The 57671-nt window shown below is 53.9% G+C and carries 52 protein-coding genes and 1 pseudogene (2 of these 53 running past the window's edge); 15 read left to right on the top strand and 38 right to left on the bottom strand.

What is annotated here, in order from left to right:
- A protein-coding gene (locus CJP46_RS15020; RefSeq protein ID WP_094596413.1) for an ADP-ribosylglycohydrolase family protein crosses the window boundary here: on the bottom strand, positions 1-1274 show its 5' portion. 34 nt of this gene lie to the left of the window's left edge; the window shows 1274 of its 1308 coding nt (coding positions 1-1274); it begins with the start codon at positions 1272-1274; the stop codon falls past the left edge of the window.
- A 57-nt stretch (positions 1275-1331) separates the two neighbouring features.
- Between CJP46_RS15020 and CJP46_RS15015 the strand changes: the two genes are divergently transcribed.
- The gene (locus CJP46_RS15015; RefSeq protein ID WP_256992351.1) at positions 1332-2273 is read left to right on the top strand and encodes an AraC family transcriptional regulator; all 942 of its coding nucleotides are present in this window, start codon (positions 1332-1334) and stop codon (positions 2271-2273) included.
- A gap of 171 nt (positions 2274-2444) precedes the next feature.
- Here CJP46_RS15015 and CJP46_RS15010 read toward each other — a convergent pair whose 3' ends face one another.
- On the bottom strand, positions 2445-2834 hold the full coding sequence (locus CJP46_RS15010; RefSeq protein ID WP_094596412.1) for a MarR family winged helix-turn-helix transcriptional regulator: 390 nt from the start codon (positions 2832-2834) through the stop codon (positions 2445-2447).
- A 103-nt stretch (positions 2835-2937) separates the two neighbouring features.
- Here CJP46_RS15010 and CJP46_RS15005 point away from each other — a divergent pair, with 103 nt between their 5' ends.
- Positions 2938-3156: a hypothetical protein gene (locus CJP46_RS15005; protein ID WP_143812976.1), complete on the top strand. Its 219-nt coding sequence runs from the start codon at positions 2938-2940 to the stop codon at positions 3154-3156.
- 87 nt (positions 3157-3243) lie between these two features.
- Here CJP46_RS15005 and CJP46_RS15000 read toward each other — a convergent pair whose 3' ends face one another.
- On the bottom strand, positions 3244-3597 hold the full coding sequence (locus CJP46_RS15000) for a DUF488 domain-containing protein (protein WP_094596410.1): 354 nt from the start codon (positions 3595-3597) through the stop codon (positions 3244-3246).
- An 82-nt stretch (positions 3598-3679) separates the two neighbouring features.
- Here CJP46_RS15000 and CJP46_RS14995 point away from each other — a divergent pair, with 82 nt between their 5' ends.
- From CJP46_RS14995 to CJP46_RS14985, 3 genes are all read left to right on the top strand, one after another.
- On the top strand, positions 3680-4483 hold the full coding sequence (locus tag CJP46_RS14995; protein ID WP_094596409.1) for a lipase family protein: 804 nt from the start codon (positions 3680-3682) through the stop codon (positions 4481-4483).
- A gap of 149 nt (positions 4484-4632) precedes the next feature.
- Complete coding sequence (locus CJP46_RS14990; RefSeq protein ID WP_094596408.1) at positions 4633-5223, top strand: YjgB family protein; 591 nt, start codon at positions 4633-4635, stop codon at positions 5221-5223.
- Positions 5224-5439: 216 nt separating this feature from the next.
- On the top strand, positions 5440-6402 hold the full coding sequence (locus CJP46_RS14985; RefSeq protein WP_094596407.1) for a serine hydrolase domain-containing protein: 963 nt from the start codon (positions 5440-5442) through the stop codon (positions 6400-6402).
- A 115-nt stretch (positions 6403-6517) separates the two neighbouring features.
- Here the strand turns inward: CJP46_RS14985 and CJP46_RS14980 are convergent, their stop codons facing one another.
- On the bottom strand, positions 6518-7984 hold the full coding sequence (locus CJP46_RS14980) for a sulfatase family protein (RefSeq protein WP_094596406.1): 1467 nt from the start codon (positions 7982-7984) through the stop codon (positions 6518-6520).
- Between the two features lie 208 nt (positions 7985-8192).
- Between CJP46_RS14980 and CJP46_RS14975 the strand changes: the two genes are divergently transcribed.
- From CJP46_RS14975 to CJP46_RS14960, 4 genes and pseudogenes are all read left to right on the top strand, one after another.
- Positions 8193-8996 (top strand): helix-turn-helix domain-containing protein, encoded by an 804-nt coding sequence (locus CJP46_RS14975; RefSeq protein ID WP_094596405.1) that lies wholly within the window; start codon positions 8193-8195, stop codon positions 8994-8996.
- A gap of 272 nt (positions 8997-9268) precedes the next feature.
- Positions 9269-10338: pseudogene (locus CJP46_RS14970) on the top strand (YeeE/YedE thiosulfate transporter family protein).
- 50 nt (positions 10339-10388) lie between these two features.
- Positions 10389-10616, top strand: a complete 228-nt coding sequence (locus CJP46_RS14965; protein ID WP_094596404.1) for a sulfurtransferase TusA family protein — start codon at positions 10389-10391, stop codon at positions 10614-10616.
- Positions 10617-10794: 178 nt separating this feature from the next.
- Positions 10795-11502, top strand: coding sequence for a hypothetical protein (locus CJP46_RS14960; protein ID WP_143812974.1), 708 nt, complete (start codon positions 10795-10797; stop codon positions 11500-11502).
- Positions 11503-11595: 93 nt separating this feature from the next.
- On the opposite strand, the gene CJP46_RS14955 is transcribed toward CJP46_RS14960, so the two are convergent.
- Together CJP46_RS14955 and CJP46_RS14950 are read right to left on the bottom strand one after the other, a co-directional pair.
- Positions 11596-12609, bottom strand: a complete 1014-nt coding sequence (locus tag CJP46_RS14955) for a phosphotransferase (protein ID WP_094596402.1) — start codon at positions 12607-12609, stop codon at positions 11596-11598.
- Positions 12610-12775: 166 nt separating this feature from the next.
- Complete coding sequence (locus CJP46_RS14950) at positions 12776-15022, bottom strand: hypothetical protein (protein WP_094596401.1); 2247 nt, start codon at positions 15020-15022, stop codon at positions 12776-12778.
- Between the two features lie 292 nt (positions 15023-15314).
- Here CJP46_RS14950 and CJP46_RS14945 point away from each other — a divergent pair, with 292 nt between their 5' ends.
- Positions 15315-15521, top strand: a complete 207-nt coding sequence (locus tag CJP46_RS14945) for a hypothetical protein (protein WP_094596400.1) — start codon at positions 15315-15317, stop codon at positions 15519-15521.
- Between the two features lie 124 nt (positions 15522-15645).
- Here the strand turns inward: CJP46_RS14945 and CJP46_RS14940 are convergent, their stop codons facing one another.
- The 3 genes from CJP46_RS14940 to CJP46_RS14930 all read right to left on the bottom strand — a co-directional run bounded on the left by CJP46_RS14940 (position 15646) and on the right by CJP46_RS14930 (position 19042).
- On the bottom strand, positions 15646-16179 hold the full coding sequence (locus tag CJP46_RS14940; RefSeq protein ID WP_218831035.1) for a pyrophosphohydrolase domain-containing protein: 534 nt from the start codon (positions 16177-16179) through the stop codon (positions 15646-15648).
- Between the two features lie 162 nt (positions 16180-16341).
- Entirely contained in the window at positions 16342-18474 is a 2133-nt protein-coding gene (locus CJP46_RS14935; RefSeq protein WP_094596399.1) for a multicopper oxidase family protein, read from the bottom strand.
- 13 nt (positions 18475-18487) lie between these two features.
- Positions 18488-19042 (bottom strand): DUF2269 family protein, encoded by a 555-nt coding sequence (locus CJP46_RS14930; RefSeq protein ID WP_094596398.1) that lies wholly within the window; start codon positions 19040-19042, stop codon positions 18488-18490.
- A gap of 146 nt (positions 19043-19188) precedes the next feature.
- Between CJP46_RS14930 and CJP46_RS14925 the strand changes: the two genes are divergently transcribed.
- Together CJP46_RS14925 and CJP46_RS14920 are read left to right on the top strand one after the other, a co-directional pair.
- The gene (locus tag CJP46_RS14925) at positions 19189-19887 is read left to right on the top strand and encodes a response regulator (RefSeq protein ID WP_094596397.1); all 699 of its coding nucleotides are present in this window, start codon (positions 19189-19191) and stop codon (positions 19885-19887) included.
- The gene (locus tag CJP46_RS14920) at positions 19877-21208 is read left to right on the top strand and encodes a sensor histidine kinase (RefSeq protein ID WP_094596396.1); all 1332 of its coding nucleotides are present in this window, start codon (positions 19877-19879) and stop codon (positions 21206-21208) included. Before CJP46_RS14925 ends, CJP46_RS14920 begins: the two co-directional genes overlap by 11 nt.
- A gap of 212 nt (positions 21209-21420) precedes the next feature.
- Here CJP46_RS14920 and CJP46_RS14915 read toward each other — a convergent pair whose 3' ends face one another.
- The 22 genes from CJP46_RS14915 to CJP46_RS14805 all read right to left on the bottom strand — a co-directional run bounded on the left by CJP46_RS14915 (position 21421) and on the right by CJP46_RS14805 (position 47520).
- Positions 21421-21966: a DinB family protein gene (locus tag CJP46_RS14915; protein WP_256992350.1), complete on the bottom strand. Its 546-nt coding sequence runs from the start codon at positions 21964-21966 to the stop codon at positions 21421-21423.
- A 252-nt stretch (positions 21967-22218) separates the two neighbouring features.
- Complete coding sequence (locus CJP46_RS14910) at positions 22219-23139, bottom strand: N-acetylglucosamine kinase (RefSeq protein ID WP_094596395.1); 921 nt, start codon at positions 23137-23139, stop codon at positions 22219-22221.
- A gap of 22 nt (positions 23140-23161) precedes the next feature.
- On the bottom strand, positions 23162-24301 hold the full coding sequence (locus CJP46_RS14905) for an exo-beta-N-acetylmuramidase NamZ family protein (protein ID WP_094596394.1): 1140 nt from the start codon (positions 24299-24301) through the stop codon (positions 23162-23164).
- 143 nt (positions 24302-24444) lie between these two features.
- Positions 24445-25149 (bottom strand): PIG-L deacetylase family protein, encoded by a 705-nt coding sequence (locus CJP46_RS14900; protein ID WP_094596393.1) that lies wholly within the window; start codon positions 25147-25149, stop codon positions 24445-24447.
- Positions 25150-25153: 4 nt separating this feature from the next.
- Complete coding sequence (locus CJP46_RS14895) at positions 25154-26119, bottom strand: GNAT family N-acetyltransferase (protein WP_094596392.1); 966 nt, start codon at positions 26117-26119, stop codon at positions 25154-25156.
- Positions 26120-26250: 131 nt separating this feature from the next.
- Entirely contained in the window at positions 26251-27453 is a 1203-nt protein-coding gene (locus CJP46_RS14890) for an anhydro-N-acetylmuramic acid kinase (RefSeq protein ID WP_094596391.1), read from the bottom strand.
- Between the two features lies 1 nt (position 27454).
- On the bottom strand, positions 27455-28315 hold the full coding sequence (locus CJP46_RS14885; protein WP_094596390.1) for a carbohydrate ABC transporter permease: 861 nt from the start codon (positions 28313-28315) through the stop codon (positions 27455-27457).
- A gap of 133 nt (positions 28316-28448) precedes the next feature.
- A complete protein-coding gene (locus CJP46_RS14880; RefSeq protein ID WP_094596389.1) occupies positions 28449-29351 on the bottom strand; it encodes a carbohydrate ABC transporter permease in 903 nt (300 codons plus the stop codon).
- 90 nt (positions 29352-29441) lie between these two features.
- Positions 29442-30863, bottom strand: coding sequence for an ABC transporter substrate-binding protein (locus CJP46_RS14875; RefSeq protein ID WP_094596388.1), 1422 nt, complete (start codon positions 30861-30863; stop codon positions 29442-29444).
- A gap of 44 nt (positions 30864-30907) precedes the next feature.
- Complete coding sequence (murQ, locus tag CJP46_RS14870) at positions 30908-31822, bottom strand: N-acetylmuramic acid 6-phosphate etherase (protein WP_094596387.1); 915 nt, start codon at positions 31820-31822, stop codon at positions 30908-30910.
- A gap of 781 nt (positions 31823-32603) precedes the next feature.
- Positions 32604-33773 carry a sn-glycerol-1-phosphate dehydrogenase gene (locus CJP46_RS14860; protein ID WP_094596385.1) on the bottom strand — a complete coding sequence of 390 codons (1170 nt, stop codon included), beginning with the start codon at positions 33771-33773 and terminating at the stop codon, positions 32604-32606.
- Positions 33770-34576 carry an HAD-IIA family hydrolase gene (locus CJP46_RS14855; protein WP_094596384.1) on the bottom strand — a complete coding sequence of 269 codons (807 nt, stop codon included), beginning with the start codon at positions 34574-34576 and terminating at the stop codon, positions 33770-33772. Before CJP46_RS14855 ends, CJP46_RS14860 begins: the two co-directional genes overlap by 4 nt.
- Positions 34577-34721: 145 nt before the next feature.
- Positions 34722-35492 carry a DeoR/GlpR family DNA-binding transcription regulator gene (locus CJP46_RS14850; protein WP_094596383.1) on the bottom strand — a complete coding sequence of 257 codons (771 nt, stop codon included), beginning with the start codon at positions 35490-35492 and terminating at the stop codon, positions 34722-34724.
- 373 nt (positions 35493-35865) lie between these two features.
- On the bottom strand, positions 35866-36720 hold the full coding sequence (locus CJP46_RS14845) for a hypothetical protein (protein ID WP_094596382.1): 855 nt from the start codon (positions 36718-36720) through the stop codon (positions 35866-35868).
- 234 nt (positions 36721-36954) lie between these two features.
- Positions 36955-37962 carry a zinc-dependent alcohol dehydrogenase family protein gene (locus tag CJP46_RS14840; protein ID WP_094596381.1) on the bottom strand — a complete coding sequence of 336 codons (1008 nt, stop codon included), beginning with the start codon at positions 37960-37962 and terminating at the stop codon, positions 36955-36957.
- A gap of 33 nt (positions 37963-37995) precedes the next feature.
- Positions 37996-40578, bottom strand: a complete 2583-nt coding sequence (locus CJP46_RS14835; protein ID WP_094596380.1) for a beta-mannosidase — start codon at positions 40576-40578, stop codon at positions 37996-37998.
- Positions 40579-40683: 105 nt separating this feature from the next.
- Positions 40684-41757 carry a BtaManbiosPhlase gene (locus CJP46_RS14830; RefSeq protein WP_094596379.1) on the bottom strand — a complete coding sequence of 358 codons (1074 nt, stop codon included), beginning with the start codon at positions 41755-41757 and terminating at the stop codon, positions 40684-40686.
- Between the two features lie 27 nt (positions 41758-41784).
- A complete protein-coding gene (locus CJP46_RS14825) occupies positions 41785-42738 on the bottom strand; it encodes an MTP-1 family protein (RefSeq protein WP_373558006.1) in 954 nt (317 codons plus the stop codon).
- A 60-nt stretch (positions 42739-42798) separates the two neighbouring features.
- On the bottom strand, positions 42799-44460 hold the full coding sequence (locus CJP46_RS14820) for an alpha-glucosidase (protein ID WP_256992349.1): 1662 nt from the start codon (positions 44458-44460) through the stop codon (positions 42799-42801).
- 30 nt (positions 44461-44490) lie between these two features.
- Positions 44491-45330, bottom strand: a complete 840-nt coding sequence (locus CJP46_RS14815; RefSeq protein ID WP_094596378.1) for a carbohydrate ABC transporter permease — start codon at positions 45328-45330, stop codon at positions 44491-44493.
- A complete protein-coding gene (locus CJP46_RS14810) occupies positions 45317-46192 on the bottom strand; it encodes a carbohydrate ABC transporter permease (protein WP_094596377.1) in 876 nt (291 codons plus the stop codon). Before CJP46_RS14810 ends, CJP46_RS14815 begins: the two co-directional genes overlap by 14 nt.
- Before the next feature lie 14 nt (positions 46193-46206).
- Positions 46207-47520 (bottom strand): ABC transporter substrate-binding protein, encoded by a 1314-nt coding sequence (locus CJP46_RS14805; RefSeq protein ID WP_094596376.1) that lies wholly within the window; start codon positions 47518-47520, stop codon positions 46207-46209.
- 320 nt (positions 47521-47840) lie between these two features.
- Here CJP46_RS14805 and CJP46_RS14800 point away from each other — a divergent pair, with 320 nt between their 5' ends.
- Positions 47841-48878, top strand: coding sequence for a LacI family DNA-binding transcriptional regulator (locus CJP46_RS14800; protein ID WP_094596375.1), 1038 nt, complete (start codon positions 47841-47843; stop codon positions 48876-48878).
- A 237-nt stretch (positions 48879-49115) separates the two neighbouring features.
- On the opposite strand, the gene CJP46_RS14795 is transcribed toward CJP46_RS14800, so the two are convergent.
- Complete coding sequence (locus CJP46_RS14795) at positions 49116-49955, bottom strand: helix-turn-helix transcriptional regulator (RefSeq protein WP_094596374.1); 840 nt, start codon at positions 49953-49955, stop codon at positions 49116-49118.
- Between the two features lie 128 nt (positions 49956-50083).
- Here CJP46_RS14795 and CJP46_RS14790 point away from each other — a divergent pair, with 128 nt between their 5' ends.
- Positions 50084-51082, top strand: a complete 999-nt coding sequence (locus CJP46_RS14790) for a Gfo/Idh/MocA family protein (protein WP_094596373.1) — start codon at positions 50084-50086, stop codon at positions 51080-51082.
- 41 nt (positions 51083-51123) lie between these two features.
- Positions 51124-52062, top strand: coding sequence for an aldo/keto reductase (locus tag CJP46_RS14785; protein WP_094596372.1), 939 nt, complete (start codon positions 51124-51126; stop codon positions 52060-52062).
- Between the two features lie 145 nt (positions 52063-52207).
- Here CJP46_RS14785 and CJP46_RS14780 read toward each other — a convergent pair whose 3' ends face one another.
- The 6 genes in view from CJP46_RS14780 to CJP46_RS14755 are tightly spaced (at most 31 nt apart) and all read right to left on the bottom strand, a layout consistent with a single transcriptional unit that may run on beyond the window.
- The gene (locus tag CJP46_RS14780) at positions 52208-53098 is read right to left on the bottom strand and encodes a carbon-nitrogen hydrolase family protein (RefSeq protein WP_094596371.1); all 891 of its coding nucleotides are present in this window, start codon (positions 53096-53098) and stop codon (positions 52208-52210) included.
- Between the two features lie 17 nt (positions 53099-53115).
- Entirely contained in the window at positions 53116-54108 is a 993-nt protein-coding gene (locus CJP46_RS14775) for an ABC transporter ATP-binding protein (protein ID WP_094596370.1), read from the bottom strand.
- Positions 54109-54121: 13 nt separating this feature from the next.
- Entirely contained in the window at positions 54122-55021 is a 900-nt protein-coding gene (locus CJP46_RS14770; protein ID WP_179281175.1) for an ABC transporter permease, read from the bottom strand.
- Positions 55022-55035: 14 nt separating this feature from the next.
- On the bottom strand, positions 55036-55980 hold the full coding sequence (locus tag CJP46_RS14765) for an ABC transporter permease (protein WP_094596368.1): 945 nt from the start codon (positions 55978-55980) through the stop codon (positions 55036-55038).
- Between the two features lie 18 nt (positions 55981-55998).
- Complete coding sequence (locus CJP46_RS14760) at positions 55999-57618, bottom strand: ABC transporter substrate-binding protein (RefSeq protein WP_094596367.1); 1620 nt, start codon at positions 57616-57618, stop codon at positions 55999-56001.
- 31 nt (positions 57619-57649) lie between these two features.
- Positions 57650-57671 carry the end of an ABC transporter ATP-binding protein gene (locus CJP46_RS14755; RefSeq protein ID WP_094596366.1) on the bottom strand. It continues 956 nt past the right edge of the window, so only the last 22 of its 978 coding nucleotides appear in the window; the start codon falls outside the window, past its right edge; it ends in the stop codon at positions 57650-57652.

The raw sequence follows: 57671 nt of genomic DNA, 5'->3' as shown, positions 1-57671 counted from the left end.
GCAAATCTTTCTACTAGGTCGCTGATCTTAAACTTCTCCGCGTCTATCATATACGTTGTTACCGTATCATGAAACGGCTTAACCCAATGCTCCGGCACGCCGGATTTCCCTACGATCGCGCCAACGATGCTGCCGGCCGTCGCAGCGGTGCAGTCGTTGTCCAGTCCCATCGCAACCGTCTCGGAGATCACCTTGGACACATCGGTCCCCCCGATCATCAGGCCGAACACCGTCAAGCAGGCGTTGTTGTTCGTATGCACGCCCGACATCCCTTTGAAGTGCTCGTTCACTGCCGCTCTTGCTTCCTTGTAATCATGGATCTCGCCGCTTACGGTAAGCGCCCATTCCACATCTTTATACAGGCTGCAGTCTTTTGGAATTTCGGTCAAGCCTATGCGAAGCGCCTGCTCGGGATGATCGACGGCGAATGCTGCGGCTTGCGCAGCACTGAAAAACATCTCCCCGTAGATCCCGTTTCTTCGATGGCTCAAATAAGCGTCCCGATAGGCGTATTCCGCCGCCTTTGCCGGGTAGGCCGGCGCCATGTAAGCCCACGGATCCGAGCGAATGTCCGCGCCGATCCATTGGCAGAACGGATTATTTACGTCAGCTGCTTGCAGCGCCGGGATGCCCGCCTTCAAATTGTTGAGCGCAGCCTCCTCGGCAGTACAAGCGACCGGCAGGTACTTGAGCCAGCTCTTTCCTACATCCTCTGTCGTGAATCGGAGCCCATGCTCTTCGGCAATGAGCAGCCCCAGGATCGTATAAGTAATGTCGTCATCGACGGGGACTTGGGTCAAGCCCTCCAAGGTATATTCATAAAAGGTGCTTTTGCCATAGCGAAGATCATTCGGGTTTTTGATTTTGGTCCAATAATGCTGCGGAGGAAATGCATCCCCGATATATGCGGCCCATTGCTCCATATCGTGCACTTCCCAGAACTCGACCGGCGCCCCCAGCGTACATCCGGCAAAACGGGCGAGCATCGCCCCTTCCAGCTTTTCCTTATAGACTGCCTTGTCGAATGATCCCCATAACTTTCTTGGTCCTTCGGTACGCTGCGCTTGTATGGATGGTAGATCGTCCGGCTCCTGCTGACTAAGCTTAGCGTCAATCGGTAAACCCTTCAGTCTTTGCAAAGTTTCTTTCATCTTCTCTTCAATGTCGATCCAGGCATCGGCAACGTCCCGTCCTCCGTATTCGTGTGCGAGTCGCCCGTATTCAATGATTTTGCCTGCGAGTTCGTAGACCTTCGGTTCCTTAGGATAAGCCATATTGGATGAACCCCTTTCCCAAGATAAGTGAATTCCGTTCAAGGATAGTTTATTATAATGAAAAACATCACTTCTGCCGAAAAAGGACTGAAAACTGTGCAAAATCGACCATTTGATTATAAAGTTGTCTCCGAGCCTTATTTGCTTCCTTCCGATTTCCCTGTAGATTGGCTCAGCAATCACGTCCAGGGAGACGATGAGATCACGTATCTGCACTTCCACAACTGCCTTGAGATCGGCTACTGCCTGGAAGGATCGGGCGTCTTTTTCGTTGAAGACAAAATCCTTCCTTACACTCAAGGGGATGTCAGCATCATATTCCCGAATCAGCTTCATCTCGCTCAGAGTTTAAAGGGAAAAGAAAGCAGGTGGCATTTCTGCTTCATTGATCCGGATGCTCTATTTTCGGCTGACAAGATGTCCTGCGGATTCTGGAATAGGGTCGGCACGGATACGTATCCCCGGTACAACAATATCGTCACCCCGGATGATCACGCTGAGGTCGTCTGGCTGACAACCAATGCGATGAAAGAGCTGGAGAAACGCCAGACAGGGTATGAATCGGCTGCGAAGGGATATATCTGGACGCTCGTGACGCTGATTGGCAGGCAATTGCTGCTTCTAGACAGCAGCACAAAGGACGCGGCGGCTGTCGGGGCTGACCGGCGGGCGATGCAGCAAATTTCAAAAGCGCTCGAGTACATTTCCCAGCACTATATGGAGTCGGTCCCGATTCACCGGTTAGCCGAGCTATGCTGCCTCAGCGTCACTCATTTCCGGCGCGTTTTCCATAAGAGCATGGGTATGGCTCCGCTGGACTATATCAACAACGTGCGCATTCAGGTGGCAGCGGCCCTGCTGTGCCATAGCGACAGCAGCATTTTAACCATTTCCGAGGAGGTTGGCTACGCGACCTTATCCAGCTTCAATCGGCACTTCAAACGGGTGATGGGCGATGCCCCAACCCAATGGCGTTCCAAAAAGAGACTACAGATGTAACGCTAATTTGTCGGCAAACATTCGATGTTGATCCATCACTTTTCAGTGGCATGGCTCAACGAGATCAAAAAAAGGCGCTCCCATCAGCCCTAAGGCTAGAGGAGCGCCATTCTTGCTCTTTGCGATTTCTCGGTGTCTCTTCTAGTCAGCAGCGGAGGCATTTTTTTTGCATTAAGGGAACTTGAAATCAAGGTTCTCCAGCTGCATCAGATGCACGGCGGACAACTTCTTGAGACAATCCATTCCTTTCTCTGTCAAAGCGATATGGACGCTGCGGGCATCTTCCGGGTTGGCCCGCCGTACGACGAGGTCTGCTTGGACACAGCGGGAGACGAGACCGACGCAGGCGTGATGGGTAATCTGCAGCTTTTCCGCCGCTTCGGCGATCGTTGCATAATCCCGGCCAGGGTACCCCTGGATTGCAAGCATCAGCTGATGCTGCTGAGGGGTCAGACCGACGTCTCTTGCAGCATTTTCGCTGAAATGGATAAACTTCCGCAGCCTGTACCTGAATTCGGCCAACTGCTCGTACACGGCTTTCGGCAGATTTTCATCAGTCATGAACCGGGTCTCCTTCACATATTTATATCGCAATACGATATGTTACGGGATGGTCGTCCCGTTTACGGTCATCCCATTCATAATGAAAGCGAGGCGTTGTACGTTGATCAAATCCGGATCGATCTGGCAATCGCTAACGTTTGGACTGCTGTTTGCCGTATTGGCCCTCGGCCTGCTCCCCTTTGTTGTCATTTACAGCCTGACCGAGCTGTACGGAACATCCGAAGCCTATGAATGGGTAGGAATCGCTCCGCTTCATATTTTCTCCCGCCACAAAAAACGCAGCGATGAAGAGATCGGCCATCATGGCGCAGGACAGTAACCGGCCGGGAACCGGTTACTTCCCCTTTTATCAAATTATGGGCCATGCCTTCCATCTTAGAACCGAAATATCGGTCTCCTGCAGTGTTTACAACGATTCAATGATTTCTTTAAGCACAACCGCCTGATTCATCGTCGTATCCTTCGCGGCATACAACAGCGTAACCGGGGAATCTTCCGCCCATTCCTTGATTTGCCGTAAAAGCCGGGAAGGCTTGTCCTGCTGCAGCTCCTGCAGGTAAAGCTCTTTGAACTTGTCGTAATGCTCCAGCCGATGAGCGTACCATTTTCTCAGCTCATGACTGGGCGCAATCTCTTTCATCCATTCATCAAGGGCGGCCTGCTCTTTCGTCAGTCCCCTCGGCCACAGCCGATCCACCAGAATCCGTTTGCCGTCCGAAGCTTCGGGCTTTTCATAGACCCGTTTAATATGAAGTAACATGCGGACACCTCCTAATATAGACTCATCTTGCCCAGGCACCCGATCCTTATCCTCTTAATATAGTGTAGGAGAGAAAGGCGGGATGCGTATGAGCAAGGCAGAGGATTTGCAGCAGCGTACCATTTTCCTGGCGGCCATCTGCGGACAGACCTATGCTCAATTTGAGAATGAGGACGGGGCGTTTGTCATCCCTTCCCCATATGCACCGGTTGAGGTCATTGAGGCCCGATCTATTACCAACGAATGGGAACGCTTCGGTTTTATTCTGGATTCGGATCAAGAGGTCATCATCGCCTTCCGGGGAACCAGCACGACGACCAACTGGATCGCGGATCTCATCGCATCTCAGAAGAAATTCAAATACATTAAAGAAGACTGTATGACGCACCGGGGGTTCACGGACATTTATGCCTCCGCAAGGAGCCGAATCATCTCGACGCTGGCTAAGCTATCTCAAGGCAAGACGCTGTTCATCACCGGTCATAGTCTGGGTGCGGCACTGGCGACCTTATGCGCGGTCGATGTTGCGGCCAATACCTGCTTCCGCTCCCCTTACTTGTTCACGTTCGGTTCACCGCGGGTAGGCGACCCAGCCTTTGCCAAAGCTTCTGCCAGCTATGTCCCGAACAGCTTTCGCATCGCCAACCTGTTTGATGTCGTGACCCATGCGCCCCCTTCGGTGTACAAACTGCCGAAACGGTCCAAAAGATTTTATTACAGTCATGTAAAGACCTTGTCACCTCGGCATTTTCAGCTCGGATCCTTCGGCGGAAACCACGTCATCTCCAGCTATTTCAACGAGTTATCCAAGCTCCAGCCGGAATATACTGAGATGCTGTCTTCAGCGACCCCGGGTTTCTGTCCCTTCCCGGAACGCGGCCGTTAACGCCACCAGTGTCAAAACTGACATATCCTTTCACGGAATCGTAACCCAATCTCCTTCGGGTTCTACTATGCTGTAGAAGAATTGAATCTTACGCAGAATGGGTAATAAAGAATATATAGAACCCAAAAGTTACAAGGAGAGGATACAGCATGAAAATCACAAAACCGGCGAAAAAAGCAATCATGGCCATGACAGTGGCCGGCATGGTGGGCCTGGGAGCCATCGGCGCAAACATATCTTATCCCGTTCATCAAGCAAGCGCAGCAGCGGCAGCCGATCAGGGTTACGCATCCAAACTGGCTCTCCAAACACTGAACAGCTTCTATAAACCGGCGCTGAAAGGCCAGTTCCCGGGGGCGGTTAGCGGCCTCACCGTTGGTAAAGACACCCGGCAGGATGTCCTGCACAAGATCGGGGAACCCGAAAATCCGATGAAGGATGCCGATGGGTTCGATGTATACAGCGCGAATATGGGCAATCCCGGCTACGCCTTCAATTATAAGCTCAGCAAAATTCGCGAAATGCGCTACTTTGGCACCAACGTCGAACGCCAGACCAATATCGGCGGCATTACGATGAAGATGCTCAAGCAGAACTGGTATGCACCAAGCGCGGTGTCCACCTTCAAAACCGGGAACAAAACCCAGACCAAGCTGACGTACAATCGTGGAAACTATAAGCTTGAATTTATTTTTAACAGTAGCACAGAACTCGACCATATTAACCTTTTAACCAAATAACAGCCGCAGCAAAAGACAGTGGTTCATCTTGAGCCGCTGTCTTTTCGCATGTTCGGATGAGGTTCAAGCGAGTCTTGTAATGATTATTACGGCTGGTCTTTGAAACGAAAATAACCATTAGCGCATCGTCCGTACCTTGCCCGGGAACCGGCAGTTTGCCATAATGTATAGGCGGCATCATGTCACAAAAGCCATTCTAAATAAAGGAAGATTCTCATGAATATAACTGAACTCACTTCAGCCATCGCACCCGTCGACCTGAGAAGCTGCCTGATCAGCCAAAACGGCCGGTTGGTGTTTGAGCACTACCGCCACCCCAGCATCCCTGCCGAGAAGGCCAAGGTCAATTCCTGCACCAAAAGCTTTTTGTCGGCCCTGATCTGCATCGCGATGGACCAAGGCATCGTGCCGGGTCCGAAGACGCCGATCACCGAGTTCTTCCCGCAGCTTCGATCCGCTTCCGATCCCCGCAAACGGGAAATCACGCTGGAGCATCTGCTGACGATGTCAGCCGGCTTTGATTGGAGCGAATTCGGCGGTATCAAGTCATTTCCTCGCATGACAAGGTCCAGCAATTGGGTCGAATTTGTGCTCGAGCAGCCCATATCCAATGCGCCGGGAACACGGATGGAATACAGCTCGGGATGCTCCCAGCTTCTGTCCGCAATTTTGGTCCAAGCCGCCGGCAAATCAACGGCCCTATACGCCGAGGAAGAACTGTTTGGACCGCTGGGCATTGAAGATTACCGGTGGGAATCCGACCCGCAGGGCATCCACACCGGAGGATACGGCTTATGGCTGCGCCCCGGGGATATGCTGAGATTTGGACAGCTTTATCTGCAGCAGGGACGCTGGGAGCAGCGGGAGCTGATCTCCCCTGAGCTTGTGAACCGTTCCGTGCAGCCGATCATCCCTGCTGGTCCGCCGAACCGCGGCTTCTATGGCTGGCATTGGTGGACCGATACTTTTGGAGGGGCGCTTAAGGGAACTACCGCTCCGGCATCCCCGCTGTCATTTGACTATTTTTACGCCCGCGGGTACGCGGGACAGTTTATCTATATTGTTCCCGTTCTGGAAACGGTTGTGGTCCTGACCGATGACAAGCGTAAAAAAGAACGGCATCCGGCCAATGTGTTCCGCGATTTCATCGCACCGCTGCTGCTGGAAGAATTGAAATAAGCTGCGGCCGTTGCATGGTAAGCCGCTGTCGCCAGCATGATCAACGCCGCGGATCATAAAGAAAGGGGCTATCGCCAGTCGATAGCCCCTTGTCTTCATTAATCATGCTTTCCGCTTATTTCCGCGCAAACTCCCTCGGATGGCGGCGCTTCAGCTCAGCCACAGCATGCCCTCTCCCGGTCTGCTCCAGCCGCTCGATGTACATCGGCAAATGCCCCTTCGCATGATATGGACCGCCTTCCTGGATGACGGTCCACAACGGATCGACGTCGAACTTCATCGTCATCATCATCTCGTCATGCCACTCGTTCAGCAGGTAGACGGCCTCCTTGCACAGGTCCCTCCGTTCTTGCGCCAGGTTGTTCTGCTCATGGACATCCTCCGACAGATTATACAGCATCTCCTTGTCAAAAAGATGATAGCCGTCATGGTACGTCCGGGTATACAGCCAGTCACCGAACCGTACGCTGCGCTGGCATACGTGGGCGCACTGCGAGACGACCAGGTACTCCCTTCCGTCAGCGTCTCCGCTTCGCAGTGTGCCGGCATAACTGCGGCCGTCCCAGCTCTGTGCAGGTTGAACACCAAGCAGTTCCGCGATGGTAGGCACCAGGTCGAGATGATAGTGCAGGGAATCATCGGAAATTCCCTGCTGCATCCCCGGCCACCGGATGATCATCGGGATGCGGCAGGTGCCTTGGTCGGCAGTGCCGTGCTCGCCGTAGATGCCGAGCTCACCCATGTTTTCGCCATGGTCGGCGGTAATGATGATCACCAGATCGTCCATGACCCCTTTTTCCGTCAAACGATCCAAAATCATCCCGATGTTGTCATCCATATGCCGGATGCCGCTGTCGTAACCGTCGATCATCCTCCGCAAACCGTCCATGTCCTGGATATCGCCGGGGTGGCGGGGGTAATTCGGCGACGTGCTGCTGTTATACATATTGATTTCGTTCGCGCCGTGCGGGCCGATCTTTTGCTTATGGCGCTCCAGCACTTCCTCTGTGATCCACTCGGGAAGCGGCTCGTCCTGAAACGGATTGCCGAACGACTCCGGTGCCCGGTACGGGGTGTGCGGATCCCAATAGTTTACGTACAGCAACCAGTCTTCCTGGTCTGCGTTCCGCTCGATCCAGTCCAGCACGACGGGGGTGACTTCCTCGGCCGATTCCATGCCGCCCTTGCCCGTATTGTAAATTTCGTTGAATCCCGCATAAAAGGTCCAGGCGGAATGCCGCTCCCCAAACGGGCTGACCAGTGCAGTCCGCATGCCCGCACGGCGGAAGACCGCCGGAAAGCTCTCCGATGCGAGCCTGTCGTGGAAATCGCGGTCAGGCCCTTCGTGACGGACGTCGGCCGCCGTTCCTCCGTGTCCCACGACGCCGTTATGAATGCCGAAGCGGCCCGTCATCAGTGCCGTGCGCGACGGGAAACACGGGGCGTCCGATGTATAGTAGTTGTCAAAACGTACGCCTTCGGCCGCGACCCGGTCGATTTGCGGCGACGTATTCCGGTGATAGCCATAGCAGCCCAGGTGGTCCGGTCTCGTTGAATCCAAATCCAGTAATAACACTCTCATCGTTCATCCGTCCTCTCAATATGAATTGACTGTGCAGCTGAATTATAGGCGTGTCGGCCTTCACACGTCCATGTACATTTCTTTTTTTTGATGTACATTTCTATCGCGATTTAGACGATTCATGCTGAACGCAAGGATGTATGATTTACGAAAAGCCCGCATTATGATACGGTTCTATTAAGCTTTTTGAGATAAAGAGGTGCAGAACATGCTTCTAATTAGGAGTGTAAATTTCGACAATGAGATACCCCACTGGAGAACCCACCTCGAAACGATTCCGTACAACGTTCTGGTCGTCGTCCGGGAGGGACAGGTCCGGTATGAAATCAATGACAGGGTTGTCATCGCCGAAGCGGAGGACGTGCTCTTCATTCCCAGCGGAGCCCGCCGGGCAGGGGAGAATAAGGACGGCATCCCCCACCAAAAACATACCGTTTTATTTACTTGCGAGCCGGGGGCTCAGACAGGAATACCGTTCGTGGATCTAGGACATTGCGTCAAGTTCAGGCTCTCCCCGATCCAGTACGCCTATCACCGCTGTGACAGGCTATATGAGGAAATGATGGGCGGCAAAAGCTACCGTTCCATCATCTGCCTCGGCATATTGCAGGAACTTCTGGGCATGATTGCCCGCGAGCTTGACCAGCCCGCGCTGACACCCAGCAAGCTGAAATATGCCGAAGCGGTAAAAGCCTATCTGCTGGAGCACTACCGGGAACAGATCGAAATTCCCCGGCTGGCTGCACTGATCGGCCGCTCCCCCAATTACGTCACCGCCGTCTTCAAGGAAGTGTACGGCCTCTCCCCGATCCGGTATATGCACCAGCTGCGCATGCAGGAAGCCTGCAGCCTGCTGCTGGGTTCAAATATGACGGTCGCGGGCATATCGCAGTACCTCGGTTACTACGATACTTCGTATTTCCATCGGGTGTTCAAAAAGTACTGCGGCCTCTCCCCTACCGAATACGTCGCACAGGCGCAGCGGTCCGGCACGCCTCCGCTCATCTCCTGAAGCAGGAGGCGTAAGCCGCCGCCAACCAGCCCTTTAATCGACGCTTTGCCGGCCGCAGTGCCTCGATTTTCATTTTCCTCCACCCCCAAGGCCCATCGATTTGGATTCAAGCGCAGTTTTAAACGGATAGCGCATCAACACGATCACATGCTATGTTAGATTCATTGGAACTTTTCTCCATTGACATCTCCTCCCCATTTGCTAAAATCATAAATACCGATAAAACAAAGTGAATTACTCGTATATAATCAAAGGAGGAGAATGACGTCATGTTGATGTTAACAGGCTTGCTGTGCGGCGCCCTGCTTGGCTTTGTCATGCAGCGCGGACGCTTCTGCCTGACAGGCGGCTTCAGGGACATGTACCTGACCAAGGACAACCGCATGTTTTATGCCCTGTTGATTGCCATTACAATTCAGAGCATCGGCGTGTTTGCGCTGATCCAGCTTGGACTCATCGAATTCAGTGCCGGCACGTTCCCTTGGGTGGCGACCGTGGTCGGCTCGTTTGTTTTTGGAATTGGCATTATTTTGGCCGGAGGCTGTGCGACAGGAACCTGGTACCGTGCCGGTGAAGGACTGATCGGCAGCTGGATCGCACTGTTCGGTTATATGGCGATGAGCGCCACGATGAAATCGGGCGCTTTGGCTCCGCTTAATAACGGAATCAAAAAAGTGAATGCTCCAGCCAATTCCATTCCGGAAACATTCGGCATTTCCGTATGGCCGTTTATCGCCCTTCTAGCTATCATTACGATCTTTTTAGTCATCCGTACGCTGCGCAAGCCGAAGGTCGCCATTCCAGCAATGAAGCCAAAGCGCTCCGGACTGAGTCATCTCCTGTTCGAAAAGCGCTGGCATCCGTTCTTTACCGCGGTTCTTGTCGGCCTGATTGCCCTGCTGGCCTGGCCGCTGAGTGAAGCGACCGGACGCATGTCGGGTCTGGGGATCACGACGCCTTCCGCTAATATTTTGCAGTACCTGGTTACGGGAGACAGCGATAAGTACGTGAACTGGGGCATGTTCCTGGTGCTTGGTATCCTTGTCGGATCCTTTATCGCGGCGAAAGGCAGCCGGGAATTCCGCTTCCGCTCTCCGGATGCAAAGACGGCCGTCTCGAGCTTTGCCGGCGGCATCCTGATGGGCTTTGGCGCCAGCTGGGCCGGCGGATGCTCCATCGGGAACGGTCTCGTCATGACGGCCATGATGACATGGCAGGGCTGGGTATCCCTCGTGTTTATGATTTTGGGCACATGGACGGCTTCCTATTTCGTGTTTTCGTCCGTCCGCGGACCAAAGCCAAGCTGAAGCAGTCTGCTTCGCTGCAAACCACGACGACTTAATTTAGAAGCTTCACGTTAGACACTAAACACAACTCAAGGAGGTTACTTCCATGAAACAACAAAAACTTGCCGTTCTGGGCATGGTCTGCCCGTTCCCGTTAATTGAAGCCAAGCAGGCGATCGAAGAGCTGAACAGCGGCGACGAGCTGGTCATCGACTTCGACTGCACGCAGGCAACCGAAGCGATACCGCGCTGGGCCGCAGAAGCTGGCCATACCGTCACGAATTACGAACAGATCGATGATGCTTCCTGGACAATTACGGTGCAAAAGAAATAATGAAACGCAAAAGACGACCTTCCATCATATCCGGAGGCCGTCTTTTTTCATGCATTTGATTTACTGGAGAGGAAAATCATATCGACCGCCTGTCATTTCTTTTGTTATAAATTGACCGCGGCAAACCTAACTTATATACTCTACTCATTGGAAGATATAGGAATGTAAGGAGGACCCCATGGACGATTGCCCAAATGATGGAGATATGAGATTGGATACGGCCGTATCAGCCTTGAATAACGCATACTCTTTAGAAAATTGGAATCTTCTGATTCGACTTTCGGATAAGCTCTACAACGACGCGTATCAGTCATTCCATCAAAATGAAAAAGCACAAAAACCGATCATTTATTATATAGGGTACAGCCTGCTTATGAAAGGAATTGGCCATCAAAAGAACAAACAGTACGGCGAATCGCTGAAGTGCATCGACGAGTACAAAGATCTTGGCCGGTTTTTAGACGGGAGCGAACGCAGCCAACGGATATTCGATCATTATTCATTTTATGCTTATGCCAACTCGATGGCTGTTCACCTTCTATCCGGAAACCTTACGAAACTCGAAGAGTACGCTCAATTCCTTCAGCATCATCCATCTGAAACGTTATCCGGATTGCTGACCATTCTTGAATGTGCCCTTTCCCAAGATCTGAACGTCGATGAGTGGATTGCGCCACTGGCTGACCGGTTTGATGCTTATCATCATGATGACATGAGTTTAGAAGTGCAGACCATTTATTTATCGATTCTCATGATGCTTTCCCGCTACTACAGAAACAGAAAGAGGTTTGAAGAAGCACAGAAATACACCCAAAAATTTTTATCCCTTTCGTTCGACGGAGACCTTGATCTCAAAGCATCAACGTCAATAGCTCCGCATGAATAGAAGCGGCCCGTGCTGAACTTGTCCTGTAGATAATAATATATTCCCGAAAAATAAAGGCGACCTTCCCGTCATCAGGGAAGATCGCCTTTGATGTCATTCTGAGCTCAGGTATCGTTCCAGCAGAGCTTCAACCGTTGTCCTGTCCCTCTCCAGCCGGGCGAGTTCGGCACGAATGGCCGGAATCTGCTCGCGGAGCACCTCGGGGCCGTCCGTGCCGTCATCGTATCGGGTCATAAAGTGCAGGAATACGTCCACGTTCCGCAGCTTCATGAGCACCGGGACCGCCCGGATTTCTTCACGGGTCAGCCGGACGCGGCTGCCAAAGCCGCGGCAGAAGTGAACGGCCGCTTCCATGCCGGCGTCTTTATCGTCCCCCAGCAGTCCCGGAAGGATGACCGCAGGCTCCATCGCCCGCACGTCACGGGTACAAAATTCAAAATCAAGCAGCGCCGTGACCTGCTCCGGCTTGTCTGCACCCACCAGTAAATTGGATACATTCAGGTCTCCGTGCACGAGCTGCTGCGGAAGGCGTTCCAGCCCCTCCAGTTCGCGGCTGACCTCCCCGTAAGCTTCGCCAATCCCGCGAAGCGGACCCTCCAAATCGCGAAAAGGCTCAGGTGGGGCGATGCAGAACTGCCCGACCCGCTCCGGGCTGAACGCCGGATACGAATGGGCGATCTCATAGTAGGGCCGATATGCCGGAGACGTCTCAAGCACAATCCGGCTAAGCGCATAGGAGAGGCTGCCCGCCGCTTCGCCGAAAGAATAGGCGGCCCGAAAACCGCCGGCTTTGGGACGGATGCCGTCGATATACTTGAACAGGCAAGCATAGCGTCCGCTCCCGTCCTCCAGTTGGACGACCGTATCGCCCGTCAGGGAAGGCACAGGCACAGGCGTGCTGAAGCCCAGATTTGACTGGGCAAGCGATGCCAGCACCGCGTGCTCAAACCGGATTTTATCCAAGTCCCGATGCGTTTGGTAAATCCGCAGGACGCCGCGCCCCTCCGGTCCCTCAACAAACCGGGTCGTATTGTTCCAGCCGCTCTCCCCCTGCGTGATGTCCCCTCTCCAGATAGACGCATAATGATTTAATATCGATGTCAGCATGTTCAGAATTCCATTCCCCCCCATTGGGCCAGATTGCGGTTGGATTCCAGCAGCAGGGACGTGAACGAGTCAGCCTTATTACACGAAATCCGGATTGGCTCCGCATCTTGCATATTCATCGTCGTTTTTCTCTCCTCTCCCAAAACCGGCGGATTGTGGTGTACGTTTACGCCGATGCGTATTGTACGATCACGGCCTCCCTTGTCTGATCATCATAAGCGATCCACAGGTCATCGCCGACTTCCACGCCGTACACCGGTTCAATGGACTGCTCGATTCGGTACGAAACCCCGTTTCTCATGACGGTGATGCGGGCAAACGGCCGCTCGCCCACGGTCCCGTCGAACTGTACTGACGTCACGTTGGCGCTGCCCTGCTTGCCCTGAAGTAGGCGAAGCTCTTTTTCATACTCCTCCTTGTTCACCGACACCGGGATGATCGAACCTACCGCAACAGGCAGACGATCTGGCACGAACTGGCTGTTAACTTTGCGCGATCTTTGATTCCCATGAGAGAGCAGCAGCTCGAACAGCATCAGCTTTCTGTTCACGATTTCCACGGGAACTTGCTCAATCCGGATCACTTCGCCTTCCAGCGTCAGCTGGTCCGCCCCTTCCGCGTGGCCCCGCCTGTTGTAATTGTAGAGCCGGGTGACGCCGCCTATTTGCATGAGATCCGCCTTATCCCCGGTTTGGTAGGTGAACCCGTTCGCCTGCACCACCGGAATGGCATAGGTTTGTCCACCGGTATCAAAGTGAAGCAACCGCGCTTCGCCGCGGCCCGCCTTGCCATAGGTGTCGATCCGCGCCAGAACGGCGTCCCGGATCACCTCGGGCTTCGTCTGCGGCAGATCGTCACCGGTCACGAATACCGCACGATTTTTCTTACGGTTGTAGCTGATCAGCACGGGGTCGCCCGCACGCGGGGCATGAAGATAAGAAACCACTTTCTTTATGCTCGTTTCTTTCATCATCCCTTCATCCTCGAAACGGATATCAAAGCGGATCATCGGTTGTTCGTTCACGTAAGTTCCGGTTTCTTGCAGACGGGTTACCGTCCCATGCGCGATCACGCCTTCGGCCGTAAGTTTCTTCTGTCTGCCTGTCAAGACACGAATCAGAAATGCGAGACCGCCAAACAGCACCAGCGGGATCAGCAGCCAGATCGCCCAGTTGATGACAAGCGCATTGCCGCGCTTCAAATAATGAGCGAAACTATTCCAGGAGATCCGGTCGGCCCCTTCAGCGATCTGCCAAGTTTGCAGCGCTTCGCCGGTCATGCGGGTGAGCGTTCCCCCTTTGACATTCAGCCAGCCGGCCGACTTTTCTTCGTCGGTAAAGTACAGCGTCGCATCTCCGATTTCCTTGTAAAAGGAAAGCGTGCCGCTGCTTACATCCTTCGGCTCTAGGCCGGACAATGGCTGGGACAAGTCTGTGAACGACCGGGTCTGCCGGTCGTAGAGATATCCGGTGACTTGGCCTTTTAATTCGTCTTTTGCCGTTGAACCGAAGATGAGCGTCTCGCGGTCGTTCAGCGGAAAAACGGTTGCCTGAAATACCGGAGCAGGAGTCTTAACGACATCCCCCCAATCCCCCTTGACCGCATCGTAGGTCCGTACCTGCTTCGGTTCATTGGACTCGGTCCTCCACAGGCTGGCAGAATCCACTCCGGCAAGAGCAGCAAACTGCCGCTCCGCCTGATCTTCTGCATCAAAAGCAGATCCTCCCTCCGGCTCGATCCGTATGGCTGCTTTGCGCTGTGCACTCAATAGGCCGCTGGCATAAGCGGTGCTGCCATCCTTCAGATCCAGCTCATAGAGGGGGATGGCGCGGCCGCCGTTAAAACTGCCCATCACTTCAGACATCGAGGTCGGTCTTGTGGGCAATCCCGCGTCTTCGTTTAGATAAGCCGTTTGGAATACGCCGTCCCTCACCTCGCCGACGACGAAGGTGTCATGATCCGTTTTTCCTCCTACCATCATACGGCCTTCCCAGTTATGAACGGCCGATGATAAAAAGCCGTCAAATTCCAGCGTTCCTTTGACCAGCTCCTCCACATGGCCGCCCGGCCCGATCACGTTCAGCTGGAGCCCCGTGCTGTCATCCGTCGTGGCAATGACTAGATTGCCCTTCTGATAGGAGCTTACGAACTCATTATGTATATTGGAGCGCAGATGGACCTTGGTTACTTCCTGATGCGTCGCCGCATCGTAGAGAATGGCGTCCATACCGTCAGAGCTATCTGTCAGGCTGATGACCTTGCTTCCCCCATCCAGGTAGAATAAACCCTCCACCGTATGCAGGCGGTCCTGAATATGGGCCACATCTTGCTTGTAATCATTCCAAACCACGAAGCTTAAAATGACCGCAGGCACAAAAAATACGAGATTCAGCAGGTTGATACTTTTCTTCATCGATTCCTCCCTCTCATCCATTCTCTATGAACTTATCATAGACCGGGCAGCGAGTGCCAGGTAATGACAATATTTTTACCGCTATACCGGACAATTTCCGGCTTCTTTTGCAGCGGTCCGATGCATTCTTCTTGTTATACGAAATAGGAGAAGAAAAAGTTGAATTTTTTTGTCGATATCCCTTTACAGACTTTTACAATTTCTGATAATATTGTCGTAGACAAGCTAATCAGAGTTTTGCAGATTTGACTACACCGTTGTCTAAAAAAATTACCTATGGGAGTGATTAAAGATGAAAAGAACTATTCTCTCGACAGTAATCTTGCTTGGACTTCTTAGCGGACTCTTCGCGGCGGTGGCTTCGGCGGATGCAATCAAGCCGTTCAATCACGGTGCAAACTACGACACAAATTCTGCAATCAAGCCGTTCAATCACGGCGCAAACTACGGCACACAAGATTCGGCAATCAAGCCGTTTAATCACGGCGCAAACTACTAGGTCAAGCTTTCATAATTGGTGGTCATACTTAGACAAAGGAAACGGCTCATGGCGGATGGAATATCCGGTCATGAGCCGTTTTCTGTGGGTTTCCTTGTTTTCTATTTTCCAGCAGCGTTCAGCTCTACTTGAACCGCTTCGGGCCTAGCTCGATCTGCCGGGCGACCTCAGCCGCGATTTTCGGTTCCGGAGCGAAGTCCTGTTCCCAGTTGTCCGGCTTGATCACTTTGCCCACCTCGTTATAATGAGGCTTTCCATCCGGAAAGAGCTTGCCCATGTTGGCAGCATGGACGTGCTCAAAAATCCGGTCCGGTTCGACACCGGCCTCAACGAATCCACCATTGGCAAAATAGAGAATGTCGGTAAACGCGTCCATCTGGCCGATCAGCTTATCCCCGGGATAGGCTTTTTGCTGCTGCTTGCGGTATGTATCCTGCGCGCGTTCCATCAGCTCGGCGAAAAATGCCTTAAACCTGTCGTCATCACCAGCCGTCGCATGCAGAAGTTCAATCACTTCCTCCATAATAAAGGCGGCGCGGTTCATCGCCAGCTTGTCGTTCAATGCCGCCGGCTCCTCCGGAGCAGGGCAGTCAAAGCCCAAATGAAACTCGCGAACCTGCTGAAACTGGTTTTTTTTCATCGTTTTGGATTCTATCATATTGATTTCTCTGGCTCCTTTATCGGTGTAATCTCTAGTATTATAGCAAATTTATCGGGCCGGACTCTTGGTAGAAAATAGATTGATGCCGTTTCCGGCCCCGGGCCGTACCGTTAACGCACCCGGTGCCACTCGGGACGGATGCTCCACAACCTTATCTTTTTAATCCGGCAAGTTTCCGGATCTCGTCCCTACCTCGTACGATGGCCGAACATTGCCGTACATGAGATGCAGAATCATTCCCGTGGCCGCATGGTCCAAGTTATGGCAGTGGTCCATCCACATGCCTGGATTGTCCGCGACGAATGCCACTTCATAGGATTCTCCGGGCATGACGTTTAACGTATCGGTCAGCCACGGCGTTTTCACCTTCTCGCCGTTTTTCTTCAAAACCGTCATATGATGCCCGTGCAGGTGCATCGGGTGCTCCCCCAAACTTTTATTCACGAACGTCGTTTTGACTTTATCTCCTTCATTAACGACAAGGGTCGGAACCCGAGGGTACACTTGCCCGTTGATCGTCCATAGAAAATGAAATTCACCGTTGTAAAAGCCCATTTTATTGCCGAGGATCATCTGGAATTCCCGGTCGAATTTCACTGTACCCGTAACCTCATTCACGACGAGCTTGCCGTAATCGGACGGGTCAAACAGCGTGGATTCCGCACGAAAGATCGGTTTCTCCGGTTTAACCCCGGAATAAAAAACGATGCCCGGATTGCTGTCGTTGTTGCTGGCATTGCCAAGTTTCAGGAAGACCGGATGGTTCGGCATCACGAAGGTTACGTCGTATCTGCCGCCCGATCCCAGCCGAAGCGCGGTTTGATCAGACAAGGGCTGCGGGTCTTGGATCTTCATCCCGTCAATGCTGGTTACGCGGAATTCAGTCCCTTGCAGAAGGTATTTCTGCGAAAGGTTATGCGAGTTGATGATCCTCAGCTTGATCGTCTTCCCCGGCTGCACCTGCTTCCATTGCAGGCCATCCTGATTTCCAAAGGCATTGACGTGCCCTTGATCGGTCATCCAGCGATGATTGATCACGGTAAACCGTTCATCAAAGGTTTCAGATTGCAGCTTAGGCTCCACGATCAGCGTGCCGAACAGCCCTTTGGCGACTTGCTCTGACGCCTGCTGATGGGAGTGGAACCAGTACGTCCCCTCTTGCTCGGCCCGGAACTTGTACGTGAACGATTGTCCCGGTTTGACAACATTTTGGGTCATCCCCGGCACGCCGTCCATCGCATTCGGCACGTTATAACCATGCCAATGGATGGTCACCCCGCTATCCACATCTTGGTTGATCAGCTTCACTTCGACCATGTCTCCCTGGTGCACCCTGAGTTCGGGAGCAATTTCACCATTATAGGTCCAGGCATCAATAACGGCTTTGGAAGCCAGCGTCATCTTCTTGCGCTGTGCGACCAGCTCGAATGTTTTGTCGGCGGGGGCCGAAATATCGCCTGTCAGAGCGGCTACCTCAACTTGACCCGATTCGGCCGAACCTGATGCAATATGAGCATGATGCTCCTGGTGACCTGAGCCACTGGACATCGACATCATGGTAGCCGCTCCACCCCCTTCGTCCATCCGGTCGTGATTCATCATGTCCGACGCTTCCGGCAGTTTGGAGGCACTCACCCCGACCAGTACATTGGATACAAGGATAGCAATGGCGACGACGGAGGTGAGCACGCCGGCAGATGCGAATTTTAGCAGTCTGACCAAGATCCCGCGCTCTAGCTTTTCCCCTCTGTTCACCTTTAAGTAACTTCTATATGCGAATAACGCAGGCACAAGCAGTAAAAGCATAACCAGCAAGAAACGGGAAGCGATCTGAAACAGACTGGGCAGAACTGGCTGGGCGAAGAAGGTACTAAAGGCGGAAATCCCCGATGCGAGCGCCGCCGCCAAAAAAGACAGCATGACGAAAGGATGGGCCGCCGTACACAGCACCTCCTGCTCCGGCGGATTCTCGTCGGCATTCCGCAAGCTTTTTAACTTAGGCAGAATTCTTACCGCCACATACGATTGGGGGATCAACGTCAGGGGGACAAGCGTTTTGACCGTACCCTCTACAAATAGCCAACCGCTGATGACGATTTGGAGGGCGATCGCTGCATACCAAGCGGCGCTCAGCAGCATCGCAATCCAAGCTGCCCAGAGCAAGAAGGTTCTTTTATGTTTGAGGCTTCGGTTGGTCCGTGCGTACGGAAGGCCTGCGGCCGTCATGCCGGCAATTCCCCAGAACAGGGTCATGCCGGCGGTAAGCAGAATGCTGGATATGGTTACGAACATGGTTTTCCTCTCCTTAAGACCGAATGTTTCGTGAAGCTGCCGCCCGCGTTTTCGATGGATGAGCCTTTGCATTGATTTTGCCGAACGGTTTGAAATAAGAAATTGCCGTCATGAAGACGAGTGAGATGATATTAGCCATAGCTCCTCCAATCAACGAGAAACTTGTATTCAGAAAGGCATCGTCACTGAGCGCAAGAAGTCGGGCCTGACTCGCAGTGCGAACGATTTGGGACAACCAGCCTCCCATGTACACAATGCCGAACACAATCAACAATAAGGTCAAGACCAGCTTGATTAGAATCCAGTAGTATTTGAACAGCCCCCAATTCGTCCACACGGACAACGCAGTACCAGAGAGCACCGTGGCGAGAGCGGTGTACCGGATGAACACGACATCGATCAAATGCATATTTTCCAATGTGTAGTACAACTGGTCCCCGTTCTCCGCTTTCAGCATGTACATACCGAGCAGCAGCATGACCAACGCTCCGCCGAGCCAGCAGACGACCGACAGCACGTGGATGATGATGATCGCCTGCTTTTTCTTGACCGGCAATTTGTAACTCATGTGCACATCCTCCCTTAGCGGCTTCTATGTTAGCTATACTACCTACGAAATGTTGCGAAATTGTGGTGAAACTATTTACACATTGTGGGGGCTGCCCATATTCTATAAAGAGGTAAAAATGAATGATCATGTCAAGGAGTGTGGGAATGGGAATCCATGTACTAATCGTAGATGATGAAATCAAAATTGCATCCCTCATGGAGTCGTTTCTTCAAGGTGAAGGATATGAATGTCTAACCGCAATGGACGGAAAAACCGCCCTGCAGCTCTATGCCAAGCATCAACCGGATATCGTGATCCTGGACTGGATGCTTCCGCAAATGAACGGACTGGACATATGCCGGCAGCTTAGGCAGATCGGGTCTCCCGGCATCATCATGGTCACGGCCAAATCCGAAGAAACCGACAAAATCGTCGGCCTCGAAATGGGTGCAGACGATTACCTAACGAAGCCCTTTAGCTTAAGGGAACTTTCCGCACGCATCCGCTCCTTATTGAGACGCATGAACAGAACCGGCCAAGACGATCCCGTCCAAGTCCTGCGAAGAGGCGAGCTTACAATCCACGAGGATAGCCTGCAGGTATTCAAGGGGAATGTGGAGCTGCATCTTACCCCGACCGAATTCAAGCTCCTATACCTCCTGGCATCCAAGCCCGGTCGGGTGTACAGCCGAATGCAGCTGCTGCAGCACGCTTTCGAGGAGGAGTTTATCATCGACGAACGGACGGTTGATTCCCATATCAGCAAGCTGCGCAAGAAGATCGAGGGCGGCAGCCGGGACTCCGACTATATTCAAACCGTCTACGGATTCGGTTACCGTTTCGGAGCGGAACATGAAAATTAGAACCAAGCTGATGCTGTCGATGGGCGTTTTAATCGTGTTTATCCTGCTTTTTCTGCTTGGGGTCACGCATGTGCAGTTTTATATATCCCGCGATGTTGCGTATCTTCAGGATAAGGAACCTTTTGCGTCACTGAAAAATGAGTTCGAACAATTCTACGGCCATCATGGTGATTCCTGGGAAAATGTCGGCAGTGCGAGGTTTGAATCTGCCGCAGGCTTTGCGGAAATCGCTTTATCCGCGGGGGGAAAGATCCTGTATCAGCAAGGAGAGCTGAGCGCGGACGAGCTTCGAAGCGACGGCTACCTGGTGCCGCTTAACAAAGGAGACAACAGAATTGGCAGACTGTATGTGATGAATGACCGCCAGTTCAAGATCTACGGGTTTAAAACGATGTGGTACGGCATGCTGCCCAATATCGGGGTGGCTTCGCTGCTGTTCACCGGCATTGCGGCCCTGCTGACTATTTTCTTATTGTCGTGGAGGCTGACAAGCCCCATACGCAGAATCGTCCGCGGCATCGAGACCATTAAACAAGGGGATGCCGCCCCCGTCTTTCCCGAACGCAGGAAAGATGAATTCGGGGCGATCTCCAAGGCGCTTCGTGAGATGAACGATTCGTTGACCGACGCGGAGCGTACCCGAAAGCAGCTGATGTCCGATGTCGCCCATGAACTCAAAACCCCGCTGATGATCATCCAGGGAGAATTGGAACTGGCACACGAGACGGGGGCTTCCCTCTCTGCCGCCAAGCAGGCATCGATTCACGATGAAGTGCTGCGGCTGTCGCGTTTGGTTCATGATGTGTTGGACTTGTCCAGGCTGGAAGCCGGCATGACGGAGCTGCACCTGCGGACGGAGAACTTGGTAGCGCTTGTGGACGATTTAACGGCGAAGATACGGTTTATGGTAGAAGAAAAACAAATCGATCTATCCTTGCACGCCGAGGAAGAGGTCATTTCCGTTTCGGCGGAAAAAGGCCGCATTCTCCAGGCGCTGTACAACATCCTGACGAATGCCGTTTACTATACGCCCCCCGGCGGACAAATCCGCCTTCAGATGGAAACGGTACTCCTGCCGGACCGAGAGGGGGCTTATGCCCGGATCCGCATGGAAGACAGCGGTGCCGGTATTTCCGAAGAGGATCTGCCCCATATCTTCGACCGATTCTATCGGGCGGACCATTCCCGGGCCCGTCCGGGCGGCGGAACCGGTCTCGGGCTTGCGATTGCACGGCAAAACATCCTTGCTCATCGGGGATGGATTGATGTGCAAAGCACGGTTGGCATAGGTACGGTGTTTACCGTTTACTTGCCGTTGTAAGTAACGTGCCCTTGGGCACCAGGTATATAGTGGTAACGTCCATCATGCCGTCTATAGCGGCAAGTTTTAAGGCCCTCCTTTACGGGATGGCCTATTCTTTTGCGATGAAGAGCCATGTAAAAGAGCGGACACTTTATGAGTGTCCGCCCGAAGAACTACCAAAAAAGACGTCAGGTAAGATAGACTTACGCAGCTGATCCTGCCGGTCTTTCCTAAATATCACTGGACTGCTCGAGCAGCCGCTGTTCCAGCTCCGCCTGCTGCCGCAAATGGTGGCGGAAATGCATCCCGATCAGCCGGTACCACTCCTGCGCGTTCAGCCAGCCGAAGCCGCCGTGCCGGACTTTGCCGTCCGGGTGGACCCCGTCCAACTTCGACTCCCACTCCTGCATTTTTCCCATCACCTTCACCAGCCCCGCGTCCAGCTCCTCTCTGCTTAACGCATTATTGGGACTGGCGGCCTGCGCTCCTTCCAGCTTGATCTTGATCTGCGGAAAGCTGCCCCGCCGGAACAACTCTTCTCCATTCGGCGTTTTGCCCAGCGGCTGCTCCTCTGTGCTTTCGGCACAAGCTTGGACATAGGCCAAGTACTCCATGGCCACCGCGATCAGATGATCGTACATCTGTCCGATCGACCAGATCTCCGGTCCGGGAATGTAGCGAAGCTGCCATGTGGAATACTTGTTCAGATCGCGGCGGTATCCTTCAATCAACTCGAAGTCTTCCATATTCATGCACTCCTCTGTCCGATGGTTCATCTGCATACGCCCCCCTGTGCCTCCCTATTTCTTCCACGTTGCCGAAAAATCCTGCTTCCAGATGAATACGTTCAGGTGACGCGGCGGTCGTGATGGCTTTCCAACGAAAAGGGATGGGCGTGTGCGAATCGAATGCGTCGGTCCATGCTGACGACAAAACCTCCTTTCCTTACCGGCTTACGCCGTAAGGAAAGGAGGTTTATCGTAATGGTCACCCGTTCGTCTTCACGATTCACCGGCTCAGTATTGCGGCTATTTTGCTCCCCGCAGCCGATTGAGCGCCATCAGCACCGCGCCGCTTGCCGCGTCTTTTTTGGGCGTGATACAGGTAATTTCCGGATAGCGCCCTTGCAGCTCCTCCAAGAAGCATTCCCGGATATAGACGTTGTTGAGCAGAACGCTCCCAGCCATGGCCAGCGAACCCTTCTGCAGCGCCAGTTTCTCGGCAACCGGCGCCACGAGCCCGGCAAGTGAAGCAGCGCTGCGCTGTGCGATGGCCAGGGCCGCGGGGTCGCCGAGCTCGCATGCCCGGGTCAGCAGAGGTGCTAACGCGGCGATGTCCTTTTTGCTGCGGGCTGCATCGTACACGTAGCCGATGATGTCCGGTACCGATTTCAGGCCTAGCTTCCCGTAGACCAGGTCCGTGATGACCGTATCCGGCAGCCGGCCGTCGTGGGCCCGGACCAGAACGGACAGCAGGTCCCTGCCGATCGCGTACCCGCTGCCTTCGTCATCGATCAGGTGACCGCAACCGCCGGTGCGGTGGGACTCCCCGCGTTCATTGCGGCCGAAGCATATCGATCCCGTTCCCGCGATCAGAATCATGCCGTACTCGCTCTCATGCGCGCCGCTCAAAGCCGTTTCCTGATCGCCGGTGATCAGGAGACTACCCGCATAGCCGCATTCCCTGACCTTGGCAGTCAGGCGGGCGCTCACGGCGGGATTGCTTACTCCCGCCGCACCGATGCATAGATAGGCGCAGCGGTCCAGCCCGCCGGTCGCCTCGCCGATCCGGCCCATCATGTCGCGCAGACTGGCTTCGATGCTGGCCTCGTCCTGACCGTTGTAATTGATTCCGCCGGATTCGAAGGTGGCGATCACTGCGCCGCTCTCATCGGCGATGGCGACCGCCGTTTTCGTTCCGCCGCCGTCCAGTCCGGCTACGTACCGCATCGTCATCCCTTCCTTCGTCTGTCTAATAGATATGATACTGCTGCTTCATGCCGGCAAACGACCGGGCTTCCTCCCGGAATTGTTCCAGCAAGTCCGGCACATCGAATCGCTCGGTCCGGTACAAATCGTCCCCGCCCAAAAGGTCGATGAACGGCAGCTTGTTACCCTTATGCGGAGGCAAAAATTCGAATGCCTCATAGTACCGCTTAAGCGTGTACATCAGCCGGATTCCCGTTTCGAGCGGCTGCAGCGCACGCGGATCGGTAACGTGCAGCTGCACGCCGCCGCACTGCTCGCCCTCATGCTTGGAGAACGTCGGCTTGAAATAGACCGGCCGGAAGATGACGCCCGGCAGCTTCATGCCGTTCATCTCATCCGCCAGCTTCTGAGCCTCGACGAAAGGCGCGCCGACGATTTCGAAAGGCGCCGTCGTCCCCCGTCCTTCGGATAGGTTCGTGCCTTCGAACAAACAGGTTCCGGGGTACAGCAGCGCGCTGTCAAAGCGCGGCAGTCCAAGCGACGGCATGACCCACAGGTTTCCCGTCTCGGGGAACAGCATGCTCCGGTCCCAGCCGCCGCACGGAACGACATGCAGTGCCGCGTTCCAGTTCATCTGCTCGTTCGCCATCGCCGCCACTTCGCCGGCCGTCAGGCCGTAGCGGACGGCTAGCGGGTAATTGCCGACAAACGATTCAAAACCGGGCTTCAGGATGTTGCCTTCTACCGTCACCCCGTCCAGCGGGTTGATCCGGTCGAGAACGATGAACTCTTTTCCCGCCTTGGCGCAGTCCTCCAGGGCGTATAGCATCGTATAAATGAAGGTATAGTAGCGCACGCCCACATCCTGGATATCGTATACGACGGCGTCCACTTCGTCCAGCATTTCCGGGCCCAGCCGCTTGGAGTCCTTGCGGTACAGGCTGTACACCGGCACGCCGGTAATCGGGTCCCGGTAGGTTTCGACCTGCGCGCCCGCTGCCTGATCCCCCCGAACCCCATGTTCCGGCGAGAACAGCGCCGTCAGCTGGAACCGTTCATGCAGGATTTGAATCGTGGATTCAAATTTACGGTTTAAGCCCGTCGGCGATGTAATGAGTCCGAGCCGCTTCCCTTTTAGCAGATGGGCATAATCTTCGATCCGGTCAATTCCATTAGCGATCATAGCGACCTCCTGGTAGTTGAAATTGGCGCAGCGCCAATAAAGTGATTTGAAGTTTAAATTTATCAATGCGATCATCTCAAAAAAATGACTGCAACCAAGGAATCGTCACAGTCAGAAGCACTCATGTCATGGCAATGCGCCGCTTACAGTTCGCTTTGGCGCAGGCGCATCGTTTCCGCCGGAATCATAAACGTTTCCGCATACTCCTTACGCGCCTCGATTCCGCGTACCCGCGCAAGATGCTTGTAGTATTCCAGATAAGGGAAGGACTTGCTGCCCGTGACGAACCAGTGCTGCGATACCGCTTTCACCCACAGGTCAAATGCCTCCTGCGAAAAGTCTACGTACAAGTACGGCTTGTAATCCACCGCATCCTCCCAGTTTTCCGCATAGTACAGCTTGGAAGCGAAGAACGCGGGCAGCTCCCGCTCAAAGGACGCCAGGCCCGCGAAAAAGCGCGCATCGTTCACGATGTTGTGCGTCGTCGCGTGGTCCTTGTGCATACTGTTCTTCCAGTGGGTAATGATGATGTTCGGCTTCACGCGCCGGATTTCATCGCATACTCTCAGACGCATTTCCTCGGTATCCTTCAGCTCGCCGTCGGGAATGTCGAACACGATGGACTCGCCGCCCAGCATATCGGCAAATGCCTTCCCCTCGTTCACCTTTTGCTGTCGGTACTCCGCCATATCCTGGCCCGCGGGCACGCCGCGTTCCCCTGCCGTCAGCGCCAGCGTCACGATGCGGTCTCCCTTCAAGGAATGGCTTGCAAGCACGCCGCCCGCCGTCAGTTCCGCGTCACCGACATGGCCGCCAATCGCCATAATCGTTAATTTTTGTTCACTCATCGCTTTAAAACTCCCTTCTCATGATCGAAAATGTTCGGACCGTCTTAAATCCTGCCTTCTCGTAAATCCGGATGGCCGGATTGGTGCTGCCTGTATACAGGGACATGTACGCCGTCCCGATCTTCTGAAAAGCCTCGCACAATTTAAAGAAAAGGATACTGCCGAGGCCATGCCCCTCATGCTCAGGATGAACGCCGATGCCGGCAAAATAGCCGCGACCGCTGGCCTGGCGGATGACCGGCCCGGCAAATCCGACCACCTTACCGTGGTGCGCCGCCACGACGACCGGCACCCCGTCCGCGGTCGATTGGGCGATTTCCTTCTGCCACAGCGGATTATCGAAGCCCTGCAGCATGTCCGAAACGCCATGATGCTTGCCTTGTTCAAACAGCTCCACCGTATATCCGTCTGTTTGCGCCTTCTCTTCTTTCCCGCGAATCTCCTGCGGTATGGAGAACGAAGACAGATCCAGGTACATCGCACATTCCTGCGCTCTTTCCACATATCCCTGGCCCTGCAAAAAAGAATGGAGCCTGCTGCCTGTCGGCACACCGGGCGCATTGTTATGCTCGTGACGCGGCGTATCCGGTATGTACCAAGGCAGCATCATCGGATTGAAAAACAGCACGTCGGCTTGGCTTTTGCCCAGCGCCTGAAAGCGCCCTTCCAGATGCTCCAGCATCACCTTGTAATTGTCGTCCGTACGGACTTCGTCGGCAAGAACGATGCAGGTGATGTACCCTGCATGATCTCCAAGCGGCAGATCGCCGCCCGTGCATCCGCAGGCAAAGCCCTTCACTTCGCCCTCTTCCAGGAGAACAAACGTGTTCTCCGGATCGAAATAGCGGTTATCCGTAAATATGCCGCTGAAGCTGGCCTCCGTCATCTCTTTGTAGCCGTCACGCACGGCCACCGTGTTCCACAAGCCGATGACAGCACCAGTGTATTGGTCACTCCATGTTACAACCATCTCGATATGAGTCCCTCCATCCCTTTAAGAGGTAGTTCAAAAAGTCCGCCTTTGATCACGAAGTAAATCGGGAAGCTGATTCGGCATCGAATCTTCTCGGTGCTGAAAACCGACCTTTTTGAACACGCATTTTAATAACTGATTTTGCCCATGACGACAGGTCTTGAAGCGCCAGTCACATACGGAAGGTTATTCGCCCGCTTGGCAATGGCGTAATCCGCCAGTACGGCAAACGCTACGGCTTCCTTCGCATCACTGTTATGACCGATTTCCTCCTGCGTCAGCACCTGGACGCCTGCCTTCGCCATCTCCTGCCGGATCCATTCCATCAGCACCGGATTGTAGCTGCCCCCGCCGCCGACGATCAAGGCATCGGCAGGGTGTCCTGCCATCACGTACCTGTGGTAGGCGTCGCCGATCGACCAGGCGGTCAGCATCGTCACCGTGGCTACAATATCTTCCGCCCGCATGCCAAGGGCATCGGCATCATGCAGAAGCTTATCTATATAAGAGGAACCGAACAGCTCCCGGCCCGTCGATTTCGGCAGCGGCTGCGTATAGTAAGCTTCCTGCTGCAGCCTGCCGAGCAGACGCGGATCGGCGGTGCCCTGACGAGCGATCGCTCCTCCAATATCCATCGTTAATTGTCCCGGGTACAGCCGCTCCACAACTCCGTCGATGATCATGTTGCCCGGGCCTGTGTCGAAAGCATATACCTCGCCGGGTGTGCAACCGGCCGGAATCACCGTCATGTTCCCGATGCCGCCGATGTTCTGCAGCAGCAGTGTCCGGTGTTCCTCCCGGTACAGCATATATTCCGTAAAGGGGACCAGCGGCGCTCCCTGACCGCCGACAGCCATATCCGCCGCCCGAAAGTCCGACACGCAAGGAATTCCCGTTCTTGCCGCGATGACCGCGCCCTCACCGATCTGAACGGTGTAATGCACGTTATGGCCGTGATATGCCTCCATATCCGGGGCATGGTAAACCGTTTGGCCGTGCGAACCGATCACCGAAACGTCTTCGGCGGACAACCCCGCCTTCCCGATCACGGACAAAGCCGCCTCGGCGTACAGTTCTCCCAAAAGCACATTCATTTTCCCAACCCGGTCTACGCTTGCGTTGCTTAGATCGAACAAAGCAAAAATGTCTTCTCTGACTCCCGCGGGAAAAGGCGTATTCTCAAAAGCGACCAGACATACACCTGGAGGCCCCTCCAAATTGCCGGTGATTTGCACGACAGCCGCGTCGATGCCGTCTACCGATGTCCCGGACATCAGACCAACGGCATACCGGGGACGACTGAGCTCCGCTTTCTCTCCTTTTGTCCCCATATCAGCCCTTCACGGCTCCCACCGTGACTCCTTCCAGGAAGTACTTTTGCAAGCTAAAGAAGAGGATAAACATCGGCAGCGCGGAAATGGTCGCACCGGCCATCATCGGCGCAAAATAGGTTGTATTCGCAAACCGGAAGTTTTTCAGACCGACCTGTATCGTCTGCATATCCATCGTGTTCGTCACGAGGAACGGCCAGAAGAACGTGTTCCAGCTGTCCATAAAGGTCAGGATGGCCATGACCGCCAGCACCGTTTTGGACAATGGCAGAATGATCCGGAAGTAGATCTGGAACTGGTTGCAGCCTTCGATTTTGGCGCATTCGAGGATTTCCCCCGGGATGCTGCCCATGAACTGTTTGGCCAAGAAGATGTTGTAGACCGTTACGAGGCCCGGCAATATCAAGGCGCTGTATGTGTTTTGAATATTGAAAATATTGACGATCAAAATGTAGAGCGGAACCTGGGTCACCTGATACGGAATCATCATGGCGATCAGCAGGACCGTGAACAGAACCGTTCTGCCCTTGAACTTGATTTTGGAAAAAGCGTAACCCGCCAGGCTGGCGAAAAACACGTTCGATACCATGACCGTCGTCGCCACGATCAGCGAGTTCAGCAGCCAGCGGTACGAATATTCGCTGTAATCAAAAAAGAACTTATAGGAATCAAGCGTGAATTTGGTCGGAAACAGGGAATAGTTCGCCGCCCCCGCTTCGATCGGATCGCCAAAGGACGACATGATCATGAAATAAATGGGGAAAATCGTTGCTAATGCAAATAGGATCAAAATGATGATGATCACACCGTTTCTGACGCGCTTTGCCGCCGGCTTTCCGGTATGTTCGCTGTAAAGTGCCATGTTCGGATCTTCCTCCTTACTTAAGAGATCAGAGAGCAAAACTTCTCCCGCTTAAGCAGCCTGATCTCGCAAGAAAAACTTCCGCGAAACCGCGGTCTGTCTTTAGTGAAATAACGTCCACCCGACGTATTTCTTAATATTCCACGTCTTTGCCCATGAACTTGAACTGGACCAGCGAGATCAGAGCGATAATCGCCGCGAGCACGAGGGACTGGGCTGCCGCTTTGCCGAATTCGAAGTACTTGAAGGCATTGTTAAAGATCAGGAGACCCACCATCGTCGTCGAGTTGTCCGGACCGCCGCCTGTCATGAGATACGCGTTCTGGAACACCTGGAAGGAACCGATGACCCCGGTGACCAAAAGGAACAGCGTTGTCGGCTTCAGGCACGGAATGACGATGTACCACAGCTTCTGCATAAAGTTGGCGCCATCCAAATCGGCGGCTTCATAATAGCTGGTATCGATGCCGAGCAGTGCCGCCAAATAAATGATGATGCTGGTGCCGTGGCTGGACAGCCAGGCCATCAGGACCAGCGAGAACATCGCCGTAGCGCTGGAGCCAAGCCAGTTCTGGTTGCTGATGCCGAAGAAACCGATCAGCTTGTTGAAGATCCCTTCCGGCATCGGATCGAAGATCCACAGCCATACCACCGACAGCGCAACGCCCGAAGCGACCGCAGGCAGATAATAGACCGCCTTGAACGTCGTCTGCAGCTTTTTCTTGAGCGGCAGTATTAGAATCGCGATGGCAAATGAGATGATTAACGATACGGGGACGGTTAGAATCGTGTACACGACCGTGTTGACCACCGATTTCCAAAACAAGGAATCCTTGAATGTGGCAATATAGTTATCGAAGCCCACATACTCCGAGCCGATCGGCTTGTATTTCTGGAAGCTGATAATAAACGCGCTCACGACCGGATAAGCGGTAAACATGGCGAAGACCACCAAAGCAACGGCGATAAAAGCGTACGCCCAGGCTGCGTCTCCCCTAACTCTGCGTCTTTTGGCCGGTTTAGCTAGTTGAGCCATCTTTTGCGAAACTCCTTTCCTATCCCTTATCACAGCCTATATACCGGATAGCCGCGTGACCTGCACACGGCTATCCGCTTGATTCAGGGATTACTCTTTCACCACTCCGTCTTCACCGAACGCGGAAACCGCTGCGGATTTGACGGCATCGTACATCTCTTCCGGCTTGATCTCGCCGGCAATGAGCGCCTGCAGCTTCGGAACGATCACTTCGTCCTCCAGCTTGATGGCTTTCGCTTCCAGCTCAGCCGGAATGTCCGGACGGGCCGGCGCTGCGTTTTTCAGCATAGTTTCAACGGCTGCCTTGTTGTCCGCATCGCGTTCAACCGGCATGCTTTCCGCCGCTTTTCTGCCGCTTTCCGTAATTTGTGCGACGAACAGGTCGTTGTTCGTAGTTGCGGCTACTTTGCCGCTGGCCAGGAAGTACAGCGCCTTCACAACATTTTGTTTATGGGCTTCGCTTGGTTCCTTTTTGCCGCGGAATGCAACGTAACCGTCAACGGCCACGCTGGAAACTGCTTTTTCACCCAGGAAAGATGGAACCGGAAGAACCGTGTAAGTCACAGGAATGCTGCCTTTGACTGCGCTGCCGTCGTTGGCTTTGATTTTATCGTTGTTCGTGTTTGCGGATTTTTCGAAGGTCGCCATTCCTTTACCAGTGATCATCGTTTGACCGGTCAGGAACATGTTCCAACGTTTACCCGCGTCGATGGAGCTCAATTCCTTCGGCATGGAGCCGTCGTCGATCAATGCGCGGATATCCTTAAGTACTTCAAGATAGTTTTTGCTGGTGTAAGCGTATTTCAAATCTTGCGTAAATGCGGAAGGCATGCCTGCATTTTTGATCAGAATGCCCAAATAGTCTTTCGAAGTGACGCCGGCGGTTGCGAATACGAAGCCGTAACGGGACGTTTTGCCGCCTTCGGAAACGACGCCTTTCTTGATCGCTTCGCGGAACTCGTCGAAGGTCCATCCTTGCTGCTGCACCTTTTTCCAATCGATGCCCGCCTTCTCAAGGAACTCGCGGTTGCCGCCCAGCGCATGGACTTCCATGTAAGCAGGGAAGCCGTACATGCCGTCGCCTTTCTTCATATATTCCAGAGGTCCTTTGTCGTAATCGTTGATCATTTCCGGTGTGGCGATGTCCTTGATATCAAGGGCCATGCCTTGGTCAACGTATTTGGAAATCCCATCGGATCCGATAAACGCAATATCCGGTGGGCTGCCGGCATTCACCTGGGTATCGAGCTTCTGCGTCATGTCCTCCCAGCTGGCCGGTTCGATTTTCAGCGTCAGGTTCGGATATTTCTCCGTAAATTCCTTTTGAATGTCCGCGAAGGTGTCCTGGAAATTGCCCGATACCGGCGGCAGCAGCGCCGTAATGGTATCTTTCGCGTTCGGATCGGACGATTCGGCCGATTTGGAATCGCCTTTGCCCCCGCAGGCCGTCAGTGTGGTCAGTGCCATGCTTACGGCAAATACGGATGCTAATACACGCATTCTTTTTTTCATGAACAACATGCCTCCTCAAGGATATCCTTTGGTATTATTTGGTATTAGACCACTTTCGTAAAATTGCGGATCGCCTTCTTCAGACTTCCCTCGGCTTGATCCAGTGCTTGTGCCGCCGCTTGGGCGTCCAAGCCGGTTTTGATCATCATAATGGCCAGCTTGCAATTCATGGAAGCGCTTTCCAAATAGGAAAGTGCCGTTTTGTCATCGACCCCGGTTGCTGTCTTTATGATACGCACCGAGCGGTCCTGCAGCTTGATATTGCTTGCTTTCAAGTCCACCATGAGATTGTTGTAGGTCTTGCCCAGCTTCACCATCGTACAGGTGGTCAGCATGTTCAGGACCATTTTCTGTGCAGTCCCCGCTTTTAATCTGGTTGATCCCATGATCACTTCCGGCCCTACGACAGGTGCTATGCATACGTCGCAGACGTGCTCTACCTTGGAATTTTTGTTATTGACGACGCCAATCGTAGCGGCTCCGATTTCCCCTGCCTTCTTCAAGGCAGCGATGACGAATGTCGCGCTTCCGCTGGCGCTGATGCCGATAACCGCATCCTTGTCTGTCACGCCGCACCTTTCAATTAAAGCGACCCCCTCCTCAGCATTGTCTTCATAACCCTCAACGGCAGTTCTCAGCGCTCCGTCTCCTCCGGCAATATGTCCTTGTACCAGCAAGGGATCCACGCCGAAGGTGGGAGGACATTCAGAAGCGTCCAGCACACCGAGCCTGCCGGAAGATCCAGCCCCAACGTAAAACATTCTTCCACCATTCTTCAGCACATGATGGAGTGTGTCCACCGCCTTCACAATTTGCGGTATCTCTGCAGCGACTGCAGCCGGAACCTTGGAATCCTGTTCATTCATCAGGCGAACCATCTCTTCGGTTGAACATTCATCTATACTCAATGTTTTATCGTTGATCCCTTCCGTCGTTAACCCCGCCAGATACTCATCCATAGCCATCCCCCTATCCGTGTTGACTTCTATTTCTTGATTTCATAATAACGATAAATTTCATTCCGGTCAACGGTTTTTGAAATAATATTTTATTTAGAATGTAATAATAATCTTTTATGGTAATTGTAAAAAAGTGCAGGGGGCTGCTCCTGTTTGGCCGGGCTCGCTTTCTTGTTTTGTGCTTCGCACAAAGCCAAAGGCGCTCGCCCGTCCAAACACTCGCTGCTGTAGGGGGACTGGGCTGTACAATCGCTTTGCTCTGTACAGGAGATATACAAGATTAAAGCAGTGAGTATTAACTCACTGCCTTTGCGTTTAGATTAATTCCGCTAATTCCTTACAGGTAAGAATGTACCGAGACACACCATCTCTGGGATTTATTTTTGAAATATTATTTTACGCCAAAATAAGCCCTCCCTCTATGTGAAAAGGACCTCTTCCTTTTAGAAAAAGGAACGATTGTATCATGGTTAGGAAATGCATTCCAGACACCATATAAAATATTCAGTCATCGGATACGCCGTTTCTCGGCTTCCTTCATAGGAATCATTTTGTTGATCTGACTTATAGACGGGAGGCTGTCCTCCAAACGTTTTATTTATGGGGTCGAGCGCAACGAATCAAGAAACGGATACTAATCTATGGAATCAAAACAACATACTGACCCTAGTCTATGAAAACGCAGAAAAAGCCGCCATATCGGCGGCCTTCACTTACGTATGTTCTTTATTTAACCTATTTATTCACCTGAACGTGATCGCTGCAACGTTTCCTGAATGAATCACATCCGCCGCTGATCGTTCACCGCCCGCAGCAGGGTATGGCGGTTCGGACGGATCTGGTCAGCCTCCGCGAGGCTTCGCTTTAGCAGGTTTGCATCGATATCCAGCTCCTGAATGGAGGCGGGACCGCCAACCTTGCGCAGCCAGGTCTGCAGTGTATCAGGTCCCGGTACTTTAGCCAACGCCGTGCGGACGCGCTCGAGTTTGTCCTCCGCAACCGGCAGGGAATTCTCCGCGTCCAGCCGATGATACAGCTGCGAAATTTCCGCACAGGCAACGCCGACCTTGGCACCATGCAGGACCGCCCTTCTGCCCTCACGCAAAAACGCCATTTCCCAATAATGGGACAAATGATGCTCCGCTCCAGAAGCCGGGTGCGACTGGCCAAACAACAGCATAGCAAAACCGGACTCGATCAGAGCCTGTGTCAGCACCCGGATTCCTTCCGGGGTACGGTCCGCGATCGCGTCGATGTGATCCACGCACTGCTGTAGTGCCTTGGTCGTCATCTCCGCCACAATCTCGGAATAAGGCTCCTCCGCCGTCAGATGCCCGAATGTCCAATCGAAGAGCGACGTACATTTGCCCAGCATGTCTCCGAAGCCGGCAGCAACCATCGTCCGCGGCGCAGCCGTCAAAATATCTAAATCGGCAAAGATTGCCGCCGGACCGATGGACTGAATCGTGATTTTCTCGCCTCGGATAATGAGTGGCGCTCCCTTGGAATTAAATCCGTCCACCGAAGGAGCGGTAGGTACAGACACAAACGGAATACCCGCCGAGTATGCGGCAAACCTTGATACGTCGTGCAGTGTTCCCGCCCCGAGCGCGACCACCACATCGGCCTTGTTGGACTTTACATCGAGCAGCAGCTGCACAATGGACCGCTCGTCGGCGATGACATCGCCCTGCTTATCAGGCGAAATATACGTAACGCTTGCCTGAACCCCCGCTTCCGTAATGGATTCCATAAGCGGCTCGCCTGCGGCTGCAAAAGTGTTCTTATCTGAAGTAACGATCACGCGGCGGTAATTTTGATCTTTTAAAAATGCCCCCGCCTGCCGGATCGCACCGCTTTCCAGCACGACCGGGCAAATGTCGGCGAGACGCTCATCCGCGTCATCCATGCGGGCCGCCGCTTCCCTGATATCCTTCAACCAATCCGTCATTTGATTCCTTCCTTTCCCGTCAAGAGATGCTGAAGCTCCTCCAGCGACTCCAAGACCATGTCCGGCCCTTCCGCGGCCGCCTCCGCATCCCGCCTTGTAGCTGATCCGCTCAGCACAAGCGCGGTACGGATGCCTGCCCGGCGGCCGAGCTGGATATCCGAGCCCAGGCTGTCCCCGACCACCAAGCACTGCTGCGGCGGCAGTTCAAGCACCTGCAAAGCCGCTTCGGCCATCAAAGCCGACGGCTTGCCAATGACCACTTCCACCTCTTGACCGGCCGTCGCGACAATGGCAGCGATCAAACCGCCGACATCGATGCACTCCCCGTCATCACCGGGGAACGTTTTATCGTCATTGGTCGCGATGATGCGGGCGCCGTTTCGCACGGCCCGGAACGCCTGATTCAGTTCTGCATAAGTCAACTCCTCGTGCAGCGTAATGACGAGCCAATCGGCATCCTCGGGTCTCGCGGCCAGCCCGACCCCGGCCAGCACCAGTTCATCCCGCAGGCCATCCGGCCCCAGCACCCACGCATGGCTTCCAGGATGATGCTGCTGAAGGTACCGGGCCGTCACCGTTGAAGTCAGCAGTATTTCTTCCGCAGGCACGTCGATGCCCATGGAAAGAAGCTTCTGATGGCACATCGACCGGGAAATGTTCCCCCGGTTGCTGAGGAATACCATCCGCTTGCCCAGCGACCGGAGCAGCGCAATGCTCTCCTTGGCCCCAGGGATGGCTTGTGCTCCCCGGTATACCGTCCCGTCCAAATCAATAATAAAACCGTTCACTGTCTCCAAACTCATCTTTAGATCCTCCCGCCATGTTCTCATATGTTCATTCTCCCTGTGATTGTCTGCGTTTGTCAACGATTGTTTGCTTTTGTTAACGTTTTTAAATGGCAATATATGACGATTCGATTTCGGTCAGACACCATGAGAGACTGCTGATTTATAGATAGGGAGCGATCAAGATCTCCGTCGTGCTCAGCTGGCGCAGAAACTCCGGGTCTGCCCCTTCATCCGTAATGAGCACGTCGATGTCCTCCATTTTGGCGGATGTGGCGATCGACCTCCGGCCAAGCTTGGTATGGTCAACCAGCGCAACCGTCTTGATCGAGCTCGCGATCATCAGCTTCTTCAGCTCCGCCTCGTACAAGCTGAAATCGGTCATGCCTTCCCTGATGCTAAGCCCCTCCGCCGAAGTAAAGAACAGGTCGGAATGGATCCCTTCCAAAATGCTTTTTCCCAAAACCCCCTCGATGGTCTTGGAGCCGGAGCGGAGAATCCCCCCGATCAAAATGACGTTAATCCGCGGATTCTGGTTCAGAATGGTGGCCGCCTCCAGTCCGTTCGTCACGACGGTGAGATAATCATGCTCCACCAGCGCCTTCGCCAGCTCCAGTACGCTGGAGCTGGCATCCAGAATAATGCATTGTCCCCTCGTCACGAGTTCGGCAGCCTTCGTCCCGATCGCCCGCTTCTCCTCGTAGTTCAGCTCGCTGCGGCTCGGATACCGGGGCTCCGTCAGCACGGTTTTGGTCCTTGCCGGGATCGCTCCACCATGGGTGCGTTCCAGGACGCCTTCTTCTTCCAGCATCCGCAAATCCGTCCGCAGGGTTCCCTCCGACACCTGCAGTTCGCGTGCCAGCTGCTTCACCACGATCTGTTTGTCGCGTTGGAGCGCCTCCAATATTTTTTCTCTTCGCTGGGTTGCAAACATATGAACCTCCAACCGTTTTTCTTCATTATAAAGATAAATAACAAGATATAACAACAAACGTCAATATCTGCAGCTTGATTCGGAGAATCAGGCTGTCAAACGATCACTGCTTCTCCTTCTCAATTTATGAAACACAGATCCCCTGATGCATTCGACATAAACAGGCAGAAGTGAAACAAAAAAACAACCCAACAAGATGTTGGGCTGTTTCTCTTAAATATTCTATGAGCTATAAATCTTAACCGCCGCTAGCAAAACCGATTAATAGTTTGCACCGTGGTTCTGGATCGAATAGTTGGCTCCATGGTTGGCCGTATCATAGTTGGCACCGTGGTTCAGCGTCGTAAAAGCAGATGCCGTCAGCAGACTAACACTAAATAGTCCTAATGCTACTACCGTCGAAAACAATACCTTCTTCATCTTCAATCGCTCCTTTGAGAATGTTTTTTTGGATAGACGAGTACGATTCTAGTTGAGACTGTGAAGCATGAGACCTGAAAGATTCGAACAAGGCGACGCACTTTTTGAAAATTTTGTCATCTTCAAGTTTATCAGATAATGTCAAAGCTTGTAAAGTCCTATCGAGCGCCTCGACGTGACTATCTTTTTTAAATCTATAAACCGACAGCAAATACAAAAAAGAAATATAATAGGAAAGATCAACGGGATTTTGGTCAATCGGAATGAGCTGCGAATCTTCGACGACTAGAATATCCAGGATATGATCGACGTCATAGTTATGTATATTTGCTGCCTCTAAAATCGTGATTAGTCCAGGGAGAGTTTCGGATGGATTTTCCTGTATAAATGCCGAATAATCCTCCAGGCAGTCCAAATTTCCTGAAAGAATATTAAGCGTAAACATATTGGCTTTTGCGAAAAAACGGAAGTTTTCGACAGCCTGATTGTTAGCAGGAGAACCGTCAGACATGTAGCTTAGATCTTCATAGTTGGCTATGCACTGTTTAGCCTCTTGGTACATTTTCTTTTTTTGGTAGGCAAGCCCCTTCATGAGATGGCTGTATCCGAAATAATAGACAATCGGACGTTCCGTAACCTGAATCCGGCGATTCCGTTCCTTTTGTTCGACATACATTTCGTACGCGGACTCATACAGTTCGGTTGAAATTTTGATCATGTTATCCCAATTCTCAAAGGAGAAGGCCATTTTCAGCATCGTTACCAGAGTATCTATCTCAATCTTTACGGTCATGGATCTGTCTTCCAATCCGATTTCCTCCTTCGCTAATCTATATATTATAAGAAGTATATAGTTAAATTAACGGACGGTCAATTATGTTAGTTCGTGAAAAAATGACCAAAAATACATGGTCAAAGCTGGTAATCTTGTTTTTTTCAGCCAATGAATAGAATTTAGACAGAGACAACTATTGATTACCCAAAAATGGAAAAATAGACACCCATTTTATCAGTGTCTATTTCGGTATTATGCCTTCACCGTTTACAATTGAACGATGCCCTTGCTGACCCCCAGCTGAGGGTAATTCCGCATCGCATCCGGCAGCTGCTCCAGCGTGAAGCGATGGCTGATGAGCGGCGCGAGACGTACCTTGCCGCGGGATACCAGCTGAGCTGCGTCAGTATGGGTAAACGGGTTGATGAACGAACCCATGATCCGGAGCTCCTTCGAAAAAATATCGAACGGACGGATGGCGGCCTCCGCACCCGGAGCGGCCACACCAAACAGCAGCACTTGACCACCCTTGCGGGCGGCGTGAACGGCCGTCTGTACCGAATCCGTCCGCCCGACGCATTCGATCACCACATCGGCGCTGGAACGAAGCGCATCCGCAGTATCCGGATCGAGTGGCGACACCACCGCATCCGCACCCAAACCGCTCAGCGTCTCATGCTTATAGGATGCCGGTTCGCTGACCGTAATCCGGGAAACCCCGCATTCACGAACGAGCTGCAGGAAGATCTGCCCGATAAATCCTCCACCGATGATCAGCACCTTATGCTGCGGCCGGATATCGAGCTTGCGGAAGCCGTGCAGCACGCAGCCGAGCGGTTCAAGCAGGGCCGCTTCATCAAAGCTCATCGCGTCCGGGATCATGTAACAATTCGCCGCAGGAACGACGCAGAATTCGGCCATGCCGCCGTCCCGCGTTACGCCCACCGCCTGCAGCCGGTCGCATAAGTGAAGCCTGCCGCTGCGGCAGTACTCACAGCTTCCACAGTACATATTCGGGTCAACCGATACCCGGTCTCCTTCCTTTAAAAGGTCTACTCCTTTCCCGACCGCCACCACTTCACCTGACAGCTCATGTCCGAGCACGATCGGCGGATGCACTTCCGCCGAACCCGGATGGCCGTGGTAAATGTGCTGGTCCGTTCCGCAGATACCGCAGCTGCGCACCCGAACCAGTACCTCGCCGATGCCCGCTTCAGGGGTCTTCCGTTCTTTCACTTCCATCTGTTCCTGCTTCACAAGCACTGCCGCTTTCATCGCCAACTCTCCTCTTCGTCCATTGTTAGCCGGTTATCGTTGATCGACCGTGATAAACGAACCGTTTAGTGCCGATACCCTCAAAGTATTCCACGGAATCTCCTTGCCTTCCTTCTGTCTGACATGGATCTCTCGTGTCTGTCCCGGTAGCAAGTCGAAATAATTATCCTCCCAATCCAGCCAGGCTTCGTCCAGCTCAAGCTTTACCATTCGGGCGGCATGGTCGGTGGAGGATACCGTTACGCTCCCTTCCTCCGGGTTCACCTGAACACTCAGGTTAACGGGCCGGAAATTCATATCTTTATGGTCGCAAAAATAATAAAAGTTGTCTTCCCCGCAGCCGTCCAGCCAGCGCACGACGCAGACGGCTTCAGCGGCGTCGAGACCTTGAAGCAGGTCGTCCAGCTTCAGCACCGCCATACGCTGCTTCCCGCAAGCCTCAATCTCTGCAGCGAACGTACGGGCATATACCTGACGGCCGTCCATCCCGTAAACGACAAGCTCTGCCGTTTTGCGAACAGGATCCCGCGTGTCATTCACACCCCACAGCACGAGTTCCTCATCCCCGGGCGTATACTCCGCCGTCAACAGGACCGGATGATAAAATTTGCGGGCGTAATGGTACGCCGCTTTCGGAAGACCGTAATAGTCGATGACGGACCAGCTGGTGCCAGGCCAACAGTCGTTGAACTGCCAGAACAACGCCCCGCTCGTCTCCGGCTTGTTTCTTCGGTAATGCTCGATGCCGTATTTGAGGCCTTCGGCCTGCGTCAGCATGGAAAAATGGATGTATTCCTCCAAATTGCCCGGAATCCCGGTGTATCCCTCCATGAGCATAACGCCCTTGAGATGGTTGATATCCTTGTTGCGGTTCATCATTTCCGCGCTGCCCAGCACCAGCTCCGTCTGCGGCACGTTCCGCTGCAGCGTGTACAAATTGGCGGAAGCATGCATGCCGAACTCGCTGGCGAACTTGGTGCGGTCTTCCTTGAATTTCTTGAACGACAACCCTTCCACGCTATAGTCCTGGAGCTGGGGCTCGCCGAATACCCTCGGCTCGATGTTGCCGTGCCAGACCTGCCAGTTATGCGTGTCCCCTTCCTCACGGGAATTATGATCGTTCCCTCCGTAAGGTGAGCTCGGCCAGAATGTCCGCGAAGGATCCAGCTGCTCCAGGAGCGCGGGCATCAGTTCATGATTGATTTTCTCGCCGTAAAACGGATGCGGGATGTCTCCGCTGGCATGAAGCGCCTCATACAGCCAGTCATTTTCGTTATTGCCGCACCATAGGGCCAGGCATGTCCGGCTGCGCAGCCGCTTGACGACCTGCTGCACTTCCCTCGCAACGTTGTCCATGAAATTGCGGTTATAGTCGGGATACAGGGCACAGGCGAACATGAAATCCTGCCATACCAAAATTCCCAGGCGGTCGCACTCATCATAGAAGATATCCCTTTCATAAATGCCTCCCCCCCAGACCCGCAGCATATTCATGTGCGCTTCCTTCGCCATTTCGATCAGGCGGGAATACCGCTCATCCGGCACCGCCCCGATAAAGCTGTCGACCGGGATCCAGTTGGCTCCTTTGGCAAATACACTAATCCCGTTCAGCATAAATGTAAAGGCAGGATTTCCCGCTGCGTCCCGCTGCTTCAGCTCCAGGGTGCGGACGCCCAGCTTCTGGCTGCGCCGGTCAATCGTTATCCCGTCCGCCTGCACCGAAATTCGCAGCTCATATAAATGAGGCGTTCCAAGGTCATGTGTCCACCACAGCTTGGGCTTCGATACATGAAGCCTCATCCCGCCCGACAGGCTTCTGCCGCCGGCCAATTCGGACAGCCCGCAGCTTGCGGTTTCGCTCATCCTAAACGTTTCCATAGCCGCCACTTCCCCATTCTCCTCGTCGAGGAGCTGAACAAGAACGCTGTATGATTTGCTGCGGTCCCATGAAGTCAGTTCAACCTCAACGTCAACCAGCGCTTCCTTCTCGCCAATCTCCGCCGTCCGCGCATATACATGCTCCAGTCTCGCTGCACGGTGTTTCTCCAGCCGAACTTCCTTCCAGATTCCTGCGCACAGGAGCCGCGGTCCCCAATCCCAACCGTAATGGCTTTGATTTTTACGGGTCCAGACCCTTTCCTTGCTGAAACCGGACCAAAATGTGGAGACGGCCTTCCCGCCCACTTTCGCATGGACCGGGTCAAACTTGACGGCGATGACGTTTTTGCCCGTTTTCAGCTCGCGACTGACCTCAAACGTGTGGCTGATAAACATGTTGTCCGTCGAACCCAGCTCCGCGCCGTTCAAATACACGGTCGCAAAGGTGTCCAATCCTTCGAATACCAACATCATTTTGTCGTCCGGCCGCGGTGCCTCGTCCAGCGTGAAGACGGTCCGATACCACCAAATCCGATCCTCCACCCACCGGCATTTCTGGTCGTTATGACCAAAGAACGGATCGTCGATCAAGCCGTGACGGATCAGCGTCGTATGAACGTCTCCCGGCACCTGCGCCGACATCCAAAAATAATCGTCATACAGCGGTGAGGCCACTTCAAGATCCTTCGCTTCTCCTTCCCTGAAATCCCGCAGTTTCCAATGGTCTTTAATGATCATGCTGTTCCCTCTCTTCACCCTAACTGCAAGCCGAGCCGGCTCCTCCGGGCCTGATGTAATAGAACGCCAAAACAATGGTTTGTTTTGGCGTTCCGAGTCCTGATCCTAAACTTTTGCTTCGAGGTATTCGAGGCTGTCCAATATTTCCTTCACGCTGAGCTCCGCACAGGCCATAGAGGTGTCCGCGACGCCATAAAACATTTTCACCGTGTCGCCGTCAATGACGGCGCCGCAGGAAAACACCACGTCCCCAAAAAAGCCCTGCTTTTCATATTCTGCCTCAGGCTCCATCACCGGCTTCCCGGAACGGGCGATCACACGCGTCGGATCGTTCAGGTCCAGAAGGACGGCGCCCATGCAGTACCGGTGATCCGATGTCGCTCCGTGATACAGCTCAAGCCAGCCTTTATCAGTCTTGAACGGCACGGCACCGCCGCCTATCCGGCCGCTGTCCCACATCCCGTCCCGGAGGCCGAGCAGATGCTTATGATTGCCCCAGTAGAGCAGATTGTCGGATTCCGCGATCCAAATTTCCGGATTTCCGATGCTTTTCATGGTCGGACGATGAAGGGCGTAGTATTTGCCGTTGATCTTTTCCGGGAAAATGAGCACGTCCTTATTGTCCGGGCCAAAGATCATGCCGTGATGCCGGGTCGCCACAAAGTCGGTGGTCGACACGAGCGATTCTCCGATCCCCACGGGAGACACGACGGAAAAATAAATGTAGTAAGTATCGCCGATCTGCGTGACCCGCGGATCCTCGATGCCGAACGCTTCCTGTTCGTTGGACGGATAAATGAACGGCTGATCGTCCACCGTGAAGTGGTGGCCGTCCCTGCTGCGGGCGATTCGGATATAGGACAGCGACGTCAAATACTCAAACGTGCCGTTTTTGGATTTATTGCGGATCACCCGCGGGTCGGAAAAATCGTACCGGTCGTCGTCCCTGCGGAAAGGTATAAGTTCGAGATCACCGCTCTTTGCATTGAATACAGGGGCGATAACTACGTTCGGATCTCCGCTGACCGGACGCTCCGCCACACGCAGCAGCATCAACGTTTCCCCTTGATACTCGGCGATGCCGGCATTAAATGCACCGATCACCTCGAAACCCTCGCGGTGAGGCTTGACGTCGGCAGGGGTGATTAAAGGATTTTCTGGATATCGATAAATGTTCATTGGGATCAAGCTCCTTCGATGTATAAACTAGGATTCGAATCTCGCAAAAGGATCGGCTATGATCAGACGCTGCGCCTCCGCATCGCTTGTTCCCGCATACAGCACCGCCGTCCCGTCGCCGCCGCGCACGAGGCCGCCGCTGAACACGACGTCCTGAAGGTCTTCGCGTTTGGCCGGACCTGGCAGAAAATCAGCCCGCACGGCAATCAGCATCATATCGGAAAACGCAGCCGTCTGCGGATCGAGCACAAAAATCATGGGATAATAATGACGATCGCCTTCGGCATCGAAACAGGCCGTATGTCCCAGCACACCGAGAAGGCCGTTGTTCAGCACATGGATTTCATTGGCCCCTCCCCATTCTTCGGGGATGAATTGTCCGTCCAGGAGCGGGGCTTCCTCAATCGCCTGTACGGTCAAGTCGTCCAGCGATTCGGCCCGGAAATAACCGATCTGGCCGCGGCCGCCTTTATCGCCCTGCGGGCGGGTGAATACGCCGATTCCGCCGTCCGGCAGTGCGGTAAGGCGCAGATCCTTCATGCCGTCCGGACCGGTGAAAAACAGCTTCAAATCCGAGATGCGGCCGCCCCGGTAAAAAGCCGTGCGCCACATGAGCGCTCCCTCTTTCTCCGGGTGCGGGTAAATCTGAACTCCGCCCATGATCAGCTCTCCGCCAATCCGGGTGTGAAACGGGTCCTGCAGTTCGAGTATAGGCGCTCCTTCAAGCGGCACCCAGGCACCGTCGTTTTCCACGAAGAACACGACCTGGGAATGCTCACTGTCCCGGGATTCCACCCGGCCTGCGATGACGGTCCGGCCTTCATCCTCGAATGGAGCCGTGATGTTGTACACATCCCGGTCTCCGACGCCGGCAAAAAACATCTTCTCGGCCGTATGTGCCGGAGCGGTTCCTTCCCGGCTCTCCATGTACTGTTCCAGCAGCACACGGCATGTTTTCACGTCTGTTTTGTTCACGTTCAACACGATAATCCCCCTACTTGATCATAGTTAAGTCCTCTAAGTCCGTTCCATTAACCTGGTTCACATTTCGATAACCCAGACCGAAGCCTCGTAGGGACCGGCAACCAAGGAGTCCTGTTGCATTCTCCCGGATTCGTCTCCGCTTGTCAGCAGCAGCCTATAAGAGCCAGCGCCAGCACCCATTTCGCTCAGATCGCATGCATAGTTACCGAAATTAAGCGCAACCCAAATCTCTTCCTCCTCCGATTGCCGGCCGTAGCAAATACACTCCCCTTTCAGCTTCAGAAAGGTGTACTTCCCGGTTTGGAGTGCCTTATGCCTGTCGCGCAGCCGGATGAGGGAGCGGTAAAATTTTAGCAGTGCGTGCGAGCTTCCCAACTGCTTCTCAACGTGAACCTGCCGGGACGACGGACCGAGAGGTATCCACGACCCGTGCTGTGAAAATCCGCCGTAACGGCTCCCGTCCCACTGCATCGGCGTTCTGGAGTGATCCCGGCTTCGGGAAATTGCGGCGGCAAGCGCATCGGCCTCCGACATCCCCGATTCCACTGCCATCCGGTATGCCGTCAGCCCCTGAATATCGCGCATTTGCCCGATGTCCGCCGGCACGAAGTCCCGCATGCCGATTTCATCACCGTAATAAATGAAGGGAACGCCTTTGGCGGTCAGCATCAATGCCGCCATCAGCTTGGCGGTGCAGAGGTCCAGGGTATCCTCTCCAGAGGAAAACCGGCTATAATGCCGCGGCATGTCATGGCTGCTGAAGAAGATCGTTGGCACCTGTTCCGGCTGGTGAAGCTCCTCCATCCGAGCAAGTTCGGCAAACATCTCCTTGACCTTCAGTTCCTTGCGGCTGCCCAGGTTAAAATTAAACACCACGTCCAGCAGGTCCCCGCCGCTGTACCGGCGCAGCACCTCCATATCCTCGGAACCGACTTCGCCTACCATAAATACATCTTTGTTCTGAGACCGCACGAATTCGCAAATATCGCGGATGGCCTCCAAAATACCCTCCTGGTTTTGGTCGAACCGGTGATCCTGTTCGCCGTTCGCCGTGACCGGGTTCCCCTGGAACTGCCCGGATACCTTCAGGAAATTGATGACGTCCAGCCGGAAACCATCAATCCCGCGGCCGAGCCAAAACGACATCACTTCCTTCATCGCACCCCTGACCTCGGGATTCGCCCAGTTGAGATCTACCTGCTCTTTGGCGAAGGCATGGTAATAATACTGTCCAGTCGCCTCATCCCATTCCCATGCCGTCCCTCCGAAAAAGGACTCCCAATTGTTCGGTGTGCCGCCGTCCACGGCATCCTTCCAGATATACCAATCCCGCTTGGGACTCGTCCGTGATGAGCGGGACTCCATGAACCAGGGATGCTCGGCGGACGTATGATTCAGCACCAGATCCGCAATCACGCGAATGCCGCGGCGGCGGGCTTCCCGGACGAAACGGTCAAAGTCAGCCAGCGTCCCGAACACCGGGTCCACCCCATAATAACCCGAGATGTCATACCCGTTATCTACGCGCGGCGAGGGATAAAACGGTGTTAGCCAGATGCCCCCGATTCCCAGATCCCGCAAGTAATCCAGCCTGGAGGTCAATCCCTGGAAATCGCCGGTGCCATCCCCGTTCCCGTCACAAAAGCTCGGCATGTAGATTTCATAAAAAACGCTGCTTTTCCACCAGGGTGTCGCTGCAGCCACCGTCTTCTCTCCCATGGAGATTCGCTCCTTCCTATCGCGCAGGACCTATTTCAAGCTGACCTGCATGCCCTTCTGGAAGTTTTTTCCGAAGATGATAAACAAGATGATGATCGGCAGGGACAGCAGCACGGATCCCGCGTACAGCGGTCCCGGATACGTTCCGTACGGACCGAACATCTGCGAAAGCAGGACGTTGAGTGTCAGCATCCCGTCGCTGCGGACCATGATCATATCCCACAGCAGCTCGGTCCAGCGCTCCATCAGCAGGAACAGAAAGACGACGCTGGTGATGGACTTGGACATCGGCATCATGATTTTGTACAAAATTTGGAAATCCCTTGCTCCGTCCAGCTTGGCCGCTTCAATAAATACAGATGGTACCGCCTTGAAGAAGTTCGTGTACATGAAGATCGCCCAAAGGCTGACCCCTTTCGGGATAATCAGCGCCCAGTAGGTGTCGTACCAGCCCAGCTTTTGAATAATCAGAAAGCTCGGAATCAGCAGAATGATGGCCGGAAAAAACATATGGAACAAAATGAAGTTGTTGATGGTATCCCTGCCGCGCCATTTCAGCTTCGAAAGGGCATACGCGACCATCACCCCGAACATCATCATGAGGAAGGTCGACAGCAGCGACACGATGATACTGTTTACAAAAGCGCCCAGCCAGGGCCGGGTGATTCCCGTCTCCCCGCCTGTAAACAGCCAGGTGTATGACTTCAGCGTATACGAACTCGGAATCAGCTTTCGATCCACCTGCGTCCAGTCGGCAAACGAATTCAGCACCATGTACAAATACGGATACACTATCACGATCAGCAATATTCCTGCGATGATATACCGGATGGCCAGACTGGATTTGCGGCTGCGTTTAGACCCAACCATTTCGCGCACCCCACTTTTCTAGCAGTTTCCGGATGATAAAGATCGAAATAAAGGTAGCTACCGAGGCGAGCAGCGCCACCGCGGACGCATAACCGGCCTGCAGATTTTTGAACGCCTGGCTGTAAATTTCCATCTGCCACGTGTTGGTGGCATTGTTCGGACCTCCGCCAGTCAGCTGGTATACCTCGGTGAAAATGCCGAAGGTTACGCCGAAAGCGAGAATCAGCGTCGTATAGAGCGCGGGGTACAGCAGCGGAAGCGTAATTTTCCAAAAGCGCTGCCGGCCGGTAACTCCGTCGATGGCAGCCGCCTCGTACACTTCGTGATCTATGCTTTCCAGGCCCGACGTCAGAATGAGCGCGTAGTACCCGGTAAATTTCCAAGCCATAATCATGCCGACGATCAGTAGGGCCGACCAGGAGGTCCCCAGCCAGTCGATGTTAATGCCTATTTTTCGCAGCGCCGTGTTGACGGGGCTGTTGTAAGACAGCAAACCTTTCACGATCAGCGCCGAAACGACGCCGGAAGACAGGTACGGCAGAAAAAAGCCGATGAGAAACAAGCTTTTTAACCGTGGAAGACTGTGCACAAGGATCGAAACGACCAGCGAAAGAACGACAACCAATGGCACGAATACCATCATGAATTTGTACGTGACCCAGAACGCGGCGTGCACGCCCGGAGATTTCAGTGCCTTGGCAAAATTGTCAAAACCGACAAAGTCATATTCGGGAGCGATCAAGTCCCAGTTGGTAAAAGACAAATAAAAAGACCAAACGAGCGGAATCAGGAAAAATACGAGGGAGTAAATAAGGTAGGGACTGGCGAACAGCCAGCCCAACCGATTATTGTTTTCTTTCATGCAGAAGACTCCTTTTATTGAAGATCCCCTTCAATGGCTTTCTTCATGTTCGCCCATCCTGCGGCCGGATCGATCTCCCCGCGGACGACCTTGTTCCAAGCTTCTTGTCCAATAAAGGTTTGCAAATCGTTATATTTCGGATTATCCATCGGCGGTACTGCATTCGGCACATTTTCCGCATAAGGCTTCAGTTCCGGATTTTTGTCCAAAATCGCCTTGAAGGATTCGTTCGTGGTCAGGTCGTCGCGCGCCGGCGGCAGCTTCGTTTCGTCAAACCACTGAGCGTCGTTTTTCGGATCCGAATAGACCCACTTCACAAAATCCATCGCCGCCTGTTGCTGCTCCTTGGTGGCCGACGCGTAGATCACAAGCCCTTTCGTATCGGCAAACGTTTTAGAATCTTTCGGATCTACGCCGTCAGGTACCGGAGGCATACTCAGCGTATAGTTCTGGTTGTATTTCATGTCCGGGTACTTCTCTGCCCAGTTCGTAAAGGTCCAAGGACCGAGGTCGATAAAGAGGCTTGTACCGGTCTCAAACGGATCCTGCACGTTTTGTGCCAGAATGCCCTTGTCCTTACGGAGATCGTCAATGAACTTCAGCGTTTCGACGCCGGCCTTCTCATCGCCGACGAACTTGTCGCCTTCAATGAATTTGTTGCCGCCTGAAGCCGCGTTATACAGCATGAAGAAGTCAAACCATCTCTTCCATGCCGTCGGATCGGCGAGGTCCGCTTTGGCCCAGAAGTATTTGTCCGGATATTTCGCCTTCAGCTTCTTATTCACTTCAAGCGCTTCGCTGTAGGTCTTAGGCGGCTCGTTGTACCCCAGCTCTTTCAGCAGGTCAAGGCGCCAGCCGAACAGCATCGCATTGGAGTAAATCGGAAGCACGTATTGATGCCCATCGGCGAATTTCCATGGTTCAATCGTATTTTTCATGTTACGGGTGGTGACGATATCGTTAAATCCGCTTAGCGTATCAAGAGGCACTAGCGCTTTGCTGTTTGCAAGCTGGGCGGCAAAGCCGCGGTTGATGTTTTCCGAAATGGTCGGAGCGCTTCCCCCGGCAATCGCAGCCTGGATGCTGGCCTCGGAGCTTGGAGATTCCTTGATGACACTGACGTTGATTTTGACTTTAGAATTGGTCTGTTCGTACGCCTTAGCCATCTTCTCCCAGAAGGCTTGCTGCGTCGGATTGGCTGCCGCCCAAAACTCAATGGTCGTCACACCATCCGCCGTCGTTGCGCTTTGCTTTTTGGAACCGCAGGCTGCGAGCATGGAGGATAACACCAACACCAAAGCCAGAAGTCCGAGCATTTTTCTTTTCATCGAATCGTTGACCTCCTCAAAAAATTGTCTCAAAAAATTGAAACCATCATTTCCTAAGACTAGAAACATTATTTTGTAACGTTACAAAATAAGATTACTGGATATTTTGTAAGCGCTTGTGTAACCCTATTATTGTGCATTACAAACTCCTTGTCAACACCTTATTAACGACAGAATAATGTTTTTGTATAAAGGCTCTTTACATGTATTGCTTGTAACGTTACAATTTATTGTAATGTGATTCATTTAAATACTGACTTCTTTTAAGTTTCTTATAAAGAACTCCAATTATGCAGGCAAAACAAAGATTGAGGTGTCATATGAAGGATAAAGTAACCATGCAGGATATTGCTGAGCAGCTGAATATATCGAAGAATTCCGTATCCCAGGCGCTGTCGGGCAAAGACGGGGTCAGCGAAGATACGCGGAAGCTAATCCTTGAGACGGCACACCGGTTGGGATATGTGTATTCGCAAAATCGTAAGCGCCGCTCCGGCGAGCTGGAACAGACCGGAAATATTGCGCTGATCGCCTCTGATTTTGCCTTTTCTATGAAAAGTTTCTTTGGTGAAATTTATTTAAGCATCGAACAGGAAACGGTGCGCAGAGGGAAAAATCTTCTGATCCAATCGATCAGCAAGCAGTCGGCTGATAAGCTGGCTCTCCCTTCGTTTCTGCTCAATCAATCCGTGGACGGCATTCTCGTTCTGTCTCACATTACAACGGACTATATAAACACCATTACAAACATGGGTAAACCGACGGTCCTCATCGACCATCATCATCCCTCTATCCATGCTGACAGCATTTTAACCAATAACCGGTTCAGCGCTTATGAGGCTATCCGTCACTTGACAGAGCTGGGGCATCGGGAGATCGGCCTAATGGCCAACACTTCGTTTTCACCAAGTTATTACGAGCGCTGGGAAGGATACGTACTGGCGATGAACGACTTCGGACTGGAGATCCACGAGCCATGGGTGATCAAAGATGCCGTGGAAAATACGGATTACATTTCGCAAAAAATAAAAGCGCTGCCACAGCTGCCGACGGCTTGGTTCTGCGTCAACGACGGGCTTGGTTTTTACCTGAATTCGGCCCTGCAGCAATCGGGTTACCGCGTGCCGGAGGACGTCTCCGTCGTCAGCTTCGACAACGGTTATTTGTCCCAGGTGTCCACGCCCCAAATCACAACGATGGATGTAGATCTGAAGCTGTACGGAAGAAAGGCCGTGGAGCAGCTGTTCTGGCGGATGGATCATCCCGAACATCCGTATACCGAACTTCTTTTGCCCACGACACTCCTGAAACGAGGGTCCAGCGGGCCAGCCCCCCGTGACGGTATCGAGAAGGATTGACATGCCGGAGGGCAATTCAACAACGACAGGAACAAGAAATGGACAGGCAAAAGACTAAAAATACACAAGCAATAGAGCATAAAGCCGGAACCTCCTGATGGAGGCACCGGCTTTATTGTTGAAATTTTTTAAGAGTGGTAGGAGAAATTGTGCCATTCGATCAGATGGCAGGAAGGATCATTACAATGGGACAGATGCAGATGTATCCCCAACGGATCGCTCACAGATCAGGCACGTTCACGCCCCGCCGTATAACCGCCGGTAAGCCGAGGGGGTCATCCCCTCATGTTCCATAAAGCGCTTGTTGAAATAGCTCACGCTTGGATAACCCGCTTCCTCGGCAATTTGCCCAATCGTCGTGTTCTTTCGCTCGAGCAGCCACTGCTTCGCCATTTGCAGGCGGCAGCGGGTGATGAACTCCATCGGCGTCATCTCGGTCACACTCCGGAACAGCTTGCAGAAGTAATAGGTAGAAACATCGAGCCGGCCCGCCCAATCCTCCAGAATGAACGGCTTGACCGCCTCCTGCTGCATCACCGGCAGCAGCTCCAGAATCCGGCTGCCCGAGTTGTTCGATTTGACCGGAGACAAAGGAGTGGCATGCTCGATAAATTCAGCCAGCAGCGCATAGGTAAGCGTCGAAAGGCGGACCGGGTGGAGCATCCGGTGCTCCTCCGCCTCCTGCAGCAGGTTTTCATGCGCCTGCTCGAACGACGCCGATTGGCGGATCGTCCATAGAAGACTGTGATGCAGCCCACGTTCGATCAAATAATCCTGCAGCCCGCTGCCGTAGAAGTGAAACCAGCGGATATCCCACGGATCCTCCTCGCTGCTGTAGTATCGCTGGCGCTGCATCGGGAAATACAGCACCGCTTCCCCCGGTCCGAGTTCATGGACCACATCCTCCACTTCCACGTACCCTTTGCCTGCAGCCACGTAATGAATGTTGAAATTGTTCAATGCCCCTGCCTCCCGGAATACACTGTGCCCCGGGTCGTTCCGGTAAAAGCCGACCGATTCCGGAAAACAGAAAAAAGGCATCGACGGAAGGGTCAGCAAATGGCTTTGCCGCTTCAACTGCTCTCACCTCAAATGACAATATTGTTATAACGTATCGCAAAATCGTATTATATTAATTTTAAATACAATCTTCTATAATCGCAATATAATCATAAATAAGCTTCTTAAGGAGATGAGACACGAACATGAGCCAGAAATTGAAATGGGGCGTCCTGGGCTGCGCGGGCATCGCCAAACGCTCGGTCATTCCCGGTGTGCAGCAGTCCGAGCTGAATGAAGTCGCCGCCATCGCCAGCCGGAACGAGGAGAAAGCTAAGCAGACGGCGGCGGATCTGAATATCCCGGTCGCTTACGGCAGCTATGAGGCGCTGCTTGAGGATCCGTCCATCGACGTCGTATACATTCCACTGCCGAATCATCTTCATAAAGAATGGACGATCCGCGCGGCCGAGGCCGGCAAGCACATCCTATGTGAGAAGCCGCTGGCTCTGACCGAAAGCGAAGCCGCCGAAATGGCCGAAGCCGCCGCCAAAGCGGGCGTATACTTGTCCGAAGCCTTTATGTATCGCTACCACCCACGATACGAAAAGATCAAACAGATCATCGACTCGGGCCAAATCGGCGACATCCGCGGTATCCGCAGCGCCTTTACGTTCAACAACGCCGGCGACAAAACGAACGTCCGCTACCGCAAAGACTGGGGCGGCGGCTCGATCTATGACGTCGGATGCTATCCGATCAACGCCGCACGGCTGCTGCTCGGCAAAGAGCCGATCGCCGTCACGGTGAACGCCTTCTTCTCGCCGGACCATGACGATGTCGATATGATGGCCTCCGGTCTCATCGAATTCGAAGGCTCCGTCGCATTGACTTTCGACTGCGCCATGTGGGCCGCGTCGCGCAACCCGCTGGAAATTCTCGGCACCGACGGCATCATCGAGGTTCCTTCGGCTTACGTCACGCCGACTCCGGGCAGCGGCAACTTCTACTTGACCGTACGGGGAGAGCGGAGCGAAATCGAGGTTCCTCATGTAAACGCATACAGCCTGCAGGCAGACCAGCTTGCGCGTGCCATCAACAACAAGACACCGCTGCAGTTCCAGCCCGCTGACGCAATTCACAACATGAAAGTGATCGATGCATGTTTGCAATCGGCACGGGAGCATACCCGGGTAGCTCTGTAAACCAACCGTAAAAACCACAATAGCTTAGGAGGTAATGATCCATGGAATATATTTCGGTTAAAGGTTTGGATAAAAAAGTATCCCGTTTGATGAAAGGTACAGATTACTTTTATCACAATGCATACGATAAAGCTGCGGCCAACATGGACGCGTATCTTGCCATCGGCGGCAACTCCGTCGATTCGGCCCACATCTACTGCGGAGGGGAAAGCGAGGAAGTTCTGGGCCGTTATATGAAGGAGCGCGGCAACCGGGATCAGATCGTCATCTTGACCAAAGGCGCCCACCACGACCAGAACGGTCCCCGCGTCAACAAGGAGGCGATCCGGCACGATATTACGACCAGCCTGAAGCGGCTGCAGACCGATTTTATCGATCTGTATGCGCTGCACCGGGATGATCCGAACGTTCCTGCCGGCGAAGTGATCGAAATTTTGAACGAGTATGTCAAATCAGGCACCGTCGGCGCCATCGGCTGTTCCAACTGGACGTGGCAGCGCATCAAGGAAGCCAACGATTACGCCGCCGAGAAAGGCTTAACCGGCTTTACCTTCAACAGCCCGAACCTTAGCCTTGCCAAGGCAAACGAGCCGTTCTGGAAAGGCTGCGTCTCGGCCGACGCCGAAACCTGCTCCTGGCATGAAGCCGAGCAGTTCCCGCTCTTCTCCTGGTCTTCCCAGGCGAGAGGCTTCTTTACCGGCCGGTTTACGCCGGAAATCCGCGACAACGCCGACCTGGTTCGCGTATTCTACAGCGACGCCAACTGGGAGCGCCTGGAGCGGGCGAAGCAGCTGGGCGCGGAGCGCGGCGTGACCGCCATCCAAATCGCCCTCGCTTACGTGCTGAACCAGCCGTTCCCGACATGCGCCCTGATCGGCGCCCAGTCGGCCGAAGAGCTGCGTTCCTGCGACGAAGGCTCCCGGATTCAGCTGAGCCGTGCAGAGCTCGACTGGCTGGACCTGACTTCGGACCAACGCTAAACGATAGAGCAGCGGCAGGCTGCATTCGGTGACATCCAGGCGTTCCGACGCCGAGCTTCTCTCGAGTGACGGAAGCATGACAACAAGCCGCCTTTTTCCTGGTCAAACGGACCCGGCAGAAGGCGGCTTGTTCGTTATTGACAGACTAATTTACACGATGGCGGCAGCTGGAGGTTTGGCAAGCACTTTGTTTTCCGAGCTGCCCGCCCACTTGCCATCCCGGGTAATGCCGCTTAGCATGTTCAGGTAAATGTCCGGTCGCCAGCACGACCGCCTCCTTGTCCTCAACCGGCACCCCCTTGTATTCCGCGCCGATGTGGTTTGCCGGACCGACGATCATGCTGCCCCCGGGAAAATACGAATCGTAATCCTGGCCGACGAGGTTCGAGCTGACGATGAACGTGCCGTTCTCCAGCGATCTCGATTTGAGCGTCGTGTAATACAGGTCCTGCCAACCCTCCGCGTTGTGGATAGCCGTCGGATTCAAATACATCCGCGAACCGAGTGCCGTATAATACCTGACCAGCTCCGGGAAGCAGTAAGAATCATAGCAGATCCCAACCCCCACCGGCCCCCAAGGCGTGTCGAACATGAACGGCTGGCCGCCCTTCGTCGCCCACATCGACTCCTTGGCTGCCGGATGGATTTTGCGGTAGGCGCCGATCACGCCTTCAGGGCCGATCACGGCTGCGGAATTGTAGATGATGTCCGGCTCTGCATCATCCCGCTCCGGCATTCCAAGAACGACATACACGCCATATTCCTTTGTTAACTCGGCAAGGGCCAGCGTCGAGTCGCCGGGAACCGGTTCGGCGTTCAGCCGCTGCATTTCAGGGTCGTCATCTTTGACACCGTAACCGGTGAGTGCTGTTTCCGGAAACAATATCAAATCGGCCCCCTGCTTCGCCGCCGTCCGCACGTACCCTTTCAAGCGCTTCAAATTATCCGCCTTATCCCCCCATTTGGGGTGAAAATTAACCGCAGCCACCGTAACGATATCCTGAACCTCGCTTAAGCCGAACTTTGGATTTGTCATTGTATATCCACACCTTTCTACAAATTTTGAACGGCACCCATTCCTTCTTGCGCCAGCAGGCACGCCGCCTGATGACCCTCACCCACCCGAACGAGGGGAGGCACTTTCTCTGCACAGCGCGCTTCGGCAAACATGCACCGGGTCCGGAAGCGGCAGCCGGACGGCGGATTCAGCGGGCTGGGGAGGTCGCCCTTCAGCGGCACGATTTCCGGCGTCTTGCGGACGGCAAGATCCACCGATGGCACCGACTTCAGAAGCGCCTGCGTGTAAGGATGCCGCGGGTTCGAAAAAATTTCCTCTGTCGGCCCTTTCTCCACGACGCCGCCCAAATACATCACCATGACATCGTCGCTCATGTATTCCACCACATGCAAATCATGAGAAATAAAGATCAGCGACAGGTCGAACTCCTTTTTCAGATCCTGAAACAGGTTCAGCACTTGGGCCTGCACCGATTTATCCAGTGCCGACACCGCCTCGTCGGCGATGACGATATCGGGTTCAAGCACGAGCGCCCTGGCGATGGCCACGCGCTGCCGCTGTCCGCCGCTTAAATGATGCGGATACTTGGCGGCATAGGATCTGGGCAGACCTACGGCATCCAAATAACGGTAGGCTTGCTTACTGGCGGCAGCCCGCCCTGTCCCATTGGCCCACAGAGGGAACGCTACATTGTCCAGAATGGTCAGCTTCGGATTCAGCGAAGAATAAGGATTTTGAAACACCATTTGAATCCGTTTCCTCATTATTTTCAAATCGGAACCGCCGAGCTTCAGCAGATCCTCGCTCTTGTATCGGACCCGCCCCTGGTCGGGCTCAATCAGTCTCATGATCAGCCGGGCCAAGGTAGACTTGCCGCAGCCGGATTCGCCGACGATGCCGAGCGTCCCTTTGGATTTCAGCGTGAAGGATACCCCGTTGACGGCGGACACCCCTCCCTTCGTCTTTCCGAACATCCCCCGCAGGGGAAAGGTCTTGCTCACACCGGTCACGTCAAGAATGTGCTCCATCCGTTATCCCTCCTTAGCCTTTACTGTCCAGCACATCCGACAAGGCGTCGGATACGATGTTAAGCGCAAGCGATGTGACGAAAATAAAGATGCCCGGGACGATCGTAACGATCGGGTCTATGAATATGACCTGCTTTAAATTGTTCAGCATAAATCCCCACTCCGGGGTCGGCGGCGATACGCCGAGACCGAGAAAGCTCAGACCGGATGCGAGCATGAGGCAGATGCCGATCTGGGTTGTGCTGTAGACAAACAGCCGGGAAAAGATGTTTTTCACGACATGAAACCGGATGATGAGTCCCGTACCGGCCCCGCTGGACAGCGCGGCTTCGATATATTCCTCCTTCCTCACCTCCTTTACGGCCGTTTCGGCGATGCGGGCAATCGGCGGAATGAAAACGATCGTCGCCGAGATGATGATGTTGCTGATGCCCGGACCCAGCGAGGCAGAGATGCCGATGGCCAGCAGAATCGCCGGAAACGAGAACAAAATGTCCAGCGTACGCATGATGAGCGTGTTAACGATGCCTTTAAAATAACCAGCGATGATCCCGAGCCCGCCTCCGAGAATAACGGCGATGATGACCGGGGTGATGCCCGACAACAGGCTCAGCCGTCCCCCATACAAGATCCGGGTGAGCAAGTCCCGGCCCTGCTCATCGGTGCCAAGGAGATGCCCCTCCGACCCGACGGGGAGCAGCCGCTCTTTGACGTTGCCCGCGTAAGGATCGTACGGGGACAGCCACGGGGCGGCCAGGCAGGCGAGTACGATCGCCAAGAGAACGATCAGCGCGGCCAGCGCCGCTTTCCGGCTGCAGAACGCCCGCCATCGCTCAGCAGCCTGCGAGGGCTGTTTCGGCATGCCGGCGGCGGAAGCCGCGTCGGGAACGAAGGATTGTACATTGGAAGCCATGCTGCCCACTCCTTTCATGAATGCCTTACTCTTGGATCAAGAACCGCATGCAGCGAGTCGACCGCCAGATTAATGAGGACAAAAGCGACGGCTACCACAAGCACGCCCGACTGGACGATGGGAAAATCCCGCTGTCCGATCGCCTGGTAGATCAGCTGGCCAATTCCTGGCCAGGCAAATACCGTTTCCACGAGGACGGAGCCACCGATCAAATAGCCGAATTGGAGCCCGGCTACCGTCAGAATGGTCGGCATGCCGTTCTTGAGCACATGGCGCAGCACTTTACCCGCCGGCGCGCCTTTGGCCTGCAGCGCAAACACGAAGTCCTGCTGAAGCAAATCCGCGATCGTGCTGCGCACCATCCGGGTCATGACACCAAGCGTCGTCAAGGAAGCGGCGATGGTCGGGAGGATCAGATGCCTCAAGGAATCCAGCGGACCTCCGCCCCCGATGCTCTGCATCCCGGAGGAAGGGAGCCAGCCGAGACTAACGGAGAAAATTCCGATCAGAATCAGCGCCGCCCAGAAGTTCGGCATACCGATTCCCGCAAGTCCCAGCATGTTGAACAGGGAAGCCGCCCACGATTTAGGGCGATACGCACTATATACTCCAATGGCGATGCCGAGGCCGAACGATACGACGGCGGAAGCCGCGGCCAGCACCAGCGTATTTCCTACAGCCGGGAGCAGCAGCTCGCTGACCGGCAGGCGCTTGATGATGGACGTCCCCATATCCCCTTGAAACATATGAGCCAGCCAATAGACGAACTGCAGATAAACCGGCTTGTCGAGCCCAAGCTCGTGCGTTACCCGCATGCGCTCTTCTTCGGTCGCATCCGCGGGGACGATCGTGTTGACGGGATCGCCGGGAACCATTTGGAGCATCAGAAACACGATGACGGATACGCCAAGCAGCGTGGGGATGAACAGAAGCAGACGTTTACCGATAAAAGAAACCATGCGCGTATACCCCCTTTTTCACTCGATGGAGATGCCCGTCAGATCCGCAAACCAGGACTGGGGCTGAACAAAGCCGTGAATGTCCGGCGCAAGCACCCTCAAATTCAGGTCGTGCACGACGAAGATCCACGGGGCGTCCTCCGCGATGATCGCCGATGCCTGCTTCAGCAGTACGTCCCGCTTGGAGGCGTCAAAGCTGGTCTGTGCCTCGTTCAAAATCCGATCCAGTTCTGGGCTCGTGTATCCGCCGATATTCATGCCTTTCGGAAACAGAGCCGCCGACGAGAAAAAGTTCGGGAACGAGTTCGGGGCGATGGTCGGCAGTGAAATATTGATCGCGCCCAGTTCTTTGCCTTTGGGAAAACCTTGAAGATACTGGGTCAGAAGCGACTGCCACTCGATGGATTCGATTTTCACGTCGATTCCCACAGCCTTCAGATCCTTCTGAACGAATTCGTTCATCTGTACCGGCCACATATTTCCCGATCCGCTAGTCGGAACCAGGAAGGTAGTCGAGAAGCCATTCGGATAACCCGCTTCCGCAAGAAGCTTCCTAGCTTTATCCGGATCATAGGTATATGGCTCTGCGTCGGAACTGTACCACGCATGCCCTTTGTACATCAGCTGTGTCGCGGGGATGGATGCGCCGCCCAGCAAGTCGGCGCTCATGCCTTCGCGGTCGAGGGCGTAATTGGCCGCCTGCCGCACCTTTTTGTCTTTCCATGGGCCATCCGCCGTGTTCAGGACATACGGCCAAATGTGTGGATACGTATTGGTCAGCACCTGGAATCCCATGCTTTTCAGCTGCTCGATCGATTCCGTTGGCGGGATCTCGGCCCAGTTGACCTCGCCGGACTGAATGGCCGCAAGCCGGGCGGACGGATCGCTGATTGGACGGAGCACCACCCGATCCAATTTAGGGACTGTACCCCAATACTTGTCGTTTTTGTCCATGATCAATTCCTGCCCCTGCTTCATGCTCACGAATTTGAAAGGTCCGGTACCGACGGGATGATTCGCATAATCCCCGCCGTACTTCTTGACCGCTTCCGGGCTCGGTATCAGAATGCTGGCCAAGTCGTACAGCAGAAAGCTGTACGCTCCGTTGGTATAAATCCGGACCGTGCTTTCGTCAGCCTTGGCGTATTTCGCGATAAACCGAAGCGAGCTGCCGGTGGAACCGGCGATCTTCGCGTCGTAATACGGAGAATCCGGCTTCAGCAGACGGTCGAGGGCAAAGATAACGGAATCCGCGTTAAACGGCGTTCCGTCGTGGAACGTGACCCCTTGGCGCAGGTGAAAGGTCCACTCAGTCGGATCGCTGTCCGAGTGTTCCCATGATTCGGCCAATCCGCCTGCGAGTTCCGCCGGCTTGTCGCCCTGCGTCAAATCCCATTTCACCAGCGCGTCGTACAGCTGATAGCCGACGAAACGCATTCCTTCGTAACCTTCGGTCGGCATCGTGTCCGGTACCGGAATGTTGGCGGCGGACATGGCAATCACCAAGGTCCCTTTCGCCGACGAGCCTTCGGCAGCCGCCCCGCCTCTGCCGCATCCGCTCAGAACCACTGAGAGGCACAGAATAAGCAGCAGCGGAATGATGGCATACGTTTTTTTCAAGCTTGCGCGTGATTTCATCTCCGGCACCTCCACATGGCATCCATTTATTTTATTGGGCGTATCTCTCCCGG

The sequence above is a fragment of the Paenibacillus sp. XY044 genome, from assembly GCF_002257645.1.
Classification (GTDB): domain Bacteria; phylum Bacillota; class Bacilli; order Paenibacillales; family Paenibacillaceae; genus Paenibacillus_AQ.
Note: the sequence above shows the minus strand (reverse complement) of the source record. Positions and strands in the feature narration are given on the sequence as shown.

Excerpts from the sequence above, each read along its gene's own strand:
- CJP46_RS15015 (WP_256992351.1), top strand. The coding sequence starts at position 1,332 with ATGAAAAACATCACTTCTGCCGAAAAAGGACTGAAAACTGTGCAAAAT.
- CJP46_RS15010 (WP_094596412.1), bottom strand. The coding sequence starts at position 2,834 with ATGACTGATGAAAATCTGCCGAAAGCCGTGTACGAGCAGTTGGCCGAA.
- CJP46_RS15000 (WP_094596410.1), bottom strand. The coding sequence starts at position 3,597 with ATGTTACTTCATATTAAACGGGTCTATGAAAAGCCCGAAGCTTCGGAC.
- CJP46_RS14995 (WP_094596409.1), top strand. The coding sequence starts at position 3,680 with ATGCGTATGAGCAAGGCAGAGGATTTGCAGCAGCGTACCATTTTCCTG.
- CJP46_RS14990 (WP_094596408.1), top strand. The coding sequence starts at position 4,633 with ATGAAAATCACAAAACCGGCGAAAAAAGCAATCATGGCCATGACAGTG.
- CJP46_RS14985 (WP_094596407.1), top strand. The coding sequence starts at position 5,440 with ATGAATATAACTGAACTCACTTCAGCCATCGCACCCGTCGACCTGAGA.
- CJP46_RS14980 (WP_094596406.1), bottom strand. The coding sequence starts at position 7,984 with ATGAGAGTGTTATTACTGGATTTGGATTCAACGAGACCGGACCACCTG.
- CJP46_RS14975 (WP_094596405.1), top strand. The coding sequence starts at position 8,193 with ATGCTTCTAATTAGGAGTGTAAATTTCGACAATGAGATACCCCACTGG.
- CJP46_RS14965 (WP_094596404.1), top strand. The coding sequence starts at position 10,389 with ATGAAACAACAAAAACTTGCCGTTCTGGGCATGGTCTGCCCGTTCCCG.
- CJP46_RS14960 (WP_143812974.1), top strand. The coding sequence starts at position 10,795 with ATGGACGATTGCCCAAATGATGGAGATATGAGATTGGATACGGCCGTA.
- CJP46_RS14955 (WP_094596402.1), bottom strand. The coding sequence starts at position 12,609 with ATGCTGACATCGATATTAAATCATTATGCGTCTATCTGGAGAGGGGAC.
- CJP46_RS14950 (WP_094596401.1), bottom strand. The coding sequence starts at position 15,022 with ATGAAGAAAAGTATCAACCTGCTGAATCTCGTATTTTTTGTGCCTGCG.
- CJP46_RS14945 (WP_094596400.1), top strand. The coding sequence starts at position 15,315 with ATGAAAAGAACTATTCTCTCGACAGTAATCTTGCTTGGACTTCTTAGC.
- CJP46_RS14940 (WP_218831035.1), bottom strand. The coding sequence starts at position 16,179 with ATGATAGAATCCAAAACGATGAAAAAAAACCAGTTTCAGCAGGTTCGC.
- CJP46_RS14935 (WP_094596399.1), bottom strand. The coding sequence starts at position 18,474 with ATGTTCGTAACCATATCCAGCATTCTGCTTACCGCCGGCATGACCCTG.
- CJP46_RS14930 (WP_094596398.1), bottom strand. The coding sequence starts at position 19,042 with ATGAGTTACAAATTGCCGGTCAAGAAAAAGCAGGCGATCATCATCATC.
- CJP46_RS14925 (WP_094596397.1), top strand. The coding sequence starts at position 19,189 with ATGGGAATCCATGTACTAATCGTAGATGATGAAATCAAAATTGCATCC.
- CJP46_RS14920 (WP_094596396.1), top strand. The coding sequence starts at position 19,877 with ATGAAAATTAGAACCAAGCTGATGCTGTCGATGGGCGTTTTAATCGTG.
- CJP46_RS14915 (WP_256992350.1), bottom strand. The coding sequence starts at position 21,966 with ATGAACCATCGGACAGAGGAGTGCATGAATATGGAAGACTTCGAGTTG.
- CJP46_RS14910 (WP_094596395.1), bottom strand. The coding sequence starts at position 23,139 with ATGCGGTACGTAGCCGGACTGGACGGCGGCGGAACGAAAACGGCGGTC.
- CJP46_RS14905 (WP_094596394.1), bottom strand. The coding sequence starts at position 24,301 with ATGATCGCTAATGGAATTGACCGGATCGAAGATTATGCCCATCTGCTA.
- CJP46_RS14900 (WP_094596393.1), bottom strand. The coding sequence starts at position 25,149 with ATGAGTGAACAAAAATTAACGATTATGGCGATTGGCGGCCATGTCGGT.
- CJP46_RS14895 (WP_094596392.1), bottom strand. The coding sequence starts at position 26,119 with ATGGTTGTAACATGGAGTGACCAATACACTGGTGCTGTCATCGGCTTG.
- CJP46_RS14890 (WP_094596391.1), bottom strand. The coding sequence starts at position 27,453 with ATGGGGACAAAAGGAGAGAAAGCGGAGCTCAGTCGTCCCCGGTATGCC.
- CJP46_RS14885 (WP_094596390.1), bottom strand. The coding sequence starts at position 28,315 with ATGGCACTTTACAGCGAACATACCGGAAAGCCGGCGGCAAAGCGCGTC.
- CJP46_RS14880 (WP_094596389.1), bottom strand. The coding sequence starts at position 29,351 with ATGGCTCAACTAGCTAAACCGGCCAAAAGACGCAGAGTTAGGGGAGAC.
- CJP46_RS14875 (WP_094596388.1), bottom strand. The coding sequence starts at position 30,863 with ATGAAAAAAAGAATGCGTGTATTAGCATCCGTATTTGCCGTAAGCATG.
- murQ (WP_094596387.1), bottom strand. The coding sequence starts at position 31,822 with ATGGATGAGTATCTGGCGGGGTTAACGACGGAAGGGATCAACGATAAA.
- CJP46_RS14860 (WP_094596385.1), bottom strand. The coding sequence starts at position 33,773 with ATGACGGATTGGTTGAAGGATATCAGGGAAGCGGCGGCCCGCATGGAT.
- CJP46_RS14855 (WP_094596384.1), bottom strand. The coding sequence starts at position 34,576 with ATGAGTTTGGAGACAGTGAACGGTTTTATTATTGATTTGGACGGGACG.
- CJP46_RS14850 (WP_094596383.1), bottom strand. The coding sequence starts at position 35,492 with ATGTTTGCAACCCAGCGAAGAGAAAAAATATTGGAGGCGCTCCAACGC.
- CJP46_RS14840 (WP_094596381.1), bottom strand. The coding sequence starts at position 37,962 with ATGAAAGCGGCAGTGCTTGTGAAGCAGGAACAGATGGAAGTGAAAGAA.
- CJP46_RS14835 (WP_094596380.1), bottom strand. The coding sequence starts at position 40,578 with ATGATCATTAAAGACCATTGGAAACTGCGGGATTTCAGGGAAGGAGAA.
- CJP46_RS14830 (WP_094596379.1), bottom strand. The coding sequence starts at position 41,757 with ATGAACATTTATCGATATCCAGAAAATCCTTTAATCACCCCTGCCGAC.
- CJP46_RS14820 (WP_256992349.1), bottom strand. The coding sequence starts at position 44,460 with ATGGGAGAGAAGACGGTGGCTGCAGCGACACCCTGGTGGAAAAGCAGC.
- CJP46_RS14815 (WP_094596378.1), bottom strand. The coding sequence starts at position 45,330 with ATGGTTGGGTCTAAACGCAGCCGCAAATCCAGTCTGGCCATCCGGTAT.
- CJP46_RS14810 (WP_094596377.1), bottom strand. The coding sequence starts at position 46,192 with ATGAAAGAAAACAATAATCGGTTGGGCTGGCTGTTCGCCAGTCCCTAC.
- CJP46_RS14805 (WP_094596376.1), bottom strand. The coding sequence starts at position 47,520 with ATGAAAAGAAAAATGCTCGGACTTCTGGCTTTGGTGTTGGTGTTATCC.
- CJP46_RS14800 (WP_094596375.1), top strand. The coding sequence starts at position 47,841 with ATGAAGGATAAAGTAACCATGCAGGATATTGCTGAGCAGCTGAATATA.
- CJP46_RS14790 (WP_094596373.1), top strand. The coding sequence starts at position 50,084 with ATGAGCCAGAAATTGAAATGGGGCGTCCTGGGCTGCGCGGGCATCGCC.
- CJP46_RS14785 (WP_094596372.1), top strand. The coding sequence starts at position 51,124 with ATGGAATATATTTCGGTTAAAGGTTTGGATAAAAAAGTATCCCGTTTG.
- CJP46_RS14780 (WP_094596371.1), bottom strand. The coding sequence starts at position 53,098 with ATGACAAATCCAAAGTTCGGCTTAAGCGAGGTTCAGGATATCGTTACG.
- CJP46_RS14775 (WP_094596370.1), bottom strand. The coding sequence starts at position 54,108 with ATGGAGCACATTCTTGACGTGACCGGTGTGAGCAAGACCTTTCCCCTG.
- CJP46_RS14770 (WP_179281175.1), bottom strand. The coding sequence starts at position 55,021 with ATGGCTTCCAATGTACAATCCTTCGTTCCCGACGCGGCTTCCGCCGCC.
- CJP46_RS14765 (WP_094596368.1), bottom strand. The coding sequence starts at position 55,980 with ATGGTTTCTTTTATCGGTAAACGTCTGCTTCTGTTCATCCCCACGCTG.
- CJP46_RS14760 (WP_094596367.1), bottom strand. The coding sequence starts at position 57,618 with ATGAAATCACGCGCAAGCTTGAAAAAAACGTATGCCATCATTCCGCTG.